Here is a 54,994-nt window from a genome sequence, read left to right on the forward strand (position 1 = left end):
CGATCCCTCGGTCTTCCATCACTGCGTCCCTAGCCGATCAACCGATCCGAACCGCCGTGTACGGACCCGTACGCACGGTGGTGTGGGAGGGGTCGGGCCGCGAGGCCTGCCCCTATCCCGATCCTGACCGTTTTTCGTCGGGTTTTCGTCAAGGCACGCGCGGGCGGCAATTGCCGGGAAACCTTGTCAATTGGCGGTTCATACCCAATTAGGCAAAGCAATTGCTCTACAATCTTTCGTCTTCCGTCCGCGAGTAATCAATGGTTCCGCACCTAGTTACGGCGTTAAGTGGCCCGCTGCTCGACCTCGAGCGGAAAATTCTCGAGGCCATGCCTGCTATCGAGCGGTGGTTCCGGCTCGAATGGCAAGAGCACACGCCGCCGTTTTACTGCTCGGTCGATCTGCGCAACGCGGGGTTCAAGCTCGCGCCCGTCGACACCAATCTCTTTCCCGGCGGATTCAACAATCTGCCGCAGGAAGTGCTGCCGCTCGCGGTGCAGGCGGCGATGGCATCCATCGAAAAGATCTGCCCCGACGCGAAGAATCTGCTCGTCATCCCCGAGCGCCATACGCGCAACGCGTTCTATCTCGAGAACGTCGCGCGCCTTGCGCTGATCATGCGGCAGGCCGGACTCAATATCCGCTTCGGGACGCTCGACGAGAACATCCACGGTCCGGTGACCATCGCGCTCGCGGATGGTCAGAAAATCGTGCTGGAGCCGCTCGAGCGCACGCCGCGGCGTCTGGGCCTGAAGAACTTCGATCCCTGCTCGATCCTGCTCAACAACGATCTCTCCGCCGGCATTCCGCATGTGCTGGAGAATCTGCACGAGCAATATCTGCTGCCGCCGCTGCACGCAGGCTGGGCCGTGCGCCGCAAATCGACGCACTTCTCCTGCTATGACGACGTCGCGAAGAAGTTTTCGAAGCTCGTCGAGATCGATCCGTGGATGGTGAACCCGTATTTCGCGCACGTGGAAGGCGTCGATTACGAAGCGCGCACCGGCGAGGAAGCGCTCGCCGAAGCCATCGACGGCGTGCTCAAGAAGATCGCGAAGAAGTATCGTGAGTACGGTATCAGCGAGCGTCCTTATGTCGTGATCAAGGCGGACGCCGGCACGTACGGAAAGGGCGTGATGACCGTTCACGACGCGAGCGAGGTTGCCGCACTGACCAAGCGCGAGCGCACGAAGATGAACGACGCGAAGGAAGGGCTGCAAGTCCACGACGTGATCGTGCAGGAAGGCGTGCATACGTTCGAGCGCGTGGAGAATGCGGTCGCCGAGCCGGTGGTGTACATGATCGACCGGTATGTGGTCGGCGGTTTCTATCGCGTACACGACTCGCGCGAACGCGATCAGAACCTCAACGCGCCGGGCATGCACTTCGTGCCGCTCGGCTTCGAGCACTCGGCGCTGCCCGACACGCACGCCAAACCCGGCGCCGCGCCACCGAATCGCTTCTACATGTACGGCGTCGTCGCGCGGCTCGGGCTGCTGGCGGCATCGCTCGAACTCGAGAAGACCGATCCGGAAGCCATTCAGGTGTGATGTGACGGCTTGCGGTAAGCTCGCAGGCCGCGCACCGAACTAGCGAATTCTCATGAACATCCTCTTTATCGCCGACCCGCTCGATCGTTTCAAGATCTACAAGGACACGACCTACGCGATGATGGCCGAAGCCGCGCGGCGCGGCCACGTGCTCTACGCGTGCGAGCCGCAGCATCTCGCGTGGACGGGCGTCAGGGTCGAGGCGAGCGTGCGGCGCATCGCGATCGTCGGCGACGAGGCGAACAGCGACCGCTGGCCGTGGTACGCGGCCGAGCAGGCGGAGCATCTGCCGCTCACGCATTTCGATGCCGTGCTGATGCGCAAGGACCCGCCGTTCGACCTCGAATACGTCAACGCTACCTGGATGCTGGAGATCGCCGAGCGCAACGGCGCGCGCGTTTTCAACAAGCCGCAGGCTATTCGCGATCACTCGGAGAAGCTCGCGATCGCGGAGTGGCCGCAGTTCGTTACGCCGACGCTCGTCACGCGCGATGCGGCGCGTCTGCGCGCATTTCACGCCGAGCATGGCGACGTGATCCTCAAGCCGCTCGACGGCATGGGCGGCATGGGCGTGTTCCGCGTGAAGTCGGACGGCATGAATCTCGGTTCGATCGTCGAGATGTTGTCGGAGGACGGCGCGCGCACGGTGATGGCGCAGCGGTTCATCCCCGAAATCACGGACGGCGACAAGCGCATTCTCGTGATCGGCGGCCAGCCTGTACCGTACTCGCTCGCGCGCATTCCGCAGGGCAGCGAAGTGCGCGGCAATCTCGCGGCGGGCGGTCTCGGCCGTGCGCAGCCGCTGTCGGCGCGCGATCGTGAAATCGCCGAAACGCTCGGGCCGGTGCTGCAAGCGCGCGGCTTGCTGCTGGCCGGGCTGGATGCGATCGGCGACTACCTCACCGAAGTCAACGTCACGAGCCCGACGTGCTTCCGCGAGATCATGGATCAGACCGGCTTCGACGTTGCCGGCATGTTCATCGACGCGCTGGAGCGCGCGGTCCACTGAGTCCGCCGACGTACGGAACGCGCGCGGACGCCGCGTCAAACTCATCCCGGCGACACTGTTACAATTGATTGACCGGCGCCCGCTGTCTGGGGCGCCATCGCGTCTTAAAGCGTGGTTAAGCATCGAGGCGCAGGATGGTAATCGAGTGGGACGCTGTTGATTTATGCCTGACCGGCGCCCACGTACGTGTTGTGTTTCGCGTCGCTCGCGCGTTTTCGAGCGAAATCTGACGTTATCGTCTGACTTTTGTCGATAAATTGTCGCTGGGGCAATATCCTGACATGGCTGGCATTCTGATCATCGCGCATGCACCTTTCGCCACCGCGCTACGCGAGTGCGTGGCTCATATTTACGGGGGCCTGCCGGCGCGCATCGGCGTCATCGATGTATCGCCCGACTGCGATCCGGTCGAAGTCCGCGCGTTCGCGCGCTCCGAAATCGATCGTCTGAAGGAAGACAACGGCGCCATCGTGCTGACCGATGTGTTCGGCGCGACGCCCGCGAACATCGCGGCGAGCCTGCACGATACCGACGTGCGCGTGCTCGCCGGCTGCAATCTGCCGATGCTGGTGCGCGCTGTCTGCTACCGCGCGACGCCGCTCGACACGCTGACCGAAAAAATCCTGCAGGGCGGCTCGAAGGGCATCCAGGAACTGGATTCGTCCACGCCGCTCAATCCCTGCGCCCTCGCCACGAAAGCAGCCGGCTCGCCCGATCCGGCCTGCTCGGCGAGCGCGGATCTCGTCAGCGCGAAGGCCGCGAGCCACTGACGCCGCTCAATTCATCCATCTAGCGCTCGGAGCATCATGCTGCAACAAGAAACAACAATTGTGAACAAGCTGGGGCTCCACGCACGCGCTTCGGCCAAGCTCACACAACTGGCGGGCAACTTTCAATGCGAAATCTGGATGAGCCGCAATGGCCGCCGGATCAACGCGAAGAGCATCATGGGCGTGATGATGCTGGCGGCGGGCATCGGCAGCACGGTGACGATCGAAACCGAAGGCGCCGACGAAGCCGAAGCGATGCAGGCGATTCTCTCGCTGATCGCCGACAAATTCGGGGAAGGCCAGTAAGCGCTTGTATGCCGTATCGATTCAATGAAAAGCCGCGCATCGACGCGGCTTTTTCGTATCCGCGTCACGCGTTCGCGTAATTCCGTGCAACCGTCGCGGCCCTGATGCCGCAGTGTGTTCAGGGACTTACCACGTCAATCGAACTTATAATGGACGCGCGGTTTGCGCCCGCCGAGGGGGCTCCTTGGCAGACCGCGACAATCAAAATTAGAGGAGGTGCGCGTGTCCTTCACGCTGCATGGAATTCCCGTCTCGCGCGGCATCGCCATTGGGCGCGCCTACCTGATCGCGCCCGCAGCGCTCGACGTAGACCATTATCTGATCGAACCGGATCAGATCGACGCTGAAATCGCTCGTTTTTACGCGGCGCAGGCGGGCGTGCTCGCCGAGCTCGAAACACTGCGCGAAGATCTTTCCGCCGACGCGCCCAGCGAAATGAGCGCGTTCATCAATGTTCACACGATGATCCTGAACGACGCCATGCTCGTCCAGGAAACCATCGATCTCATCCGCACGCGCCGTTACAACGTCGAGTGGGCGCTCACCGAACAACTGGAAATCCTCGGCGGCTATTTCGATGAAATCGAGGACGAATACCTGCGCGAGCGCAAGGCGGACGTCGAGCAGGTGGTCGAACGTCTGCTGAAGGCGCTCGCGGGCGCGCCGACGGCCGCGTCGCTCGTCGTGCATACGGCCGCGAGCAACGGCCACAACGAGATGATCGTCGTTGCGCACGATATCGCGCCGGCGGACATGCTCCAGTTCAAGACGCAGGCGTTCAAGGGATTCGTCACCGATCTGGGCGGCCGCACATCGCACACGGCGATCGTCGCGCGCAGCCTCGGCATTCCCGCGTCCGTCGGCGTGCAGCAGGCGAGCGCGCTGATTCGCCAGAACGATCTCATCATCGTCGATGGCGATCATGGCATTGTCATCGTCGATCCGGCGCCGATCGTCCTCGAAGAGTATTCATACCGGCAAAGCGAGAAGGTGCTCGAGCAGCGCAAGCTGCAGCGCCTGAAGTTCTCGCCGACGCAAACGCTTTGCGGCACGAAGATCGAGCTGTGCGCGAATATCGAACTGCCGGAAGACGCGCAGGTTGCAGTCGAAGCGGGCGCGATGGGCGTGGGCCTGTTCCGCACTGAGTTCCTCTTCATGAATCACAAGGATCAGTTGCCGGAGGAAGAGGAGCAGTTCGAGGCGTACAAGCGCGCGGTCGAGCTGATGAACGGCAAGCCGGTGACGATCCGCACGATCGACGTCGGCGCGGACAAGCCGCTCGATTCGATGAGCGGCGGCGACGGTTACGAGACCGCGCCGAACCCGGCGCTCGGCCTGCGCGCGATCCGCTGGAGCTTGTCCGAGCCTCAGATGTTCATCACGCAGTTGCGGGCGATCCTGCGCGCGTCGGCGTTCGGTCCGACCAAGATTCTGATTCCGATGCTCGCGCATGCGCAGGAAATCGACCAGACGCTCGATCTGATCCGCGAGGCGAAGCGTCAGCTCGATGAAGAAGGCGTCGCGTATGACCGCCAGGTACAGGTCGGCGCGATGATCGAGATTCCCGCTGCGGCCATCGCGGTGAGGCTGTTTCTGAGCCGGCTCGATTTTCTGTCGATTGGCACGAACGACCTGATCCAGTACACGCTCGCGATCGATCGCGCCGACAACTCGGTCGCGCATCTCTACGATCCGCTGCATCCTGCGGTGCTGAATCTGATCGCATTCACGTTGCGCGAAGCGAAGCGAGCGGGCGTGCCGGTGTCGGTGTGTGGGGAAATGGCGGGCGATCCCGCCGTCACGCGCTTGCTGCTCGGGCTTGGGCTGACCGAGTTCTCGATGCATCCGAGCCAGTTGCTTGTCGTGAAGCAGGAAATCTTGCGGTCGAATCTGAAGGCGTTTGAGAAGCCAGTCGCGGATGTTATGGCGGCTTATGAGCCTGCGGAGTTGCAAGCGGCGCTCACCGCGTTGCAGAAGATTTAGCGTTTTCGCCGGATCCCGTGTTCGTGTCGGTTTATTAGCATTGCCCCTCCCCGGGGCGGGGGTCACTTTCTTTGCTGCTGCAAAGAAAGTAACCAAAGAAAGCAGCTCGTTCAGGCCCGCGGTCACACGCAGTTTGGCCATGCTTGCCAGCCGTCGGCGGCCCTCGCCTAAGTGTCGCCCTCGAAGGACTTACCGGGCTTGGCTCGCGCACGGTCTGACGAGCTAGTTGTTTTAGGGCGCTGGTTCAGCACCAAAGAGTTTCGGCACAGCGCTACGCGCTGCCGTTGGGTATGCGAGGGAAACCGTCGAGAAGAAGCGTACGCGGACCCGATTCACCGGTCGGCCGCGAAGCGGGCCGGAGCTATTTGGTGCTGAACCCGTTTCTTGTGTGGCGCGATGTGTCAGACCGTGCGCGATCCAAGCCCTTATCTGCTTGCGGGGGCACTCGCTACTGCCGGGTCATTAGGCCAATCGCCTGTGCCGCGGCCGGTGTGAAGTGCTTAGGCTGGGGATAGCTGCTTTCTTTGGTTACTTTCTTTGCAGCAGCAAAGAAAGTGACCCCCGCCCCGGGGAGGGGCAGAGCTAATAGACCGACACGCTATCGGGATCCAGCGAAAACCAGATCCATCGCGCAAGCATTTTCCTTAGCGAAAATACCAAACACGCTCTAAACCAGCCCGTGATCAACGATCACCCGTTCCACCTGCGCGACAACCTGCTCGGGTGAGATCGCCGTGCTGCATTGAAAGCGCCCGGGTGTGTCGCGACGGCGCGGACACCACAGAAAGTCCCGGTCATCGAAATCGCAGGTCGTGTCGTTGAAGCAACTGTTGCACGCATGAAAGTTGATCACACGATACGGCGTGTGGAACTCGGTATGCGGATGACTGAAGCCGCTGATCATCACCACCGGCGTTCCCATTGCCCACGCAAGCCACGACAGTCCGCTGCCCAGTCCCACGAAAAAGTCCGCGTGCTTGAGCAGACTCGCGCGCTCTTCGAGCGGATGATTCCCCGTGAAGTCCTCGCAGCCTTCCGGCATCGTGTTGATGACGCCATCGCCGCCGAACTCGCGATGCTGATCGATGCAGAGCACGCGATATCCCCGCGATTTCAGATGAGCGATCAGCACCGGCCAGCCACGCGGGTTGTTCCAGTACTTGCACTGTGCCGTCGATTGCGTCGCGATGCAGACGTAGCGCTCGGCCACGCGCCGCGCCGACTCCGCAACGACGATGTTCGGCCGCCGCTCCTCGCACGGCACGCCGAGCAGATAAGCGGCCGCGTCCTGCAGGCTGCTCATCCGCGGGTCGGTCGGCTGGTGATCGCGATCGGTGTACGGCGAGAAAAAACCGAGATGGTAGGTGGCGTAGAACGGTTCGTCGATCGAATCGGCAGATTCAGGCGGCACGAAACGGATCGCCGGGTAACCCTTCACGAATAGCCCTTGCAGATGCGCGGGCAGTACGACGTGAACTTCGCACTGCTCCTGTAGCCGGAAGGCTTCCACGGCCGGCATCCACGCGAGCGTGTCGCCGAGCGCCGTGCCGGAAGGATGGATCAGGACATGGCGGCCGCGTGCGTCATAGGCGTGGTGAAAAACGAGTCGTTCGCCGTCGAACACCTGGAGTTCGAAGCGCACAAAATACTTGCGCCGGCTCGTGACGATCGAATTCGCTTCGACGGGCTCGTCGAAAACCTGGCTGAAGGTGTCCAGATCGACCATGCGGACTCGCCATCCGTCGACCGGAACCTGCACGCGGCAACCGTAATTGAAATCGTAAAGGATGCCTTCCGGTCCGGCGAGTTGAGGAAGCGATGGCCGGACGAACGCGCTGTGCGTGAGTCCGCGCTGCGTGCTTGGCGCTAAAGTAACGATGCTCAAGTGACGATCCTGTGACGGATCGGACAGCTTAAGTGGATCGTCCAAAAGGCGGCTTAGGACTCGACCTAATCAGCGCGCGGTTTCCCGCATCTTCGTGTTTCCGCAGACTGCGCAATCCGGCTGCCGCGCGATCTTCATCGTGTTCCATTCCATGCGCAGCGAGTCGAGCATCATGAGGCGTCCCGCCAGCGTCTCGCCGAAGCCGCCGATCACGCGCAGCGCCTCGGCCGCCTGCATCGCGCCGATGATGCCGACCGTCGGCGCGAACACGCCCATCGTCGAGCACGCGACTTCCTCGAACGGCTGATCCGGCGGAAACACGCACGCGTAGCACGGCGAATCCGGCGAGCGGAAGTCGAAGGTGCTGATTTGCCCGTCGAATCGCAACGCCGCGCCCGACACAAGCGGCACGCGATGCGCGACGCAGGCCGCGTTGATCGCGTGGCGCGTCGCGAAGTTGTCGCTGCAATCGAGCACGACCGACGTGCCGGGCACGTTGGCGTCGAGCCATGCGGCATCCGCGCGCGCGGCGACCGTGATGACTTCGACGCCGGGATTCAGCGCATTCAGCGTCTCGCGCGCCGACTCCACCTTGAGCGTTCCGACCGATCGCGTCATGTGCACGATCTGCCGCTGCAGATTCGTGAGATCGACGGTATCGGCATCGACCAGCGTGATCTTTCCGACACCCGCAGCCGCGAGATACATCGCCGCGGGCGCGCCCAGGCCGCCAGCGCCGATGATGACCGCGTGCGCGTCGAGAAAACGCTCCTGCGCCTCGATACCGATTTCATCGACGAGGATATGGCGGGAGTAGCGAAGGAGTTGATCGTCGTTCATTGCGGAAAGAATCGGCTTGCTCGAACGAAGCATTCTAAGCGCGCAAAAGAGAAAAGGCTTCGCAACATCATGCTGCGAAGCCTTTTGCAGGACTACAGGAAAATTACTTCGATTGCTGCGCGGTCGGCGACGAAGCCGGTTGCGCGCCCGACGCCGGCGCGGAGCCCGGCGTGGCCGGCAGCGCCGGAGGCGCCACGACAGGCGCGGAAGCCGAACGCGGCGGCTTGTTCTGCGCGAGCTTGCGTTCGCTGTACGACTTCGACTCCACGACCTGCTTGCCTTCGAGCTTGTTCAGCCCCTGCTGGAGCATGAAGTCGTCCGAACTGCCGAACTCGACCGGCTTGCGCTCGCGATCCTTGCGGCGCTGCTCGGGCGTCTTCTTGTCGTTCTGCTCTTCGAGAATGCGCAGTTGCTCCAGGCGATCCGCCTCGCGCTGTTCCTGCTCCTTCTTCTCGTTCGGATCCTGCGTGTTGGCGAGGTGGTTCGAGTAATCGACTTCGCGCGTGACGAGCGCGTCATCCGGATCGCCGTCCGCGTACTGATCGACCGGAACGTCCGGGCGCACGCCCTGGTTCTGGATCGACTTGCCGCTCGGCGTGTAGTAGTAGGCGGTCGTCAGGCGCAGCGCGGAGTCGGCGGTCATCGGGCGAACCGTCTGCACGGAACCCTTGCCGAACGTCGTCTTGCCCACGATCAGCGCGCGGTGATGATCCTGCAGCGCGCCCGCGACGATCTCCGAAGCCGACGCCGAGTACGCGTTGGTCAGCACGACCATCGGAACCTTCTTGAAGATTTCCGGCACGCTCTTCAGCGGATCGGAATCGAAAGAAGGTAGACGGTAGTTGTCGTAGGTGTCGCGGAAGGTCTGCTTCGCGTCCGCGATTTGTCCATTGGTCGACACAACGACCGCATTGTCCGGCAGGAATGCGCCCGCAACGCCGACCGCGCTTTGCAGGAGGCCGCCGCCGTTGTTCCGCAGATCGAGCACCAGGCCCTTCAGATTCGGCTGCTGACGCGCGAGATCCTGCAGCTTCGCCGCGAGATCAGGCACCGTGCGCTCCTGGAAGCTCGTGATGCGGATATAGCCGTAACCCGGCTCCGGCACTTTCATCTTCACCGACTGCACTCGGATCACGGCGCGCGTCACGGTGAGCGGGAAGGTGCGGTCGTCGCTCTTGCGGAAGATCGTGAGCGTGACCTTCGTGCCCGGTTCGCCGCGCATCTGCTTCACGGCTTTATCCAGCGTCATGCCGCGCACCGGCTTGTCGTTGATGCGCGTGATGAGGTCGCCCGGACGAATGCCGGCGCGGAACGCGGGCGTGTCCTCGATCGGCGAGATCACCTTGATGAGCCCGTCTTCCGAAGAGATCTCGATGCCGAGACCCGCGAAGCGACCCTTGGTCTGCTCCTGCAGTTCTTCGTAATCGGTCTTGTCGAGATAGGACGAGTGCGGGTCGAGACTCGACACCATGCCCTTGATGGCAGCGGTGAGGAGCTTTTTATCGTCGACGGGTTCGACGTATTCGTGCTTGATTTGCCCGAAAACTTCGGCGAAAAGCCGCAATTGTTCGAGCGGCAGCGGCGAGGAGGCGGATTGCTGTGCGGATGCGGAAATCTGCAGCGTCGCGAGTGCGCCGGCAGCAATGCCTGCGGCGATCAGGCCGAAATTTTTCAGGTTCATTCGCATAGAGAGTGCGGTCGGACTCGAATGAGCAGCATCGTAGGTGACGGGCCAGTATACCCGGTCGTCTCAATTAACGACTTAAACGCAACTTAAATGCCCGAGGCTTCGACGCCTCGCAGCGTAGGGTTGCGCACGTTTCAACGCGAATTTGTCGATGCCGCCGGCAGGCCGTCAGCCGCGCGTCATATGCGTCGAGGGCGCTTTTTACAGCACGCTCGACGCGCGGATTGCATCGCGGGATCAGGACACTGCGGCCCGCGATACGACGTCAGCCCGCCTTGCCCTGCTTGGCGACAGCGGCCTGCGCGGCCGCGATGGCTTCCGGATCGCCCAGATAGTAATGCTTGATGGGCTTCAGGTTTTCGTCGAGTTCATAGACGAGCGGCACGCCGTTCGGGATGTTCAGCCCGACGATGTCGTCATCGGAGATATTGTCCAGATACTTGACCAGCGCGCGGATCGAGTTGCCGTGCGCCGAGATCACGACCTGCTTGCCTGACTTGATGGCCGGCGCGATCGACTCGTTCCAGACCGGCAGCACGCGCGCGACGGTGTCTTTCAGGCACTCGGTGAGCGGCAACTGCTCGCGCGGCACCTTGGCGTAGCGCGGATCGTTGAACGACGCGCGCTCGTCGCCCGGTTCGAGCGCGGGCGGCGGCGTGTCGTAGCTGCGGCGCCATACGAGCACCTGATCATCGCCGTACTTCTTCGCCGTTTCGGCCTTGTTGAGGCCCGCGAGCGCGCCATAGTGCCGCTCGTTCAGACGCCACGAATGCACCACCGGGATATACATCTGGTCCATCTCGTCCTGCACGTGCCACAGCGTGCGGATCGCGCGCTTGAGCACCGACGTGTAGGCGATATCGAACGTATAGCCAGCTTCCTTCAACAGCACGCCGGCCTGGCGCGCTTCCCGGTTGCCCTGCTCGGTCAGGTCGACGTCGACCCAGCCCGTGAAGCGGTTTTCCTTGTTCCACGTCGATTCGCCGTGGCGGATGAGCACTAGCTTGTACATGATTTCGGTCGGTCAGTTGAAAAAGCGGGTGCGCCGATCGCACCCCGTCATCCTGCACGCACGGACGGGGTGTCGCCATCGGCCGGACGGCGGAGGCCATCGCGGGAAACGGTTATTTTATAATGCTCCGATTGCGCCTATTTCCCTTTCTTCCTTTCCTACTAAATTTCGGCGGCCCTGACGTGAAGTTTTTCACCAATTACACGAATATCGCACTCATCGTCGTCGCGCTCGTTTCCGGCGCGCTGCTTCTCTGGCCCGCCATCATGCGGCGCGGGCGCGGCGGCATTTCCCCCGCCGAAGCCACCACGCTCATCAACCGGCGCAACGCCGTGATCGTCGATCTGCGGCCCGCGGCCGAATTCGCCAAGGGACATCTGCCGCAGGCACGAAACGTCGAATTGACGGAGCTTCAAGCAAAAATCGGCCAGATCGCAAAGAATAAGAGCAATCCGGTCGTGCTCGTTTGCCAAACCGGTCAGGAATCGCAGCGCGCGAGCCGCGCCGTGTCCGAGGCGGGTTACGCCGAGGTCCACGTTTTGCAAGGCGGAGTCGACGCCTGGCAAAAGGCCGGCATGCCGGTGGTGAAACAAGGAGCAGTCAAGTGAAGAAAGTGGTGATGTACAGCACGGTCGTGTGCCCGTATTGCCAGATGGCCGAACGTCTTTTAAAGTCCCGCGGGGTCGAAACAATCGAGAAGATCCTGATCGACCGTGAACCGGGCCGGCGCGAGGAAATGATGACGCGCACGGGCCGGCGCACCGTGCCGCAGGTTTATATCGGCGAAACGCATGTCGGCGGCTACGACGATCTGTCCGCGCTCGACCGCAAAGGCGGTCTCGTGCCACTGCTCGAATCCGCGTGAAGACACACTCGCGGCGCGCTTCTACGTGAAAACGCGCGCCGCATACCGATTTACCTAGGAAATCACTATGTCCGACGAGAACAATCAGCCGTTTTTCAACATCCAGCGCATCTATCTGAAGGACATGTCGCTCGAGCAGCCGAATTCGCCGGCTATTTTCCTCGAGCAGGAAATGCCGTCGGTCGAAGTCGAAGTCGACGTCAAGGCAGACCGCCTCGCCGAAAGCGTCTTCGAAGTGCTGGTTACGGGCACCGTGACGGCGAAGGTCGCGGGCAAGGTCGCGTTCCTGATCGAGGCGAAGCAGGCAGGCATCTTCGATATCCGCAACATTCCGGCCGATCAGATCGATCCGCTCGTCGGCATCGCATGCCCGACCATCCTGTTCCCGTACCTGCGCTCGAACATCGCCGATGCGATCACGCGCGCCGGTTTCCCGCCGATCCACCTCGCGGAAATCAACTTCCAGGCGCTGTACGAGCAACGTATCGCCCAGCTCGCGAGCGCGCAGGAAGGCGCGGCGAACGGCGCGACGCATTGACGCCAACGCTGCCGAACCGGAGCCGAGCATGAAAGTAGCCGTTCTCGGCGCCGGCGCGTGGGGCACCGCTCTTGCGGGCCACCTCGCAACCCGGCACGACACGAAGCTCTGGGCGCGCGACGCCGCGCTCATCGAATCACTCTCCCGCACACACGAAAACACGCGCTATCTCGAAGGCGTGGCGTTGCCGCACGCGCTCGATTTCGAGGCGGACTTCAACGCGGCGCTCGCACATGCGTCGGCGGACGACGCGCTGTGTGTCGTCGCGACGCCCGTCGCCGGCTTGCGCGCGCTGTGCCGCGCGATGCGGCAGGCGGGCGTCGTGCCGGCGCATATCGTCTGGCTGTGCAAAGGCTTCGAGGCGGATACGCAGTGTCTGCCCAACGAAGTCGTCGCCGCCGAACTGCCCGGGCACCGCAGCAACGGCACGCTGTCCGGCCCGAGCTTCGCGCGCGAAGTGGGGCAGGGCCTGCCGGTCGCGCTGACGGTCGCGAGCGCGTCGGAGCAACTCGGCGCGCGCACGGTCGCGGCGTTCCATCACGGCGCGATGCGCATCTATACCGGCGACGACGTGATCGGCGTCGAAGTGGGCGGCGCCGTGAAGAATGTGCTCGCGATCGCGACGGGCATTTCAGATGGCCTCGGCCTCGGCCTGAATGCGCGCGCGGCGCTCATCACGCGCGGGCTCGCGGAGATGTCGCGTCTGGGCGTCGCGCTCGGCGGCCGCGCGGAGACGTTCAACGGTCTGACCGGGCTGGGCGATCTCATTCTCACCGCCACGGGCGATCTGTCGCGCAATCGGACGGTCGGCAAGCAACTCGCGAGCGGACGCACGCTCGATGAAATCCTCGCGGCGCTCGGCCACGTCGCGGAAGGCGTGCGATGCGCGCGCGCCGTGCTCGGGCTCGCGCAATCGCGTGGCATCGACATGCCGATCACGCAGGCGGTATGCCGCGTGCTCTTCGATAACGTGGCGCCGCGCGATGCGGTGCAGGCATTGCTCAGCCGGGACGCGAAGGCCGAGTAGCGCCGCGTTCATCCGCGAGGAGGTTGCGTTGGTCAGGCTGGAAGCACAGGTCGTCGACATCACCACGCTGAAAGTGGACGCCATCGTCAACGCGGCGAACAAGTCGTTGCTGGGTGGCGGAGGCGTCGACGGCGCGATCCATCGAAAGGCGGGGAAAGGGTTGCTGCGTGAGTGCGAGACGCTCGGCGGCTGCGAAACCGGCGACGCGAAAATCACCGGCGGCCACGATCTCCCCGCGAAGCACGTGATTCACGCGGTCGGTCCGCGCTGGAGCGGCGGCCACAAGAAAGAGCCGGAATTGCTCGCGAGCTGCTATCGCCGCTCGCTCGAACTCGCTCAGGAAGCCGGCTGCACGTCGATCGCGTTTCCTGCGATCAGTTGCGGCATCTATCACTTCCCGCCGGAGCAGGCCGCGCAGATCGCGGTGCGCACGGTCATCGAGACCTTGCCTTCCACGCCGACCGTGCAGCACGTCATCTTCGCGTGTTTTCAGGACGACATGCTCGCGCTCTATCGAGCCGAGCTGGCCGCTCAGGCGCCGCCTTCGAAACCCGCCTGACGCCACGCTTCGAACGTCACGATCGCCACCGTATTCGACAGATTCAGGCTGCGATTGCCGGGCCGCATCGGCAGGCGCACGCGCTGTTCGGTCGGGAAGCGCTCCAGCAATGCGGGCGCGAGGCCGCGCGTCTCTGCGCCGAACACGAACCAGTCGCCCGTTTTGAACGCGTGATCGAAGAACGGCGTCGAACCGCGCGTCGTGAAAGCGAACATGCGCGTGAGATCCGGTGCTTCCCTGGCGATGAAAGCATCCCAGTTCGCATGGACGTTCATTTCGGCGTACTCGTGATAGTCGAGGCCGGCGCGGCGCATCTTCGCATCGTCGAGCGGGAAGCCGAGCGGCTCGATCAGATGCAGGCGTGCGCCCGTGTTCGCGCACAGGCGGATCACGTTGCCGGTGTTCGGCGGAATTTCGGGTTCGACGAGTACGACGTTGAACATGGATTGCTATGGATGAAGGTAGTTAATCTTTTGGCGTACGGAGCGCCACGAAATTGCTGACGCGTCGCGCGCCGGCAAGCTTGAGCGTGCGGGCGAGGGCGTCGAGCGTTGCGCCGGAAGTCATCACGTCATCGACGACGCCGACATGCCTGCCGCGCACATCGCCCGAAACGGCGAACGCGCTCGCGACGTTGCGGCGGCGCGTTTCCTGATCCAGCCGCGATTGTGCCGACGTATGCCGAACCCGCGTGACGATCGACGCATCGGCTCGCACGCCGATCATGCGCGCAAGCGGACGCGCGATGGCCCACGCCTGGTTATAACCGCGCGCGACGAGCCGCGTATGCGACAACGGCACCGGCACGATCAGGTCCGGCCTGGGCAGATCGCTGTCCTCGAAAACCGCGTACAGATTCCGCGCAAATGCTTCGCCCGCCGCAAGCCGCGCACGAAACTTCAGTTCGACGGCGACTGTATCGAGCGGCGCGCGATAGTCGGCCAGCGCGAGCGTGTCGTTGAACGCGGGCGGCGATTCGAGGCATGCGGCGCAATGCAGGCGCGCGTTCTCGCGTTCACGCCGGATGGCCGACGCCGCCAGCGGCAACGCGCAGGTCGCGCAGCGCAGACGCGGTTCGTTCCAGTACTGCGCATCGCAACCGTCGCACAGCAGTCTTTGCGACAAATTGCCGCATAACGCGCATTGGCTCGGCAACGCGCGGGCGGCGAGCCGAAGCGCGGCAGACGCGAATCCGCGAAGGCGCGCTGCTGTGGGCGTCTGGGATGGAAGGCGGATGCTGTCGGCTTTCATGACGGCGAGATCGGAAAAATCACGGCTCGAAGCGCTAAACACGCGCATTCTTTGCGCTTCAGGAAGCGTTTATGCCTCGTATCAGCACTTCGCATGGGTTGTTTTCGAGACGACCGAGTATACTTCGCACTCTCCGCGAAAAGATCGACATGTCCCCGACATCCCCTGAAACCAGCCGTTCGGCCTATGATCCGCGTCGTTTGCGCGCGATCTTCGATGGTCGCGCCGCCACCTTCGACGAGGTCGCGTTCCTGCCGCGCGAGATCGCGGAGCGCATGCGCGAGCGGCTCGAATACATCAAGGTCGCGCCGATGCGCGTCCTCGATGCGGCGTGCGGCGTCGGAGCGGACCTGGGCGGTCTGCGGGAACGTTTTGCAGAGGCGTCGGTGACCGGCGTCGATATTTCGTCCGCGATGCTCGCGCGCGCCCGCGTCGCCGAAGCCGCGGACCTCGACAACGGCGCGGGCTGGCGCCGCTTTCTCCCATCGACGCTCGCGAAGGCGTTCGGTGCACGTGGACCGCAACTCGCGCAGGCTGATTTTTCCGAGTTGCCGTTCGCTCCGGGCGCATTCGAGTTGCTGTGGTCGAACCTCGCATTGCACTGGCATCCGCGTCCGGACCTCGTTTTCCCTGAATGGCAGCGCGTGCTCAAGGTGAATGGCCTGCTGATGTTCAGCACCTTCGGCCCGGACACGCTGCGCGAGCTCAGAGCCGCATATCGCGAAGCCGAACGCACGCTCGGGCTCGAACCTGAACCGCACACGATCGATTTCGTCGACATGCACGATCTCGGCGACATGCTCGTGGAAAGCGGCTTCGAAATTCCGGTGATGGATCAGGAAGTGCTGACCATCACGTACAAGTCGCCCGAATCGCTCTTCGCCGACGTGACGCGCTGGGGCGCTTATCCGTTCGATCGTGCGTCCGGCGCAGGCCGCGCGGATGCGAAGGTCGTGCGCGGCGCGGTGCATCAGGCGCTCGAAGCGCTTCGCCACGACGACGGCACGATCCCGCTCACATTCGAAGTGATCTACGGTCACGCATGGAAAGCAGTGCCGCGCACGACGGCGGAAGGGCACGGCATCGTGCGTCTGGAAGATATTGGACGAGGCTCGAAACCGAAAGGCTGAATCGGTAAAGAGCGCGGTTGTTATGTCTGAAATTTGCGCAAAAAAAGCGCGCAAAAAGGTGCGTCAAAAAGGCGCAGAAGCTTGTGGCGCTTGGCTTTGCGAGGTTACGACCCTTGCTTGTGGATGCCACTTAAGACGCCTATAATGCGTCAGTTTGTCGCCTGGTCTGTCACAAATTTGGGCGAAATCCGAGCGAAAGTATGCGATTGCGTGCGGATTGATGGAGGCAGCGATGCAAGCCAGCCAGACGCTGACGGAGTCCGAGCCGGTCATCAAAGACTGGCTGATGAAGCGAAACTGCTCGGTGTCGCCGCGCCAGTTCGTGGGCTTCTATTTGTCGCTTGCGCTGTTTTCGCTTGCAATCGCAACGCCGCTGTTCCTGAATGGCGCCTGGCTGGTGCTGCCGTTCACCGGAGTCGAGTTGACGGTCGTGGGCATCGCGTTCCTGATTTACGCGCGCCATGCGGTCGACTACGAACGAATCCGGTTGTATCAAAACCGGTTGTTGATCGAACAGATGAACGCCGAAGAGCTGACGCAGTTCGAGTTCAACCCGCGCTGGGTGCGGGTGGAAACGGGCGCGACACCGAGGGAGCCGCTCACGATCGTATCGCGCGGTCAATCGGTGAAAATCGGACAACACCTTGCACAGCATCGTCGCAAACAATTTGCTGCCGAGTTGCAGGCGTCGCTGAGACGCCTTTGAGAGGAGCCGGCAGGCGCGCGATGTCACGGGGGTCGAGGGTTTGAATGGAAAATTTGGGTAAGGATGCTATGAAAACAATCAAGCGAGCCCTCTCGGGCGTGCTGGCGGCAGGCGCACTGCTCACCGCCGGCGCGGCCCTGGCGGTCGAAAACAGTCCAGGCGGTCCTGCTGTCAACGAGATCAACTTCCAGCAGCCTGTGACGAAGATCGCCGAGGAGCTCTACGGCCTCCATATCTTCATGCTCATCATCTGTACCGTCATTTTCCTTGGCGTGTTCGGGGTGATGTTCTATTCGCTGATCGTCCATCGCAAGTCGAAGGGGTTCAAACCGGCCAATTTCCACGAAAGCACCACCGTCGAAATCATCTGGACGATCGTGCCGTTCGTCATCGTCATTCTGATGGCGCTGCCGGCAACGAAGGCCGTCGTCGCGATGAAGGACACCTCCAACGCCGATCTCACGGTGAAGGTCACCGGCTACCAGTGGAAGTGGGGCTACGACTATGTGAAGGGGCCGGGCGAGGGCATCAATTTCCTCTCGACGCTCTCCACGCCGCGCAGCGAGACGAACGGCCAGAAGCCCATTTCGACGCTGTATCTGCAGGAAGTCGACAACCCGCTCGTGGTGCCGGTCGACAAGAAGATCCGCATCATCACCACGGCGAACGACGTCGTGCACTCGTGGTATGTCCCGGCGTTCGGCGTGAAGCAGGATGCGATTCCGGGCTTCGTGCGCGACACCTGGTTCAAGGCCGAGAAGGTGGGCACCTACCGCGGCTTCTGTACGGAACTGTGCGGCAAGGAGCACGCGTACATGCCGGTGGTGGTCGAAGTGCTGTCGGCTGACGACTACGCGAAGTGGGTCGATGCGCAAAAGAAGAAGATGGCGGCAGGCGCCGACGATCCCCTCAAGACCTACACTAAAGATGAACTTATGGCGCGCGGCCAGCAGGTCTACACGTCGAACTGCGCGGTCTGCCACCAGCCTACCGGCAAGGGCGCGGGCCAGTTCCCGGCGCTCGACGGCTCGAAGATCGCGAATGGCTCGATCGCCGACCATCTGAATATCGTGCTGCACGGCAAGGGCGCGATGCCGCCGTGGCAAGGCGTGCTGAACGATGTCGAGATCGCATCGGTCGTCACGTTCGAGCGCAACAGCTGGGGCAACCACACCGGCGACCTTCTCCAGCCGAAGCAGGTGATCGACGCCAAGGCGGGCAAGATGCCGCAAGGCGGCGGCAACGCGGCGGCGGCATCGGCGCCTGAAGCGGCGAGCGCTGCGCCCGCGGCAGCCGAGGCGAGCGCGCCGGCGGCATCGGGCGCGGAAGCTACGCAAGCCGCCGGCCTGCCCGCGAGCATTTACTTCGAGACGGGCAAGGACGCGCTGCCCGCCGATGCGAAAAGCGCAGTGGACGCTGCAGCGGCCTACGCAAAGGCGCATCCTGACGCGAAGATCGCGCTGTCCGGCTTCACGGATGCGACCGGCAACGCCGATCTGAACGCCGATCTCGCCAAGCGCCGCGCGCAAGCCGTGCGTGACGCGCTGAAGGCCGCGGGCGTGTCGGAAGACCGTATCGTGTTGAAGAAACCGGAAACCATCACCGGCGGCGCCGATAACAAGGAAGCCCGCCGCGTGGAAATCAGTCCGGCTGCTTGACGTGCCGAGCGTGTAGCTTTCCTTCGCCGAACCGCAACGGAAAGCCACGCGTCATTGCCAAGTGCCCCGAGTATTCGCTTTAGGAGATGATTGTCATGTCTAGCATCGGACACGATGTAGGCGCAGGTCACGACCACGCGCACGACCATGCGCACGAGACGCCGCATGGCTGGCGCCGGTGGCTCTTCGCTACCAACCACAAGGACATCGGTACGCTGTACCTGTTGTTCTCCTTCATCATGTTCCTTTCGGGGGGCGTGATGGCGCTCGGCATCCGTGCCGAGTTGTTCGAGCCGGGCCTGCAGATCATGCGTCCCGAGTTCTTCAATCAGCTGACCACCATGCACGGCCTCATCATGGTGTTCGGCGCGATCATGCCGGCGTTCGTCGGTTTCGCGAACTGGATGGTGCCGCTGCAGATCGGCGCATCGGACATGGCGTTCGCGCGGATGAACAACTTCAGCTTCTGGCTGCTGCCGGCGGCTGCGGTGCTGCTCGTCGGCTCGTTCTTCGTGCCGGGCGGCGCAACCGCCGCGGGCTGGACGCTGTACGCGCCGCTTTCCACGCAGATGGGGCCGGGCATGGACTTCGCGATTTTCGCGGTCCACATCATGGGTGCATCGTCGATCATGGGCGGCATCAACATCGTCGTGACGATTTTGAACATGCGCGCGCCCGGCATGACGCTCATGAAGATGCCGATGTTCGCGTGGACGTGGCTCATCACCGCGTACCTGCTGATCGCCGTGATGCCGGTTCTGGCTGGCGCGATCACGATGGTGCTGTTCGATCGTCACTTCGGCACGTCGTTCTTCAACGCGGCGGGCGGCGGCGATCCGGTCATGTACCAGCACATCTTCTGGTTCTTCGGTCACCCCGAGGTGTACATCATGATCTTGCCGGCGTTCGGGATCGTGTCGCAGGTGATCCCGGCGTTCTCGCGCAAGCCGCTGTTTGGCTATAGCTCGATGGTGTACGCAACGGCATCGATCGCGATCCTGTCGTTCATGGTGTGGGCGCACCACATGTTCGCGACCGGCATGCCGGTGACGGGCCAGTTGTTCTTCATGTACGCGACGATGCTGATCGCGGTCCCGACGGGCGTGAAGGTGTTCAACTGGGTGGCGACGATGTGGCGCGGCGCGCTCTCCTTCGAAACGCCGATGCTCTTCGCGATCGGCTTCCTGTTCGTGTTCACGATGGGCGGCTTCACGGGCCTGATCCTGTCGATGGCGCCGCTCGATATCCAGATGCACGGCACTTACTACGTGGTGGCGCACTTCCACTATGTGCTGGTGGCGGGTTCGCTCTTCGCGCTGTTCTCGGGCTGGTACTACTGGGCGCCGAAGTGGACCGGCTGGATGTACAACGAAATGCGCGGGAAGATCCACTTCTGGGCGTCGATGATCTTCTTCAACATCACGTTCTTCCCGATGCACTTCCTGGGTCTCGCGGGCATGCCGCGCCGCTATGCGGATTACCCGGCGCAGTTCACGGACTTCAACCAGGTCGCGACGATCGGCGCATTCGGCTTCGGCCTCGCGCAGGTGTACTTCCTGTTCGCGGTCGCGCTGCCCACGTATCGTGGCGGCGGTGAACTCGAGAAGGCGAGCGACAAGCCGTGGGATGGCGCGGAAGGCCTCGAATGGACCGTGCCGAGCCCGGCGCCGTTCCATACGTTCGAGCATCCGCCGACGGTCGAATAAATAGTTTGTTGTCTGGTTCGCGGGGCCGCGTCGAGCGTGCCCCGCGAATGAAAAATCAGGAAAGCATGTCCCCGAATCCACAAAAAAGACGCACGCCCGAGGAAATTCGCGCGGGCAACAAGCGGCTCGGAATCATCATGATGTTGATTGCCGCCGTCTTCTTTCTGGGTATCGTCGTCAGGCAATACCTGTTGTCGCGAGGGTAGGAAAGCAACGTGTCCACTCAGCAGGAAAATTCGCATGTCGATCGGTCCTTCAACCGGTCGATGCTGGTGAAGCTCTTCGTCGTGGCGGCGCTGATGTTTGGCTTCGGCTTCGCGCTCGTGCCGATGTATCGCGCGATCTGCCAGATCACGGGCATCAACAACCTCGTGCAGAAGGATGTGGGCGCGCGCGAGGCGAAGAATACGCAGGTCGACATGACGCGCACGATCTCGATCGAGTTCGATGCGAACGCGCGCGGCCCGCTGCGGTTCAAGCCCGAGCAGAACTCGCTGGATATTCACCCCGGCGAAGTGATGACGGTGATGTACGACGTGACCAACGAGCAGGGTCGCACGGTGAACGCGCAGGCGATCCCGAGCTACGCGCCGAAGCAGGCCACCGAGTACTTCAAGAAGATCGAATGCTTCTGTTTCACGCAGCAGACGCTCGCGCCGAACGAGACCAAGCGCATGCCGGTCGTGTTCGTCGTCGATCCGAAGCTGCCCAAGGATGTAAAGACGATCACGCTGTCGTACACGTTCTTCGAGCTGAACGCGCCGAAGTCGGTCACGAAGGGTTCATGACAGCCATGAGCGCGGACACGCCGAAAAAGGCCGGTTTCCTCAAGCTCTTGAAGGCGGTGTTCTGGTCGTTCTTCGGCGTGCGCCGCCGGGCAGACCTGGAAAGCGATGCCGCGCAGTTGAATCCGCTGCATCTGATCGCGGCGGGCGTCATCGGAGCGGTGCTGTTCATCGTCGTGTTGCTGCTGATCGTGCGCGCGGTAGTGGGATAGACGGACAACGCCGGGCAGCCGGCGGCAAAAGAAAATTCAAGCAACTGGATCGAAGTGGAGAATCAATAATGAGCGGTCAAAACGAGAGCCCGTACTATTTCGTGCCGCATCCGTCGCGGCATCCGGTGATGGCTGCAAGCGGCTTGCTGATCATGCTGGCCTCGCTGGCGTCGTGGGTGAACGGCCATAGCTTCGGGCCGGTCGGCACGTTCATCGGCTTGCTGTTCGTGTTGTTCGTGCTGTGGCACTGGTTCGGCGACGCGATCTCCGAATCCGAAGGCGGCATGTACGGAAAGCGTGTCGATGTTTCGTACCGCTGGAGCATGAGCTGGTTCATCTTCTCCGAAGTGATGTTCTTCGCGGCGTTCTTCGGCGCGCTGTTCTATGCGCGCGCAATCGCGATGCATCAACTCGGCAGCCTCGACTACAAGCTCATTTGGCCCGACTTCACCGCCGTATGGCCGAACAACGGCCCCGCCGCGCTCGTGCCGCATTTCCGCGCGATGGTGCCGTGGCCCCTGCCGACCATCAACACGGCGCTGCTGCTGTCCTCCGGCGCGACGCTGACGGTGGCTCACCACGCGCTGCGTGAAGACCATCGCAAGAAAGCGATCATCTGGCTGGGCGCGACCGTCCTGCTCGGCCTGATCTTCCTGTTCTGCCAGGGCTACGAGTATTTCCACGCCTACAACGAACTGAACCTGACGCTCAATTCCGGCGTGTATGGCTCGACGTTCTTCCTGCTGACCGGCTTCCACGGTTTCCACGTGTTCCTCGGCGGCACGATGCTGGCCGTGGTGATGTTCCGTCTGATCCGTGGCCACTTCACGGCGGAGCATCACTTCGCATTCGAGGGCGCCGCATGGTACTGGCACTTCGTCGACGTCGTGTGGCTGGGGCTGTATATCGTCGTCTACTGGCTGTAAGCGATTATCGAAGCGGGCGCGCGCGATGCGCCGTCCGCGATGCAAGGCCGGCGGCGACGCCGGTCCGAGAGCAAAGAAGCAGTGATCAACACGCCGCCCTCGATGTCTCAAGGGGCGGCGTTGTCGTTTCGGGGAGCGTCGAATCGGGCGCCGCGGCGCGACAATCCGTCCCGTAGGGCAGTGCCGGCGCGGTGGGTTATCGTCCGATGGGAATGCCCGACGATTGAATCCAGCCCATCCAGTGCGCGAACAGGATGAAGAGGAAGAGCGAGATGGACAGCCCGACGCGAGCGGCGAGCGACCAGACCATCCGCTTCGTCTTGCCCCGGTCGGTCATCATGAAGTAGAGCGCCGAACCCAGGCTGCCGATGATAAGGATGAATGCGATAGCAACGATGATGTGCATGAAACCGGCTAGCGTTTTTGCTCAGGAACCACAGCGAGCAGTATGAATTTGGATCATCTCATTATCTCACTCGACAGATCTCGCCGTGCAGCGCCCGACCGGATTCCGGCGGTAAGGCTCGCAGCATGAAGATTCGATTCTGGCCCGCGCTCGTGATTCTGATCGTCGTTGCGGTGACCGTGCGCCTCGGCTTCTGGCAGCGCGACCGCGCGCATCAGAAAGAAGCGCTCAACGCGCAGATCGTCGCGTTCGAGAGCGCGCCCGAGCAGGAAGTCGGCGTCGAGCCGCTGCCGCTCAAGTCGATCGAATTTCATCGCGTGGAGGCGCGCGGCGAGTTCATGCCGGAGCATGTCGTGTATCTGGACAATCGTCCGTATAACGACCAGCCAGGCTTTTATGTCGTGATGCCGCTTAAACTCGAGGGCGGCGGCCATGTGCTCGTCAATCGCGGATGGCTGCCGCGCAACATGGCGGACCGCACGGGCATCGAGTCGTATGAAACGCCGAAGGGCGTCGTCGAGGTGCGGGGCATCGCGCGCGCGAACGCGTCGCAGGCGTTCGAACTGGGCAGCGGCGGATCGGCTGCGCACAAGGAAATTCGCCAGAACCTGGACATCAGGTCGTACGCGGCCGAAACCGGGCTTGCCTTCCAGCCGTTCGTGATACAGCAGACGAACGATGCCGGCGACAAGCTCGTGCGCGACTGGCCCGCGCCGACGCTCGGCGTCGAACGCAATTACGGCTACATGTTGCAATGGTGGGGCATGGCGGCCGCGGCCATCGCGTTCGGGCTGTATGCCGCGCGCCGCGCCGCGAGGAAAGGCGACCAATCCGATGAGCCCGACGAGCGCGACGACGAAGCCGAGCACCACGCCTGACAACCGACCGAACAGAGACACACTTTCACCGATGCAATCACAACGTCACCCCGCCGCCGCGCCGCAACGAACCGCGAAGAAAGGCTCCTGGATCAGCGGCCGCTGGATGCTCCTGCTGCTCGCGCTGGTGTGCGCCGCGCCGGTGATCGCGTCGTACCTGATGTACTACGTGTTCAAGCCGGCGGGCGGCACGTCGAGCTACGGCGCGCTGATCGACCCGCAGCGGCCGATACCGGCGCAACTCGTCGTCACCGACGAGAAAGGGCAGAGCGTGCCGTTCAAGTCGCTCGAAGGCAAATGGCTGATGATCACGGTCAACGGCAGCGATTGCGACGAGCAATGCGCGACGCGCCTCTATTTCATGCGTCAGGTGCGCGCGCTGCAATCGGGCGAGCGCGAGCGCGTCGTGAACGTCTGGCTGCGCACCGATGACAAACCGGTCTCCGACGTCATCAAGACCGCGTATCCGCAGCCGGACACGCGCATGCTGGTCGCCAACGAAAAGTCGATCGCCGCGTGGCTGCCCGTCGACGACGGCACGAAACTCACGGATCACATCTTTCTCGTCGATCCGAATGGCAATCTGATGATGCGCTTCCCGAAGAATCCCGATCCGAAGAAGATCAACGCGGATGTGGCGAAGCTTCTGAAGTGGTCGCGTATCGGTTGAAGGTCAGGTAGAAACACATGTTCGTATTGCAACTCGCTCTGATCGGTTTGTGCATCGCGCTGCTGCCGCTTTCGTTTGTCTGGGTGAAGGCCGATGACAACAAGTTCAGGAAGCTCGTCTGGCTGACGACGTTCCTGACGCTCGATCTCATCATGTTCGGCGGCTTCACGCGCCTGACCGATTCCGGCCTCGGCTGCCCCGACTGGCCCGGCTGCTACGGTACGTCGTCGCCGTTCATTGCGCATGCGCAGATTTCGGCCGCGTATCAGGCGATGCCGACCGGCCCCGTCAGCATGGTGAAGGCGTGGATCGAGATGCTGCATCGTTACTTCGCGATGGCGATCGGCGTGCTGATCATCGCTCAGGTGATCATCGCTTGGACTGCGCGCATCAAGAAGCGTCCGCTGCATGTGTCGCCGTGGTGGCCCACCGGCATTCTGCTTCTCATCCTGCTGCAAGGCGCGTTCGGCGCGTGGACCGTCACGCTCAAGCTGCAACCGGTGATCGTCACGACGCACTTGCTGCTCGGCCTCGCGTTGCTCGGCGTGCTCGGCTGGCTCGCGGCACGCATGACGCCGATTCCGTCGCTCGATTCGGCCGCCGCGCGCTGGATGCCCGCCGCGGGGTTCGGGTTGCTGCTGCTCGTCGTGCAGATCGCGCTCGGCGGCTGGGTCAGCACGAACTATGCGGTGCTGGCGTGCACGGACTTCCCGCTGTGCAACGGCCAATGGGTCCCGCCGATGAACTTCGAGCACGGCTTTCACCTGTGGCGCGCCCTCGGCATGACCGGCGACGGCGACGTGATCTCGCAGGACGCGCTCGTCGCGATTCACTGGACGCATCGCACGTTCGCGGTGGTCGTCGTGCTGTATCTGCTCTGGCTAGCTTCGAGACTGCGACGTTTCGAATCTCTGCGAAAACCCGCAAACGGCGTATTGTTGCTGATCGTAGTCCAGTTCCTCACGGGCATGTCGAACATCGTGCTGCAATGGCCGTTGCCGGTCGCGGTGGCGCACAACGGCGGGGCCGCCATCCTGTTGCTGCTACTCGTTATGCTAAACTTTCGAATCTCTTCCAGCCGTCCCGGCCGCGCCGCAGTTCCCGCGCGCGACGTCGTTTCAGCGTGACTCCACATCATGGATAGCACGACACTACATTCCCCACTCGGCAGCCGCGCTTCGCAATATCTCGCGCTGACAAAGCCGCGCGTCACGCAACTCGCCGTGTTTTGCGCCGTCATCGGCATGTTCCTGTCCACGCCCGGCATGGTGCCGTGGGACAAGCTGATCGGCGGCGCCGTCGGTATCTGGTTGCTGGCCGGCGCGGCATTTGCAATCAACTGTCTCGTCGAGCAAAAAGTCGATGCGAAGATGCGCCGCACCGCATGGCGTCCCTCGGCACGCGGACAGATCACGTCGACGCAGATTCTGATCTTCTCTGCGGTGCTCGGCGGCATCGGCATGTGGACGCTCTACAGATTCACCAATCCGCTCACGATGTGGCTCACCATTGCCACGTTCGTCGGTTACGCGGTCATCTACACGCTGTTGCTCAAGCCTTATACGCCGCAGAACATCGTGATCGGCGGCGCGTCCGGCGCAATGCCGCCCGCGCTCGGCTGGGCCGCAGTGACGGGCACGGTGCCCGGCGACGCGTGGATTCTCGTGCTGATCATCTTCGTGTGGACGCCGCCGCATTTCTGGGCGCTCGCGCTGTATCGCCGCAAGGACTACGAGAACGCCGGCCTGCCGATGCTCCCGATCACGCACGGCGAAAAATACACGCTGCTCAACATTTTCCTTTACACGCTCGTGCTGTTCGCGGTCACGCTGATGCCCTATATCTCCGGCATGAGCGGCGTCGTTTATCTGGTGTGTGCGATTGCGCTCGGCGCGGGTTTCATCGGCTATGCGTGGAAGATGTATCGCGGCTATTCGGACATGCTCGCGCGCAAGACCTTCCGTTACTCGATCGTGTATCTGTCGCTGCTGTTCGGCGCGTTGCTCGTCGATCATTACGTGCGCACGGTGATCGGCGCATGATGGTCGTTCTTCGTCGTCTATTCGCGCTGGTCTTTTTCGCGGCGCTGCTTTCGGCGTGCGAGAAAGCGCCCGATTTCAAGAACCTCGATATCACCGGCAACAAGCAATTCGGCAGCGATTTCTCCTTGCCCGACACGCACGGCAAGACGCGCACGCTCGCCGACTTCAAGGGCAAGGCTGTCGTATTGTTCTTCGGCTATACGCATTGCCCGGACGTATGCCCGACGACGCTCGCCGAACTTTCCCAAGCGATGCAGCAACTCGGCGACAAATCGAAGGACGTGCAGGTGCTGATGGTCACCGTCGATCCGGCGCGCGACACGCCCGATCTGCTCGGCCAGTATGTGGCGGCGTTCAACTCGTCGTATGTCGGTTTGCGTCCGGCGAACGATGCGCAACTCGCACAGATCGCGAAGGACTTCCGCGTGTACTACGCGAAGTCGCAGGGCAAGACCCCCGACGATTACACGATGGATCACACCGCCGCGAGCTACGTGTTCGACAAGGATGGCAAGCTCCGTCTCTTCGCGCGCGACGGGCAAGGTGTCGAGCCGTGGGTTCACGACCTGAAGCTGTTGGTCGACTGATTGTGAAAGTGGCCCGCGCGGGCCACTTTTCATTTCAAGCGTCCGAAGATGGTTCGGGCAGATTCAAGCCGGGCGCAAGCCGCGTTGCCTTGAATTCGGTGATCTCATAATGCGCGAGTCCCTGCTGCGCGAATGGATCTTCCGCGATGATCGCATCGAGCCGATTGCGTTCGATGCCCGAGGCCAGAATGATGCCGCCGTCACGCGGCACCTTCGGCCCTGCGACGACGAAGACGCCCGCCGCGAAATAGCGTTCGAGATAAACGCGATGCGCGTCGAGGGCATCGTCGATTTCGGCGAGTGCGCCCGTATATCGCAGATTGATCACGTACATGACGATGTTTGCCTCCAGCGCGAGAGTTCGTGATGCTTTGTGGCGATTCTATCCGCCCACCGCCGAAGGTGATATTCACATGAGCATTCTGTATTTCACGTCGCACCGATGCTGTGCGAACATCCGTCACCCGGTTTGAATCGCTCGCCGGGGCGAATCAGGCAATCGCAGCAAGAACGCATCATCGAAACAGGAACACCATGCAGCGCAGAAATTTGCTCAAAGCCATTACCGCCGCCGCGGCGTCCGTCGCGTTGTTCACGAGCCTCGCCGCTCACGCAGATGACAAGGTGATCAAGGTCGGCACCATCAGCGGCCCCGACGCGCAGATCTGGCAAGTCGTGCAGAAGGTCGCAAAGCGCGAAGGACTCAACGTGAAGGTGATCGAGTTCAACGACTACATTCAGCCGAACGCAGCGCTCGACGCCGGCGATCTCGATGCGAACAGCTTTCAGCATCAGCCGTATCTCGACAGCCAGGTCAAGCAGCGTGGCTACAAGATCGTGAATGCGGGGCTGACGTATATCTCGCCGCTCGGCGTCTATTCGAAGAAGCTGAAGTCGCTGAAGGACTTGCCGCAGGGCGCGAAGGTCGCGGTGCCGAATGACCCGTCGAACGAGAATCGCGCGCTTCTGCTTTTGCAATCGCAAGGCGTGATCAAGTTGAAGGCGGGCGCCGGCACGAACGGCAACAACGCGACCGCGCTCGACGTGGCGGAGAATCCGAAGAAGGTCAAGCTCGTGGAACTCGATGCCGCGCAACTGCCGCGCACGCTCGCCGACGTCGATGCCGCCGCCATCAACACGAACTTCGCGCTTGCGGCAGGTCTGCAGCCGACGAAGGATGCGATCGTGCTCGAGGACGTGCATAGCCCGTACGCGAACCTGATTGCGGTGCGCGCGAAAGACAAGGACCAGCCGTGGGTGAAGAAGCTGGTCGCGGCGTATCAGTCCGACGACGTGCGCCAGTTCCTCAAGAGCGAGTTCAAAGGCTCGGTCGTGCCATCGTTCTAAAAGCGATCGCGCACGGATCTGCAACGGCGTCCCACGGGACGCCGTTTTTACTCGTGCAGCCCAGTTCAGTCGACGAAGACCGGCTGTAGTTCCCGTTGCCACACGATGCCCGTAGCGCCTTCCTGCACGGGCGTGAAACCCGTCCGCAGGAACAGTGCGCAAAGCTCTTCGTGCGGTTCATCCAGGCGGCAGATCACCTGATCGTAGCGAGCGCCGTGCGCGAAGTTCGTGCATGCCGCGACGAGCCGCTCACCGAGCCCGCGCCGCCGCGCGCCCGGCTCGACGAACAATAATTCGATGCGCGCCTGACGTTCGGACTCCGCACTAAGCAGAGCCGCACCCACGCGCATGGCGTTGCCTTGTTCGGCCACCCAGCAGGCGATGCGCGGCGTGCTCACCTGCATCTCGGAGAGAAAGCGCGCCACCGTCTTCGCCGCGCGCGCCTCACTGAAAAGCTTCGGCCGATCACCCGAATAGAGGTGAGCCTGACGCTCGATCATCCAGCCGAAGTCTCCGGCGCGCGGCACGCGCAGCCGGGTTTCTCCCTCGACGCACGCAGGCGAAAGCAGCCGCTCGACGTCCGCCATCGCATTGCATAGCTGATCGATCTCGGCGGTGGTCAGCCGTTTGAGCAGCGTGGCGGTTTCCGCCGACACATGCAGGTCGATCTCATCGACCCTGGCTTTCGCCTCGGGCGTGATGCGCAGCAAGTGCGCGCGGCCATCCAGCTCGTTCTTTCGGCGGACCACGAGGCCGAGCTTCTGAAAGTTGTTGATCAGCCTGCTGAGATAGCCCGTATCCAGCCCGAGGTTGCGCGACAAGTCGGCGGCCGTGGTGGCTCGCGCTTGCGCCAGTTCATGCAGGATTCGTACTTCGGTCAGGGAAAAGCTGCTTTTATGCAGCCGTTCGTGGAGGGCGCCGGTATGGCGCGCATAAAAGCGGTTGAAGCGGCGCACGGCGTCAACGGCACGGCTCGGATCAATACTGCCCATCGCGTCAGTCTCTCATCAATATTGTTGGAATTAGTTGTGAATCCGAACTAATACAAGCATTGTGCCAAAGAAAGAACGACCGTGCGAATACGAAAATGCCCGAAAAGCAGGTCATTTGACAATAAGGGACCAGTTAAGCAATTGGACTGCCGGTAGGGGTAAGTCCCGATGGAAGAAGTGTTTCCATCTGACGGGCTAAACAATTTTAACTCATTGATTTGTATGCGATTTATGCGGTAGTCCTGAGGCGGGGCTTTAGCGTTGACTGGTATTATGTTGGTTATATAATGGGCTCCACTTCAGCACGTGAGAGCGCTCGATGGAGCATCGCTGGGATGATTTGACGCCGGACGCGCAGAGCGATACGCCGCTTTATCTACAGTTGGCTTCTCGTCTCGCCAAGGCAATCCACGCTGGAAACTGGGCGGCCGGCGAGGCGCTGCCTTCGGAGCGCACGTTGTCCGAAGGCGTCGGTGTATCGCGGATCACGGCCAGAAAGGCCATCGCGCTGCTCGTCGAGCAAGGTTTGATCCGGCGCGTGCGCGGGGCGGGCAGCTTCATCACGCCGCGCGTCGAAGATCCGCTTTCCCGGCTCACCGGTTTCACCAGAAAGATGGAACAGCGCGGCTTCACGCCGGACTCGATCTGGCTCGATCGCGGACTGCGCGCAGCGAATCGTGACGAAACCGTGCGTCTGGGTCTGTCGCCGGGCGCGGCCGTTGCGAGCCTCAGGCGGCTGCGGCGCGCGGACGGCATCGTGATGGCGGTCGAGCATTCGACCTTGCCCGTCGCCGTGGTGCCGGACCCGCTCGCGATCGGCGCATCGCTGTATCGGTATCTGGAAGGGCGCAATTTGTCGGTGGTGCGCGCATTGCAGCATTTCCGCGCGGTGAATGCGGGCGCGGACATCGCGCGGCTGATGGGCGTCGCACCGCGCGCCGCGTTGCTCGTGATTACGCGCATCGGCTATTGCGCGGATCAGCGCGCGATCGAATTGACGGATACCTACTGTCGCGACGACTACTACGACTTCGTCGCGGAACTGCATCGATAAGCGTCGGCACAGACGCGCATGACCCGAAACGCTTCGAGAGAGCAAACAAGAGAACGAGAGGACCCAAGGAAGCCGTTCGCTTCTTTCGCGACGAAAGCCTGCTCGCAGCATGGCGTGGACGGCACTGAACCTCATTCATGCATCGCGTACTTCCAGAGAACTTCATGCTGAAAGGAAACATACTCACGACCGACGGCTGGATCCACGGCTCGGTCCGCTTCGAGAACGGCCGCGTGACGGCGCTCGAAGGCCATATCGCCGATCCGCTCGCCAACGACGCGCCATACATCCTGCCCGGCTTCATCGATCTGCACGTGCATGGCGGCGGCGGGCGCGACATCATGGAAGGCGGCGATGCGGCGGACACCGTCGCGCGCCAGCACGCGCAGCACGGCACGACGAGCCTGCTCGCCACCACGATGACCGCGCCGCGCGACGAACTCATGGAAGTCGTCGCGGGGCTCGGCGAACAGGCGAAACATCGCGCAGCGGGCGGCGCGCGCATGCTGGGCGTGCATCTGGAAGGGCCGTACATCAATCCGGGCAAGCTCGGCGCGCAGCCGGACGCCGCCGCCGTCGCGGTGCGCGACGAAGTGCTCAAATATCTCGAACTCGCGCCGATTCGCGTCGTCACGATCGCGCCGGAAATCTCGGGCCATCTCGACATCATTTCCGAAATGGCCGCGCGCGGCGTGCGCGTGCAGCTCGGCCATTCGCTCGGCACCTACGACGACGCCGTCAACGCGCTCAAGCACGGCGCGCGCGGTTTCACGCACCTGTTCAACGCGATGTCGCCGCTGCATCACCGCGATCCCGGCATGGTCGGCGCGGCGCTCGCGCATGCCGAGTACGCCGAGCTCATCCCCGATTTGCTGCACGTGCATCCGGGCGCCATCCGCGCCGCGATGCGCGCGATCCCGCGTCTCTATGTCGTGACCGACAGCACGTCGGCGGCCGGCATGCCCGACGGCGAATATCGTCTCGGCAGCCAGCACGTCACCAAGTGCATGGGCGGCGTGCGTCTCGCGGACGGCACGCTCGCCGGCAGCACCCTGACGATGGATCAGGCGCTGCGCAATCTCGTCTCGCTGGGCATTCCGCTCGCGGACGTCTCGAATCGCCTGTCGCGTTTCCCCGCCGACTATCTCGGACTCGAAGACCGCGGCCGCATCGCGCGCGGCGCCTGGGCCGATCTCGTCGTGCTCGACCGGGAACACGCGCTGACCGCCACGTATGTCGAAGGAGAATCAATTGTCGAATATGCTTAATGAGGCGCTGGAGTCCGCCGATGTCGTCGCGGCCCAGCTCGCCGATACCTCGCGCATCGAAGAGCTCGCGGTCAAGCTCGCCGAGCAGCCGCGCCATGTCGCGCTGACGGTCGCGCGCGGCAGTTCCGACCACGCCGCCAGTTATTTCGCAAGCCTGACGATGAGTCGCATCGGCGTGCCGGTCGCATCGCTGCCGATGTCGGTCGCCACGCTCCAGCAGGCGCCGTTGCGTGTCTCCGGACAACTCGCCGTCGCGTTCTCGCAATCGGGCAAGAGCCCCGATCTCGTCGGCACGATGCAGGCGCTGCGCGACGCGGGCGCGTTCACCGTCGCGGCGGTCAACGTCACCGGTTCGCCGCTCGAAAGCGCGTGCGAATATTTCCTGCCGCTGCTCGCCGGTCCCGAGCTTTCGGTCGCCGCGACCAAGAGCTATATCGCGATGCTGTCGCTGTCGGCCATCGTCATCGCGCATGTTCAGCGGGACGTCGAATTGCTCAACGCGCTGAAATCGCTGCCGGACGCGCTGCGCGCCGCGGGCAAGCTCGACTGGACGCGCGCCGTCAGCGAGCTTGCGAACGTCGATCGCATGATCGTGATCGGCCGTGGCCTCGGCCTCGCGATCGCGCAGGAAGCCGCGCTCAAGCTGAAGGAAACCTCGGGCATCCAGGCCGAAGCGTTCTCCAGCGCGGAAGTGCGCCACGGTCCGATGGAAATCATCGACCGCGACTATCCGCTGCTCGTGTTCGCGCCGCGCGGGCCGGAGCAGGCGGGTCTCATCCAGCTTGCCGCCGATATGCGCGCTCGCGGCGCGCGCGTGCTGCTCGCCGCGCCGGAGGATGTCGCCGAAGCGGAACTGCCGCTCGTCGCGACCGATCACCCGGCGCTCGATCCGATCGCCGCGATCCTTTCGTTCTATGTAATGGCCGCGGGTCTGGCCGCCGCGCGCGGGCGCAATCCCGACGCGCCGCGCCACCTGAACAAGGTCACCGAAACCCATTGAGTGAGATAGCCGATGCGCCGTGCCGAGGAGTCACTGTTGAACCATTCCATCGATAACCCGAACGACGTCGTGCTGCTCGCGCCGTTCACCGGTCCCGTCGTGCCGCTCGCCGATGTGCCGGACCCCGTGTTCGCCGAGGGCATGTTCGGCGACGGCATCGGCATCGATCCGCTCGATAACGTGCTCGTCTCACCCTGCGACGGCACGATCACGCATCTCGCGCGCACGCATCACGCGGTGACGCTGCGCACCAGGGAGGGCGCGGAGATTCTCGTGCATATCGGCATCGACACGGTCGAGCTGAGCGGCAAGGGCTTCACGCCGAAAGTCGGGCAGGGCGCGACGGTGCGCGCGGGCGATCCGCTCATCGAGTTCGATGCGGACTTCGTCGCGCAACACGCGCCGAGCCTCGTCTCGGTGATCGCGGTCGCGAACGGCGATGCCTTCGACGTCATCGATCGCGCCGGCCGCGGCGTGCTCAAGGCCGGCTCGCGCATGCTGGTGTTGCGCGCGAAACAAGGCGAGAAAGCCGAGACGGCGCGCACGGGCGTCAACGTGCTGGAAGAGGCGCGTCGTAGCCTGACGCTGGCGCATGCGGGCGGTCTGCATGCGCGTCCGGCGGCGCGGGCGCGCGAAGCGGCGCGCGGTTTCGACGCGAAGGTCGAAGTGCGCTACGAAGGCAGAAAGGCGCCCGTGGAAAGCGTGGTCGGGCTGCTCGGGCTCGGTGCGGGCGAGGGCGCGACGATCGAACTGGTGGCTATCGGCGGGCAGGCGCAACAGGCGATCGAAGCCGTCGCCGCCGAATTGCTGCGCGCGGCGCTAGGCGAAGTCGAAGAGACGCCCGCGCGCGCGAAGTCGCCCGCGCCGGTCGCGAAGCCGGCCGGATCGGGCGAGCCGCTGCCGCCCAATACGCTCGCCGGCGTATGCGCGGCGCCGGGCATCGCGGTCGGCAAGCTCGTGCGCTGGGACGACCAGGAAATCGTGCCGCCCGAACAGCCGAGCGGTTCATCGGCGACGGAAAGCCGCGCGCTGGACAAAGCCATCGCTCAGGTCGATGCCGAACTCGGCGAAACCGTGCGCACCGCGTCGCAGCGCGGGGCCGTCGGCGAAGCGGGCATTTTCGCGGTGCATCGCGTGCTGCTCGAAGATCCGACGCTCCTCGATGCCGCACGCGATCTGATCAGCCTCGGCAAGAGCGCGGGCTTCGCGTGGCGCGAGGCGATCCGCGCGCAGATCGCGCTGCTCTCGAACGTGCAGGACGACCTGCTCGCCGAGCGCGCCGCCGATCTGCGGGATATCGAAAAGCGCGTGCTGCGCGCGCTCGGTCTGAGCAACACGGCGGCGCGCGAGCTGCCCGAAGAGACCGTCCTCGCGGCCACGGAATTCACGCCGTCCGATCTGTCCTCGATCGACCGCACGCGCGTCACCGCGCTCGTGATGGCGCGCGGCGGCGCAACCTCGCACGCGGCGATCATCGCGCGGCAGATCGGCATTCCGGCGCTCGTCGCCATCGGCGATGCGCTGCACGCGATTCCCGAAGGCACGCAAGTGGTCGTGGATGCATCGGCGGGACGCGTCGAGCATGCGCCGACCGCGCTCGACGTCGAACGCGCGCGCAACGAACGCGAACGTCTCGCGGGCGTGCGCGAGGCGAATCGCAAGCTCTCGCAACAAACCGCATCGACGAAGGATGGCCGTCATATCGAAGTCGCCGCGAATATCGCGACGCTCGACGACGCGAAAGCCGCCGTCGAAAACGGCGCGGATGCGGTCGGCCTGTTGCGCACCGAACTGCTGTTCATCCATCGCCAGTCGGCGCCGACGGTCGCGGAGCATGCGGAAAGCTATCAGGGCATCGTCGATGCGCTGCAGGGCCGCACCGCGATCATCCGCACGCTCGATGTCGGCGCGGACAAGGAAGTCGACTATCTGACGCTGCCGCCCGAAGAAAACCCGGCGCTCGGTCTGCGCGGCATCCGCCTCGCGCAAGTGCGCCCCGATCTGCTCGACGATCAGTTGCGCGGCCTGCTCGCCGTCAAGCCGCTGGGCACGGTGCGCATCCTTCTGCCGATGGTGACGGATGCAGGCGAACTGCAGCGCCTGCGTGCGCGCATCGACGAACTGGCGCGCGAAGCCGGCCTCACCGAGCCGGTCGAAGTGGGCGTGATGATCGAAGTGCCGTCGGCGGCGTTGCTCGCGGATCAACTCGCGAAGTACGCGGATTTCCTCTCGATCGGCACCAACGATCTCACGCAGTACACGCTCGCGATGGACCGTTGCCAGCCCGATCTCGCCGCGCAGTCCGACGGCCTGCATCCCGCCGTGCTGCGCCTCATCAAGGCGGCGGTGCAGGGCGCGGAAAAGCACGGCAAATGGGTCGGCGTGTGCGGCGCGCTCGGCGGCGATCCGGTCGCGGCGCCTTTGCTCGTCGGTCTCGGCGTGACCGAATTGTCGGTCGATCCGGGTTCCGTGCCCGGCATCAAGGCGCGCGTGCGCAATCTCGATTACCAACTGTGCCGTCAGCGCGCCGAGGACTGCCTCGCGCTCGAATCGGCGCAGGCAGTAAGAGCGGCAAGCCGCGAAATCTGGCCGCAGGACTAGTTCGCGGATGTCTTTTCAGCAATCCCCGAAGCAGTAACGACAAGACCTATATTTTTGGAGAACCCGATGGACGCCAACCCGTTTGCAAAGATGCAGCGACTAGGTCGCGCGCTGATGCTGCCAATCGCCGTATTACCGGTGGCCGGCCTGCTTCTGCGTCTCGGCCAGCCCGACGTCTTCAACATCAAGATGATCGCCGACGCCGGCGATGCGATCTTCACCAATCTGCCGCTGCTGTTCGCGATCGGCGTGGCGGTGGGCTTCGCGAAGGACAACAACGGCACGGCGGGTCTCGCCGGCGCGATCGGCTATCTCATCGAAGTGGCCGTGATGAAGGACATCAACGACAAGCTCAACATGGGCGTGCTGTCGGGGATCATCGCCGGTATGGTGGCGGGTTACATGTACAACCGGTACAAGGACATCAAGCTGCCCGAGTATCTGGCGTTCTTCGGCGGCAAGCGCTTCGTGCCGATCGTCACAGGCGTCGCGTGTCTGATACTCGGCATCGTGCTGGGCTACATATGGCAGCCGGTGCAGGCGGCCATCGACACGGCGGGCAACTGGCTGACGACGGCCGGCGCGCTCGGCACCTTCGTGTTCGGCGTGCTGAACCGGATCCTGCTCGTGACGGGCCTTCACCACATCATCAACTCGCTCGCGTGGTTCGTGTTCGGCTCGTTCACGCCTCCGGGCGGCGGCGCGGTGGTGCACGGCGACCTGCATCGCTTCTTCGCGGGCGATCCGACCGCGGGCGGCTTCATGACCGGCTTCTTCCCGATCATGATGTTCGGCCTTCCGGCCGCGTGTCTCGCGATGTTCCATGAAGCACCGAAGGACCGCCGCGCGGTCGTCGGCGGCCTGCTGTTCTCGATGGCGCTGACCGCGTTCCTGACGGGCGTGACCGAGCCGATCGAGTACAGCTTCATGTTCCTCGCGCCGGTTCTCTACGCGATCCACGCGGTGCTGACGGGCCTGTCGCTCGCGATCTGCTCGGCGCTCGGCATCCATCTGGGCTTCACGTTCTCGGCGGGCGCGATCGACTACGTGCTGAACTACGGCCTGTCGCAGCGCGGCTGGCTGGCGCTCGTGATCGGTGTCGTCTACTTCGTCATCTACTACGGTCTGTTCCGCTTCTTCATCCGCAAGTTCAACATGGCGACGCCGGGCCGCGAGCCGGCCACGACCGATGCACAAACCGATGTCGATACCACGGTCGCTGGCGGCCTGATTCCGCCGGTTCCTGGCGCGGCGGTGGCGGCGTCGAACACGCGCGCCGCAAGGTACATTGCGGCGCTCGGCGGCGCGTCCAACCTGACGCTCGTCGATGCCTGCACGACGCGTCTGCGTCTGTCGGTGGTGGATACGGAGAAGGTGTCGGAACCGCAGTTGAAGACCGTCGGCGCGCGTGGCGTGCTCAAGCGCGGCGCGACCAACGTGCAGGTGATCATCGGACCGGAAGCGGACCTGATCGCCGATGAAATCCGCAGCGAACTCGAGCATTCGTCGACGCGCGGCGCGACGCCCGCTTCATCGACGCCGGCGCAACCGGCGGCAGCGGCGGCGAGCGTCGACCAGACGCCCGGCCCGCTCGATCCGGACCCGTTCCGCTGGCTCGCGGTGTTCGGCGGCGCGACCAATGTCGCATCGCTCGACGCGGTTGCGCAGACGCGCCTGCGCGTGGTCGTGCGCGATCCGTCGTCGGTGGATCGTCAGCGTCTGTCGTCGCTGGATGTCGCGTGGGTGTCGGCCGATACGTTCCACATCGTCGTGGGCGCGGCGGCCCAACGTTATGCGACGCAACTGTCCGCACGCCTGTCGGGCAGTGGCGGCGGCGCGGCGCCGATGCCTGCCTGATGCGGTAATCGATGGTTGAAAGAAAACGGCACCTTCGGGTGCCGTTTTCTTTTCCAGCGCAGGGCAAAAGAAAAAGCCCGCTGTCTTATGGACGGCGGGCTTTTCAATGTTTGCTACGACACAGTCAGGCGTTACGCGAACTCGTGCAGCGCCGAGCGCATCTTCTTCATTGCGCTCGCCTCGATCTGGCGAATGCGTTCCGCCGATACACCGAACTCGTCGGCCAGTTCATGCAGCGTCTTGCCGCCCGATCCGTCGTCCTGCACGTCGAGCCAGCGCGCCTTGATGATGCGGCGGCTGCGCTCATCCAGCGATTCGAGCGCTTCGGCAAGGCCGTCGCTCTGCAGCTTGTCGAACTGGCGCGCGGCAATCACGTTCGTCGGCTCGTTGTGCGAGTCCGCCAGATAGGCGATGGGCGCGAACGCTTCCTCGCCGTCATCGACCTGGCCTTCGAGCGCAATATCGCCGCCCGACAAGCGGGTTTCCATTTCCGCGACTTCCTCGCGCTTCACATTCAGCTCGCTCGCGAGACCTTCGATCTCGTCCGGCGTAAACGCCGAGTGGCTGGTCTTGTGACTGCGCAGGTTGAAGAACAGCTTGCGCTGCGCCTTGGTCGTCGCGACCTTCACCATGCGCCAGTTGCGCAGGATGTACTCGTGGATCTCGGCCTTGATCCAGTGCATGGCGTACGAAACCAGGCGCACGTTTTGCTCGGGGTCGAAGCGCTTCACGGCCTTCATCAGACCGATGTTGCCTTCCTGGATCAGGTCCGCGTGCGGCAGGCCGTAACCGAGATAGTTACGGGCGATCGACACGACGAGCCGCAGGTGCGAAAGCACGAGCTGGCGCGCGGCGTTCAGGTTGCCCTGCTCGCGGAACTCGGTGGCGTACTGACGTTCCTCCGCCTGCGGGAGCATCGGAATACGGTTCACTGCTTGTATGTAGGAATCGATGTTGCCGATCTGGCCGGTCAGCATCGACGACTGTGCGTACGTCAGCGCGCCTGCCGAAGATGCCTTGGCAGGTGCCGAGTTCACGACATTCGGAAGGGTCATCGCATTGGTCACGCTCATAAGCTCCTTATCAACAATTCACTCGCCGCTTAACAACAGCGACAGGTCAGACACGATATTAGCACTCCGGTTCATCGAGTGCTAAGTGTTAGAGCGGAGGGGAATGTGGGAGTTCCCACAAAAACTATCGAATTAGCAAGGTCAATAGGACAGACCGTTGCATGATAAGCGGAAGAAAGTACCGGTGATGAAGCTGCTTTCGAATCCGTTACCGCTTTTGTGCGCTGCGGCGAAAGAAAATTCAACAAACGGAGACGGTGGTTGCGATTCCTGCAAATTCTGAAAAACGTCTCTAGAATCGCGAGACAACGCTCTTAATGAAACACGCCCGTCATCGGAGTAATTGGGGTGCTCATGCATAAAAACAAGAGTTCGTGGCAACGTCCGCTTTCCCGCGTGGCGGTTCTTGCCGCATTCGGCCTTGCGTCGGCGGCAGCTCACGCCGATCGTTTCGGCCTTCAGATCGCCGGCGGCGTCGCCGATCGCGACATCAAGAAAGCCGACCTCGGCGTGGCCTGGGATCCGGGCCTCAACTGGTGGGAGATCGGCGGATTCCACTTCACGCTCATCGGCGAAGGGCACGTGTCCTACTGGCACACGACCGAGGATAACGCAGTCCACCCGAACATCTGGGAGGTCGGCATTACGCCGGTGGTGCGCTTCGTGAAGAGCTCCGGCTACTTCCGGCCGTTCATCGAGGCGGGCGTCGGCGTGCGGCTGCTCTCACATACGCGCATCACGGAGAATTTCTCGGTGGGCTCGGCGTTCCAGTTCGCGGACATGGTGGGCGTCGGCATGATCTTCGGCGCGCAGCAGAACTATCAGGCGGGCTTTCGTTTCCAGCATCTGTCGAACGGCGGTATCAAAGAGCCGAATCCTGGTATAAATTTCAGCCAGCTATATCTGCAATACAACTTCTGACGAGGCGCCGGCGCATCGGTTCCTCGACGCAAGAGGACTCGACAGATGCCGGCAAAAACCATTGAGGCGATCCGCGGCCTCGAGCGTGACCGTTTCCGTGCGATGGTCGAGGGCGACGGCCCGGCGCTGGACGCGCTGCTGGCCGAGAACGTCAGCTACGTCCACACGAACGGCAAGCGGGAGACGAAGCGCCAGTTCATCGACGCGATCACCGCAGGCCGCCGCCGCTATCGTCAGATCGAGATCCAGTCGCAGGACGTGCTGCCCGCCGGCCGCGACACGTGCCTCGTATCGGGCCGCGCGCTGATCGAGATGGAGTCGAAGAACGGCGCGCTTCTGTTTCCGATCGCCTATACCGCCGTTCACGTGCAGACCGAGGGCCAATGGCAGCTGCTCGCACTGCAGGCGACGCGCGTGGCGCTCGAATAGCCACGCGCGCGGTTTGTCAGGCTTCGACGGCTTCGTCCTGCCGCACGTCCTCCACGACGCGCCCGGAACGGTTCACCGCGCTCACGACCGCATCGGCGACAGCGAGCGCCGGATTCGCATGCACCGCGACGCCGAAGCACGTCTGGCCGTCGCCGACGCGGCAGCCGACGAACGCCGCCGTATCGCCGCCCGCCGTCACGGCGGTTTCGAACCAGTTCACGTTTGCGTCCACGCCGAGCGCTGCGGCGACCGTCTGCGCGTAAACGTCGCCGCTCGTCGTGCCGGCTGGCGGCGTCACCGCGACGCGCTTCCCGAATACCGACAGCGTCGACACGTCGACGCGCGAAACCGGCCCGCCCGCGTCGAAATACTCGCGCTTGAAGAGTTCGCAGATTGCGTCGCCGCCGATTTCCGCGCCGGATGCATCGGTGATCCGTTGCACGGCGTGGCTGAACTCGATCTGCACGCGGCGCGGCGGCGTGAAGCCTAAGCCGCGTTCCAGCAGGAAAGTGGAGCCGCCCTTGCCGGACTGGCTGTTCACGCGGATCACGGCATCGTAGCTGCGGCCGAGATCGGCCGGATCGATCGGCAAATAGGGCACTTCCCACACCGTGCCCGGCACGCGCTGCGCGAAGCCCTTGCGAATCGCGTCCTGATGCGAACCCGAAAACGCGGTGAACACGAGGTCGCCGGCATACGGATGACGCGGATGCACCGGAATCTGGTTGCAGCGCTCGACAACGCGGCGCACGGCGTCGATATCGGAGAAATCGAGCCCCGGATCGATGCCTTGCGTATAGAGATTCATCGCGAGCGTGACGAGATCGACATTGCCGGTGCGCTCGCCATTGCCAAAGAGACAGCCTTCGATGCGGTCCGCGCCCGCGAGCACCGCCATTTCCGCCGCGGCCACCGCCGTCCCGCGATCGTTATGCGGATGCACCGAGAGCACGATGCTGTCGCGATAGCCCATGTTGCGGTCCATCCACTCGACCTGATCGGCGAACACGTTGGGCATCGCGGCTTCGACCGTCGCGGGCAGGTTCACGATCATCTTGTGATCGGGCGTCGGACGCCACATTTGCGCGACGGCGTCGCAGACTTCCCGCGCGAACGAGAGCTCCGTCATGCTGAAAGTCTCGGGCGAGTACTGATAGGTCCAGTGCGTTTCCGGCCGTGCCGCCGCACATTCCTTGATGAGGCGCGTGCCTTCGACGGCGAGCGCCTTCACTTCTTCCTTCGACTGATTGAACACGATCTTGCGGAACGACGGCGCGATCGCGTTATAGAGGTGCACGATCACCTTGCTCGCGCCCGCGACCGCTTCGAACGTGCGCTCGATCAGTTCGCGCCGCGACTGCACGAGCACTTCGATGGTCACGTCGTCCGGGATGCGCTTTTCGTCGATCAACTTGCGCACGAAGTCGAAATCGGTCTGCGATGCCGACGGGAACCCCACCTCGATTTCCTTGAACCCGATTTTCACCAGCATCTCGAAGAACTCGAGCTTCGCGGCGATGCTCATCGGCTCGATGAGCGACTGGTTGCCGTCGCGCAGATCGGTGCTCATCCAGATGGGCGCCTTTTCGATCGTGCGGTTCGGCCAGCGGCGGCCATTCAGACGGACTTGCGGAAACGGGCGGTATTTCTCGGCGGGGTTCGGCATCATGATCGTCGATCTCTCTTCGGACGGTTTGCGTAGCGCCTGCGAGAGAGGCCGTGTCCGGCGGCTGGCCGGGCGTGGCGGGATGCACGTGAGGCGGTGCGGCGCGCGCGTGTCGCGGAATCACCAGCGATGGTGACGCCTGTGACCAACGTGAACGTGCGCGGAGCAACGTGCATTTGACCCTCGCGTTTCCGTTTCGCGGGATGCGCGAACGAAAAGCTGACGACTACAGGTGGTAAGAAAAGGAACTACAGAGACTGCTGGCAGGACCGGGCGCCTTGCGACGCGCGGCGCTACGTCTGGCGACTTACGCTAGACGTAGCGATAGGGGCCGCGCTAGGCGGCCCGGGATAATTCGGAGAGAGGAAGGCTGGGTGAAGCTCATGCGATCGACTTTAAACCAGCGTTGAATACCGTGTCAAATGGGATTTGCCTGATCGACGACAGGTTTGCGCACCACATCGACGATCACTTCGACCTGGCGCACGACTGCGGGCGGCACCGGCACGTCGCCGCGCAGCACGCATTCGATCCATCGCGCGGTGGTCGCGGCGTCGAGCGTTTCGGGCAGTTCGATGGGCGGCGCGTGCGGCTGCGAGTGCTCGGGCGAGATCAGCGTATCGACGTGGCCGTCGTGGAACCAGTCGACCTGCACCTGGCGGCGCGTGTCCGCGACGGCTTCGCCTTCGGTGCCGCGCGCGAGCAGTGCGCCGCCCGCCGCCGCATCGGGATGCTCGGTGAAGAGTCCCGTGAGACTCTCGCGATACTCCGGATGCGTATAGTTGACGAGCCTCAGGCCCGGATCGGCGAAAGGCTGAAGGATCTTCACGAGCGTGTGCGTCGAATTGCGCACGCCCATGCGGCGTCTGAGCGCCAGGAGCCGGGCGAGCTTCGGCGCGAGCACGGCGATCGGCGCGAATGCGAGTCGGCGCGATGCGAGGCTGTCTTCGATTTCATCGTGCGAAGCCGCGTGCGCGATACCCAGTTCGGCGAAAATCGCGGCGCTCGTCACGCGGCCAGGATCGTCGGTGACGCCGTGCACCAGCACCGGCACGCCTTCGCGCGCAAGCAAAAGCGATAGGAGCGGCACGAGATTCGGCGTCTTGCGCGCGCCGTTGTAGCTCGGAATCGACACGGGGCGCGCGTGTTCGCGGCCATCCTGAACATGCAGCGGCTCGAACGAGCGATGCGCGGCGGAAAGCATGGCGGCGAGCTCGGCGGAGGTCTCGCCCTTGACGCGGTAGGCAAGCAGCACCGCGCCCAGTTCGAGTTCGGAGACGCGATCTTCGAGGATCGCTTCGTAGAGCGCGTAGGTGTCCTCGTGCGAGAGGGCGCGCGCGCCGTTCGGCCCGCGGCCGATTTCCTTGATATAGCGCGCGCAGGCGAAAGTGGGGGGAGCGGAGTCGGTCATCGGATAGTTGTGGCGGATCGGGTGCTCAATTCCGTACTGTGAGCGATGCCGTCGCGCGTTTTAAGGTGCAGGAAGCTTATTGAGTACCGTATTTGACGAGCGCTGGCAAGCTGCACCGAGCGAGCGTTTCGCCCGTATTTCCTCCGATGCTTACGAATAACGCCGCGCCCGCCGACCCGGCGATGGCTCGCCGAAAGCTCGCAAAGCCGCGCCCGACAAGCTTCGCCACGATTTGCGCGCGCACGTTACACTCCCTTTTCTCGCCGGCCGTCCGCGCTGGCGCATTCGTCCATGAATCTGCACATCAAAACAGCAACAGGAGAGCGGGATGAGTTACGTGTTTCCTCCGGCGCCGGCCGCAGCGGTGCCCGTCGATGGTTCGAATGAGCAGTTTCCGGTGCGCCGCATCTACTGCGTCGGCCGCAACTACGAAGCCCACGCGCGCGAAATGGGCCACGATCCGGATCGCGAGCCGCCATTTTTCTTCAGCAAGCCCGCGGATGCCGTGCTGTACGTCGCGCCGGGTTCGACGGGCGAATTCCCGTATCCGTCGCAGACGAAGAATCTGCACTTCGAAATGGAGCTCGTGGCCGCGATCGGCAAGCAGGGCAAGGACATTCCCGCCGATAAAGGGCTCGATTACATCTACGGCTACGCGCTCGGCCTCGACATGACGCGCCGCGACCTGCAAGCCGAAGCGAAGAAGCTCGGCCGTCCGTGGGACACGGCGAAAGGCTTCGACCGCTCGGCGCCGATCGGCCCGATTCATCCGGTGTCGAAGGTCGGGCATCTGGAAAAGAGCGCGATCTGGCTGACCGTCAATGGCGAGGAAAAGCAGCGTTCGGACATCTCGCAACTGATCTGGTCGGTGGGTGAAACCGTCGCGTATCTGTCGACGCTCTTCGAGCTCTTTCCCGGCGATCTCATTTTCACCGGCACGCCTGAAGGCGTCGGCGCGGTCGTGAAGGGCGATCTGCTGAAGGGCGGCGTCGACGGCATCGGTGAATTTTCGGTGCGCGTCGTATGAAGCTTTACAGCTATTTCCGCAGCTCGGCGGCGTATCGCGTGCGCATCGCGCTGAATCTGAAGGGGCTCGATTACGACTACGTCGGCGTGCATTTGCTGCGCGATGGCGGGCAGCAGCTCAAGCCCGAATATCGCGCGGTGAATCCGGACGGCATCGTGCCCGCTCTCGTCGATGGCGACGACGTGTTCACGCAGTCCCTCGCGATCATCGAATATCTCGAGGAAACGCATCCCGAGCCCGCGCTTCTGCCGAAAAGCCCGTCCGAGCGCGCGTTCGTGCGTTCCGTCGCGATGCAGGTCGCGTGTGAAATCCATCCGCTCGACAACCTGCGCGTGCTGAAGTACCTGAAGCATCAGGTCAAGGTGCCGGACGAAGCGAAGGACGCGTGGTACCGGCATTGGGTCGAGATCGGCTTCGAGTCGCTCGAAAAGCGGCTCGCCGCCGACAAACGCGTCGGCGCGCTGACTTTCGGCGACACGCCGACCGTCGCCGATCTGTGCATCGTGCCGCAGGTATTCAACGCGCGGCGCTTCGGCATCGACGTGAGTCCGTATCCGACGATCGCGCGCATCGCGGATCACGCCTGCACGATCGACGCCTTCGCACGGGCCGCTCCGGCGCAGCAGCCGGACGCCGAATGACGGTGGCGGATTCTGCCGGAGCGCTGTCGGGTTATCTGTCGGGTGCGGGGCTAGGAGCGAGCCTGATCGTCGCGATCGGGGCGCAGAATGCGTTCGTGTTGCGGCAGGGGTTGAAGCGCCGTCACGTGGGCATCGTCGTGTCGATCTGCGCGTTCATCGACGTGCTGTTGATCGCGCTCGGCGTCGGCGGAATGGGCGCGCTCATCGCGCGTGCGCCTGTTCTGCTCGACGTGATTCGCTGGGCAGGCGCGATCTTCGTGTTTCTGTATGGCGTGCGCGCTTTTCTCGCGGCGTGGCGCGGACCGGGGCATCTGAACGCATCGGACGACGATTCGCAGACGGCGTTCGGCGCGGCGTCCACCGTGCTCGCGCTGTCGCTGCTCAATCCGCATGTCTATTTGGACACCGTGGTGTTGCTCGGCGGCATCGGCGCGCAGCGTGGTTGGCCGGGCAATGCGTGGTTCGCGGCGGGCGCGATGTGCGCGTCGGTCATCTGGTTCACGGCGCTCGGCTACGGGGCGCGTCTTTTGGAGCCGTGGTTCGAGAAGGACGTATCGTGGCGCGTGCTCGATGTGATCGTCGGCTGCGTGATGTGGTGGATCGCGGCTTCGCTGATATTCGCGCGATAAAAAAGGGCGTCCAACTGGACGCCCTTTCCAGGTTCAGCCGAGCAGCGCGTCCGCGAACTCTTCGGCGCTGAACGGCTGCAAATCCTCGACTTTCTCGCCCACGCCGATGAAGTACACCGGAACGGGCCGCTGACGCGCGATCGCGGCGAGAATACCGCCTTTCGCAGTGCCGTCGAGCTTGGTGACAACGAGGCCGGTCAGACCCAGCGCATCGTCGAATGCCTTCACCTGCGCGAGCGCATTCTGGCCCGTGTTCGCGTCGATCACGAGCAGGACTTCGTGCGGCGCGTCGGGCATCGCTTTGGCGATCACGCGGCGCACCTTGCGCAGTTCTTCCATCAGATGCAGTTGCGTCGGCAGGCGGCCGGCGGTGTCGGCCATCATCACGTCGATCTTGCGTGCACGCGCCGCGCCGACTGCGTCGTAGATCACGGCGGCGGCGTCGCCGCTTTCCTGCGCGATCACCATCACGTTATTGCGCTCGCCCCAGACCGTCAGTTGCTCGCGCGCGGCGGCGCGGAACGTATCGCCAGCGGCGAGCAGCACCGACTGGTTGAAGCGCTGCAGATGCTTCGCGAGTTTCCCGATGCTGGTCGTCTTGCCGACGCCATTCACGCCCGCGATCATCATCACGAGAGGTTGCGCGCGTCCGAGCATCAACGATTTTTCGAGCGGGCGCAGCAGATCGACGAGCAATTCGCGCAGCGCGGCCTTCACTTGCGATGCGTCGGTCAGACGCTCCGCGCGCACTTTTTCACGCAGCGATTCGAGCAGGAATTCGGTTGCATCGACGCCGGCATCGGACATCAGCAGCGCGGTTTCGAGTTCTTCGTACAGGTCTTCGTCGATCTTCGCGCTGACGAAAATCCCGGTCAGATTGGAGCTCGTCTTGGAGAGACCGTGACGCAGACGCGAGATCCACGATTTTTTCGCGGCCGGATCGGCCTCGGGCGGCGGCACGATTTCCTCGTTCGCCTGATCCGTTTCCGGACCGCGCGCCCATTGCGACTGGGTGCGGCCTTGCCAGTATTCCTTCGATTCTTCCGTCCGAGGCTCGACGGGCGGTGTGTGCACAACGGGAGCAGCGGGTTTCGGGGGCGCTTCGGGCTGCACTTCTTCCGACGGCGTATCGACGACGCCAAGCGCCTGCCGTTCGAGCTCGGCGTCGGAGATTTCTTCGTCCTCGGCGGCCTCGACGGATTCGTCCTGAGGAGCGTCGGGCGGCGCGTCAGCCGGCTTTTTGAATTTCTTGAAGAAGCTGAACATGGATTTTGACGATGATGCGCGCGTGAACCGATGGCCTCTTGCGCGCGTTCGAGTCGCTCCGCGCGAGGCCCGCGCGATGGGATAGTAGCCGCATATTTTATCAGGCGCCGCCGTCCGCGCCCGTGCGGCTCCCGGCATGGCGTGCGCGTGTGGTAACGTTGGCTTTCAATGCCCGAGCCGGCTGATCTTCAGGCAAAAATGCCCGGCGCGCTCTACTCCAACAATCCGTTTATGCCCCGCACGTCCGCTACCCGATCCACCTTGCCGAGCCATACGCCATCGCGCGGAGGCAAACCGCACACGATCCGCATCATCGGCGGAGAGTGGAAACGCACGCCGCTGCCCGTGCTCGATCTCGATGGACTCAGGCCCACGCCGGATCGCGTGCGCGAGACGCTCTTCAACTGGCTCGGACAGGATCTGAGCGGTCAGCGTTGTCTCGACATGTTCGCGGGCAGCGGCGCGCTCGGTTTCGAGGCGGCGTCGCGCGGCGCGGCGCGTGTGGTGATGGTCGAAAGAAGCGGAAAGGCAGCGGCGCAGATCAGGGCGAATCAGACGAAGCTCGGCGCGCGCAACATCGAGGTTGCGGAAGCGGATGCGCTGAGGCTCGTCGCGAGCCTCGCGCGCGGCTCGTTCGACGTGATCTTTCTGGACCCGCCGTTCGGCGATCAGGCGTTGCTTCTGCGCGCGCTGGAACTGACGGCGCCGCTCGTCGCGCCCGACGGAGCGATTTACGTCGAATGCGGCGATGCGCTGGACCTGACAGGCATGGATGCGCTCGCCGGCTGGGCAGTCGTGCGTGAAGGCAAGGCGGGCGCGGTCCGCTATCATTTGCTGCGTCGCGAAAATGAGGAATAATGCGCGTTCCCGATTTTGGTACAGCCAATCTCGCGGGGAATGAGGGAGAGTTGGTCGTCGCAGCCACGCGGCCCAATGTAAATAGAAGAGGAGAAGCTCATGGTTGTCGCCGTGTATCCGGGTACGTTCGACCCGCTCACTCGTGGGCATGAAGACATCGTCCGGCGCGCATCGAGCATTTTTGATCAGCTCGTCGTGGGCGTCGCGCACAGCCAGGCAAAGAAGCCGTTTTTCTCGCTGCAGGAGCGGCTGGATATCGCGCACGACGTGCTCGGGCATTATCCGAACGTACAGGTGAGCAGTTTCACCGGGCTACTGAAGGATTTCGTCCGCAAGAACAACGCGCGGGTGATCGTGCGCGGACTGCGCGCCGTGTCCGATTTCGAATACGAGTTCCAGATGGCCGGGATGAATCGCTATCTGCTGCCCGACGTCGAGACCATGTTCATGACGCCATCGGACCAATATCAGTTCATCTCCGGCACCATCGTGCGCGAGATCGCGCAGCTCGGCGGCGACGTGAGCAAGTTCGTGTTCCCGTCGGTGGAAAAGCGGCTGATCGACAAAGTCGGTATTCTGTCGCAGAAGGATCCCGCGGCGCCCTGAGCGCCGGGCCCGTGCGCTTCGTCGTTATTGAACGTCGCGCGCGGGCGTCATGCCGGACTCGAAACCGGCGCAAGAGAGTGAAGCATGTCTTTGATCATTACCGACGAGTGCATCAACTGCGACGTTTGCGAGCCCGAGTGCCCGAACGACGCCATTTCGATGGGTCCCGACATCTACGTGATCGACCCGAACAAATGCACGGAATGCGTCGGCCATTTCGACGAACCGCAGTGCCAGCAGGTGTGCCCCGTGGAATGCATTCCGCGCGACCCGGCGCACGTCGAGACGCCTGAGCAGTTGATGACCAAGTACCACGCGCTGATGGCGGCGAAGGGCCAGTAAGCCCTTCGCGTTTTATCCAATCAGCCCGGTCAGGGCGGCGACGAGCGCATCGCATTCGGCGGGCGTGCCGATCGAGATGCGCAGATGCTGATCGATGCGCGGCAACTTGAAGTGACGCACGAAAATCTCTTTCGCCTTGAGCGCGGCGGCGAGTGCCGCGGCATCGTGTGCGGGATGCTTCGCGAACACGAAGTTGGCGGCGGACGGCACCACGTCGAAGCCGAGCGTCTGCAGTTGCGCGGTCAGTTTCTCGCGGCTCGCGATGACCTTCGCGCAGCCTTCTTCGAACCACGCCTGATCCTCGTACGATGCGAGCGCCGCCACCTGCGCGAGGCGATCGAGCGGATACGAGTTGAAGCTGTCCTTCACGCGCGTGAGCGCTTCGATCAGCGCCGGATCGCCGAACGCGAAGCCTACGCGCATACCCGCCAGCGAACGTGCCTTCGAAGTCGTCTGCACGACGAGCAGGTTCGGATACGCATCGATCAGATTCACGGCCGATTCCGCGCCGAAATCGACATACGCTTCATCGATGATCACAGGCGCGTCCGGATTCGCTTTCAGCAGGACTTCGATTTCCGAAAGCGGCAGCGCGCGACCCGTCGGCGCATTCGGATTCGGTAGCAGCACTCCGCCGCTGGGCGCACGGTAATCATCGACATCGATTGCGAAATCCGCATTCAAAGGCACGGTCTCGTAGGCGACGCCGTAAAGCTGCGCGTAGACCGGATAAAAGCTGTAGGTGATGTCGGGGAAAGAAATCGGCTTGTCGTGCTTCAGCAGCGCCTGGAACGCGTGCGCGAGCACTTCGTCGGAACCGTTGCCGGCGAACACCTGCTCGATACGCAACCCATGATGCTTCGCAACCGTTTCGCGCAACGCGCGCGCGGTCGGATCGGGATATTTGCGCAGCGACGCGCCATCCTCGCCGAGCTCGCGCCGAATCGCTTCGACGACACGCGGCGACGGCGGGTACGGGTTCTCGTTCGTGTTGAGCTTGACGGGATGTGCCAGCGCGGGTTGCTCGCCCGGCACATAAGGCGTCAGACGATGGACGATATCGCTCCAGAAACGGCTCAAGGTCGGCTCCAAATCAAGAGTTGCGGTGCAGGTTCATCATCGCACGCTCGGTTTCGCCTGCGACGACAAAGGGCATCACGGCGAGCGCGCGCTCGATGGACTGATCGATCACATCCTGTTCCTCGCGGCGCGGCGGCTTGAGCACGAAGTTCGCGACATCGGGCTTCGCACCCGCGCGCGCGCCTTCGGGAATGAGATCGCGCGGATGTCCGATGCCGATGCGCAACCGCCAGTATTGCTGCGAAGAAAGGTGCGCGGAAATATCCTTCAGTCCGTTATGTCCGCCGCTGCCGCCGCCGAGTTTCATCTTGACGGTGCCGGGCGGCAGATCGAGTTCGTCGTGCGCGACGAGAATCTCGTCGGGCAGAATCTTGAAAAACTGCGCGAGCGCGACCACCGATTGTCCCGAGCGGTTCATGAACGTCTGCGGTTCGAGCAGATGCACTTCGTGGCCGTGCAGACGCCCCTTGCCGTAGAAACCGTGAAAGCGGCGCTCGTCGCGCAGCGTCGCGCCGGCGTCGCGCGCGAACTGGTCGACGAACCAGAAGCCCGCGTTATGCCGCGTCGCGGTGTATTCGGCGCCCGGATTGCCCAGGCCGACGATCAGCTTGATCATGTCGAGTCATGTAGAACGAAAAAAAACCCGCCGGGGCTTGCGCGCCGGCGGGTCACGTCGACCGTTCTTGCGAACGGATCGAGAGGATAGCGGTATTCCGCGTGCTTACTCGGCCGCCGGCTTTTCGCCTTCAGCAACTTCGCCAGCCCCTTCCGACACGACAGCGGCCGGAACGGTAGCCGAGGCCACCACCGGGTTTTCCGCTTCGACGGAAACCGTCAGGCTCACGCCCTTCGGCAACGGGATGTCCTTCGCGTGCATCGTCTGACCGGCTTCGATCTTCGCCAGATCGATTTCCAGAAACTCAGGCAGGTCTGCCGGCAGGCATTCCACTTCCAGTTCCGTCACGACGTGCGAGATCACCGCGCCCGCCAGCTTCACGGCCGGGTTGGTTTCCTGGTTCATGAAGTGCAGCGGCACCTTGGTGTGCAGCTTCTTCTTCGCGTCGACGCGCTGGAAGTCCACGTGCAGCACGAGCTGCTTGAACGGGTGGTATTGCACGTCGCGCAGCAGAACCTGTTGCGACTGGCCGGCCACTTCCAGATCGAGAATCGACGAGTGGAAAACTTCTTTCTTCAGGGCGTGCCAAAGGGCGTTGTGATCGAGTTCGACCAGTTGAACGTCCGTTTCACCACCGTACACGATACCCGGGGTCTTGCCCGAGTTACGCAGGCGGCGGCTCGCACCCGTACCTTGCTTGCTACGCTCGAAAGCGACGACTTTCATGTTTCACTCCTATATCTGCCCGCGACCAGGCAGGGAAACCGGGATCATCGAAAATGTGTGATCCCACAACAAGCGACGCGAACCTTCGTTCGTTCACGCCGATCATGCAAAAACGCGAAGCATGCGCCTCGCGTTACTTGCTCAATTCTGTTTAACCTTCGGCGAAGAGCGACATCACCGAGTCGCCGCGCCGGATTCTGGAGAATGTCTCGGCGAGCAGACCCGCGCTCGACAGCAGACGGATCTTCGGGCACGCGAGCGATTCGGACGACAGCGGAATGGTGTCCGTGACGACCAGCTCGTCCAGTTGCGACGCCGCGATGCGTTCGCCCGCGCCACCCGACAGCACCGGGTGCGTGGCATACGCGAAGACCTGCTTCGCGCCGCGATCCTTCAGCACTTGCGCGGCCTTGCACAGCGTGCCGGCGGTATCGACCATGTCGTCCATGATCACGCAGGTGCGTCCTTCCACTTCACCGATGATGTTCATCACTTCGGCGACATTCGCCTTCGGACGACGCTTGTCGATGATCGCGAGGTCGGTGTTCAACTGCTTGGCGAGCGCACGCGCGCGCACCACGCCGCCCACGTCCGGCGACACGACCAGCAGATGATCATGATTCTGCTTGCGCAGATCGCCGAGAAGGACGGGCGTAGCGTAGATGTTGTCGACGGGGATGTCGAAGAAGCCTTGAATCTGGTCGGCGTGAAGGTCCATGGTGATCACGCGATCGACGCCGGCAATTTCCAGCATGTTCGCGACGACCTTCGCCGAGATGGCCACTCGCGCGGAACGCGGACGGCGGTCCTGGCGCGCATAGCCGAAGTAGGGGATGGCTGCGGTGATCCGGCCAGCGGATGCGCGTTTGAGCGCATCGACCATGATCATCAGTTCCATCAGGTTGTCGTTCGTGGGAGCGCAGGTGGACTGCAGAACGAATACGTCTTTGCCCCGAACGTTTTCCTGAATCTCGACCATGATCTCGCCGTCAGAGAAACGGCTGACCATCGCTTTACCGAGAGGAATTCCAAGGATTTTGACGACTTCCTGAGCAAGCGCGGGATTTGCGTTGCCAGTAAAAACCATCAGGCCGTCACTGCTCATCGTGCACCTGTCTGCGGCTGGAGGCGAGAGGAAAAACGCGAGAAAAAGAATGGCAGGGGAGGAAGGACTCGAACCCTCGCATGCCGGAATCAAAATCCGGTGCCTTGACCAACTTGGCGACTCCCCTACACTAACTTTGAGTCTTGCCGGGAAGTGTAGGACATGCCCGACAAAACAAAACCTATGACGCGAAAGCGAAGAGAGGATGAGAATCCAGACTTGCCGTTACCACGCTCTTCCAGCTTGCCGGCAGTTTGACTTGCGCCATTTCTGCTTCGGCTCGGCTGGGGAAAGCGGCAAACACGCTTGCTCCAGATCCGGTCATTCGCGCCGGTGCGAGATTGGAAAACCACTCGAGCACCTGTGCAACTTCCGCGTACTTTTCTGCAACTACAGCCTGCATGTCATTTCGACCGAAGCTGTCCGGCCAGTTTGCGTCTGACCTTTGCGTTGCAAGAAAGTCCATCATTTTGGCGACTTTCGTATCCCTTGTCAAGGCTTTTTCCGAAAAAATCGCCGCGGTCGGGACGTGAACATTGGGTGTGACTACCAGGAAGAAGCGTTTGGGCAGATCGACTGCCTGAAGCGCCTCGCCTACACCCTCTGCGAATGCATTTTGCCCGAAGACAAAAAACGGCACGTCCGCGCCGAGTTGCAGGCCGAGATTCTGCAGAATCTCACGCGAAAGATCAACACCCCAGAGTCGATTTAACGCCAAAAGAGTTGTGGCCGCGTCGGAACTGCCTCCGCCGAGGCCTGCGCCCATCGGCAGACGCTTGTCGATCTCGATTTCTACGCCGTGCTTCGTGCCCGTGTGCTGTTGCAGCAGCCGCGCCGCCCGCACGACGAGATCGTCGGCTTCGGGCACGCCCGGTATGTCGGTCTTGCGCGTAATCGCGCCGTCGTCGCGTCGCTTGAAATGCAGACGATCGCCCCAGTCGAGCAACTGGAAGACGGTCTGCAGCAAGTGATATCCATCCGGACGGCGGCCCGTGATGTGCAGGAAAAGGTTCAGCTTCGCGGGCGCGAGGCAGTCACGGAGCGAATCGTTGGATGAGGACATGCGTGATGCGACTACGAAGTTATTGATCGAGCACGAGCTTGATGTCGAGCGGCGGTTCGTTGCGCGAGAGATTCACGCGCTTCACGCCCGTCGCGGGCGCATCGGCGTAGGCCAGATAGTCGATCGTCCATCCGTCCTGCCTGATTTCCTTCGGACGGCCGTTGTTCGATTCCGGATCCAGCGTTGTCTGCGCGCGCGAACTCGGCGCGGCCGACGGCTGCAGCCAGTAGCGCAGGCCTTCGACCGGCAGCGCGAAACCGAGCGTGTTCTGCATCAGCAGGGAGACGTTGTCGGCGCTCACCGGCTGCCGGTTGGGCAATTCGAGCGTGGCGAGCGACGGCGAGGACGTCACGATCGCCATCGTCTGGCCGAGCGGATTGCGCAACTGCAGCGTGACCGTATCGCCCGTTTCCTGCCAGTCGAAATTGCCGTACGCGTTGCGCTGCGTGCCGTTCTGATCGTTGTACTGCACGGCGAAGCGTCCGTGATATTCACGGCTCGTCTGCGTCGCGAGCGAGGTGGATGCGTTCGTTGTCGTGGGGACGCGCGGCTGTAGCGCGCAACCCGACATCACCAGCGCGGCAGCTGCCGCGATGCCGAGCGCGCCGCGTCGAAGCGATGCGCCGGCGAGAAAATCGAATGCCATCAAAGGTCGTTTACCTGGAGTCGTTTTAGCGTTTTGACGAGCGTATCGTTGTCAGGTTCGAGCTTTTGCGCCTGCCGCCAAGTCGCGCGCGCCTGATCCTGCTGCCCGGATTTCCATTGGACTTCGCCGAGATGCGCGCCGATTTCGGCATTCGGCTGCAGGTTGTACGCGTTCTTGAGAATCTTCTCCGCTTCGGCCGCGTTGCCCTGACGGAAACGCGCCCAGCCGAGGCTGTCCATGATGAACGCGTCGTTCGGCGCGAGCGAAACCGCCTTCTCGATCAGTTTCACCGCTTCGTCGAGCCGCTGATTGCGATCGACGAGCGAATAGCCGAGCGCGTTGTAGGCCTGCGGATTGGTCGGCTGCGTGCGCATCAGCGTGCGCAACTGCGTCTCCATCACGTCGTAATGGCCGTTCTTTTCGGCGGCCATCGCGTAGTCGTAGACGAGATCGGGATCGTCGGGGAATGCGGCCACCGCCTTGGCGAGATTTTCCTCTGCTTCCTTGTAGCGATGCGCCTCGAAGAGAATGGCCGAATCGGTGCGCGCGAGCAGCGCGAGATCGCGCGGATCGGAGCTTTGCAGGCTGCCGAGCAGCGCACGCGCGTCGTCTACCTTGCCTTGCTTCGCGAGCAGTTGCGCGCGCGTGATCTGCGCGGGCAGATATTGCTGGCTCGTGCGCGGAATCTTGTCGAGCCACTGGCTCGCAGCCGCCTCGTCTTTTTGCTCGAGCGCCAGTTGCGCGAGATAGATGTACGCCTGGCCGGGATCCGCGCCCGGCGTACTTTCCGCCGTCTTCGCGTAGAGATTCAGAAAGTCCTGCGCCTTGTCGAACTGTTTCTTCTGAATGTTGATGAGCGCGAGCGCCATGAGCGGCGTCAGGTCCTTCGGATCGTTCTTGCGCATGATCTCGAACTGCTTCTGCGCGTCGTCGAGCCTGTCGGAAGACAGGTACAACTGCGCGAGCGCGAGCCGTGCATCATGCGATTTCGGATTCTTGTCGAGATATTTCTCGAACGAAGCGATGCCTTCCTTGCGTTCTTCCGGACCCATGCGCGCGAGCGTCAGCGCGGCGGGCAGATAGTCCGGCTTGAGTTGCAATGCTTTTTCGAGCGAAGCCTTCGCGCCGGGCTGATCGTCCGCGATCAGTTGCTGGCGCGCGAGCGCGAGTTGCGCCTCCGGCCGGTTCTGATCGTTTTGCGTCAGATCCTTCAGCACGTTAAGCCCGCCGATGCGATTCGGTCCACGCGCGAGCAGGCTCTGCAACGAAATGATGGCTTCGCCGCGCTGATCGGGCGAGACCTTCGCGAGCTCGCGTTCGAGCGTGGGCTTCGCGTCTTCCGGCTTGCCGCTTACGATCAGAAGCGATGCGCTCAATTGCGCCGCGCGATCCGAATGCGGCGCGAACTGCTGCCAGAGTTGCGCCGACGTCAGCGCGTCGTTCGGGCTTTGCGCCGCGATCGCGATTTCGGTCGCGCGCTGCGCGAAACGCGGATCGTGCGTGTCGCGGGCAAGCGAGAGATAAGTCTGGAATGCAGGCGCCGGCTGGCCGCGCTGCAACGCGACTTCAGCCGCCAGCACCTGGAACACGATCTGGCTGGACATTGCCACGTTCGGCAAATCCTGTGTCTCCGCGCCGCTGACCGGCGCGGTCAGCAGATCCGCGGCGTTTTGCGCGTCGGATTGATCGTCGGCGCTTGGAACGGGCGTCGCGTTCGGATCCTGAGCGTGCGCGGGGACGCACGCGAGCGCAGCCATCGCGAGCGCAATGGCGCCGGCGATG

The 54,994-nt window shown here is 63.1% G+C and carries 57 protein-coding genes and 1 tRNA gene (1 of these 58 cut by a window edge); 37 read left to right on the forward strand and 21 right to left on the reverse strand.

Annotated features, from left to right (window positions below; translation table 11 throughout):
* Positions 1–260 precede the first annotated feature (260 nt).
* From gshA to ptsP (IAG25_RS25910), 5 genes are all read left to right on the forward strand, one after another.
* The gene (gshA, locus tag IAG25_RS25890; RefSeq protein WP_187607398.1) at positions 261–1,550 is read left to right on the forward strand and encodes a glutamate--cysteine ligase; all 1,290 of its coding nucleotides are present in this window, start codon (positions 261–263) and stop codon (positions 1,548–1,550) included.
* 52 nt (positions 1,551–1,602) lie between these two features.
* The gene (gene gshB, locus IAG25_RS25895) at positions 1,603–2,559 is read left to right on the forward strand and encodes a glutathione synthase (protein WP_187607399.1); all 957 of its coding nucleotides are present in this window, start codon (positions 1,603–1,605) and stop codon (positions 2,557–2,559) included.
* Positions 2,560–2,840: 281 nt separating this feature from the next.
* Positions 2,841–3,329 carry a PTS sugar transporter subunit IIA gene (locus IAG25_RS25900; protein WP_035497527.1) on the forward strand — a complete coding sequence of 163 codons (489 nt, stop codon included), beginning with the start codon at positions 2,841–2,843 and terminating at the stop codon, positions 3,327–3,329.
* Positions 3,330–3,365: 36 nt separating this feature from the next.
* Positions 3,366–3,635: an HPr family phosphocarrier protein gene (locus IAG25_RS25905; protein WP_187607400.1), complete on the forward strand. Its 270-nt coding sequence runs from the start codon at positions 3,366–3,368 to the stop codon at positions 3,633–3,635.
* 222 nt (positions 3,636–3,857) lie between these two features.
* On the forward strand, positions 3,858–5,618 hold the full coding sequence (ptsP, locus tag IAG25_RS25910) for a phosphoenolpyruvate--protein phosphotransferase (RefSeq protein ID WP_187607401.1): 1,761 nt from the start codon (positions 3,858–3,860) through the stop codon (positions 5,616–5,618).
* 667 nt (positions 5,619–6,285) lie between these two features.
* Here ptsP (IAG25_RS25910) and IAG25_RS25915 read toward each other — a convergent pair.
* The 4 genes from IAG25_RS25915 to gpmA all read right to left on the reverse strand — a co-directional run bounded on the left by IAG25_RS25915 (position 6,286) and on the right by gpmA (position 11,042).
* A complete protein-coding gene (locus tag IAG25_RS25915; RefSeq protein WP_187607402.1) occupies positions 6,286–7,503 on the reverse strand; it encodes an autotransporter strand-loop-strand O-heptosyltransferase in 1,218 nt (405 codons plus the stop codon).
* A 69-nt stretch (positions 7,504–7,572) separates the two neighbouring features.
* A complete protein-coding gene (locus IAG25_RS25920; RefSeq protein ID WP_187607403.1) occupies positions 7,573–8,343 on the reverse strand; it encodes a HesA/MoeB/ThiF family protein in 771 nt (256 codons plus the stop codon).
* A gap of 103 nt (positions 8,344–8,446) precedes the next feature.
* On the reverse strand, positions 8,447–10,030 hold the full coding sequence (locus tag IAG25_RS25925; RefSeq protein WP_035497529.1) for a S41 family peptidase: 1,584 nt from the start codon (positions 10,028–10,030) through the stop codon (positions 8,447–8,449).
* Between the two features lie 265 nt (positions 10,031–10,295).
* Entirely contained in the window at positions 10,296–11,042 is a 747-nt protein-coding gene (gene gpmA, locus IAG25_RS25930; protein ID WP_035497532.1) for a 2,3-diphosphoglycerate-dependent phosphoglycerate mutase, read from the reverse strand.
* A gap of 182 nt (positions 11,043–11,224) precedes the next feature.
* Here gpmA and IAG25_RS25935 point away from each other — a divergent pair, with 182 nt between their 5' ends.
* The 5 genes from IAG25_RS25935 (at position 11,225) to IAG25_RS25955 (ending at position 14,031) form a co-directional block, all read left to right on the forward strand.
* Positions 11,225–11,650, forward strand: a complete 426-nt coding sequence (locus IAG25_RS25935; RefSeq protein WP_035497534.1) for a rhodanese-like domain-containing protein — start codon at positions 11,225–11,227, stop codon at positions 11,648–11,650.
* Positions 11,647–11,907, forward strand: a complete 261-nt coding sequence (gene grxC / locus IAG25_RS25940; RefSeq protein WP_008351780.1) for a glutaredoxin 3 — start codon at positions 11,647–11,649, stop codon at positions 11,905–11,907. Before IAG25_RS25935 ends, grxC begins: the two co-directional genes overlap by 4 nt.
* 67 nt (positions 11,908–11,974) lie before the next feature.
* Complete coding sequence (gene secB / locus IAG25_RS25945) at positions 11,975–12,445, forward strand: protein-export chaperone SecB (protein WP_035497535.1); 471 nt, start codon at positions 11,975–11,977, stop codon at positions 12,443–12,445.
* Between the two features lie 28 nt (positions 12,446–12,473).
* Positions 12,474–13,472 (forward strand): NAD(P)H-dependent glycerol-3-phosphate dehydrogenase, encoded by a 999-nt coding sequence (locus IAG25_RS25950; protein ID WP_035497536.1) that lies wholly within the window; start codon positions 12,474–12,476, stop codon positions 13,470–13,472.
* Between the two features lie 28 nt (positions 13,473–13,500).
* Positions 13,501–14,031 carry an O-acetyl-ADP-ribose deacetylase gene (locus IAG25_RS25955; RefSeq protein ID WP_255503935.1) on the forward strand — a complete coding sequence of 177 codons (531 nt, stop codon included), beginning with the start codon at positions 13,501–13,503 and terminating at the stop codon, positions 14,029–14,031.
* Here IAG25_RS25955 and trmL read toward each other — a convergent pair.
* Positions 14,004–14,474, reverse strand: coding sequence for a tRNA (uridine(34)/cytosine(34)/5-carboxymethylaminomethyluridine(34)-2'-O)-methyltransferase TrmL (gene trmL, locus IAG25_RS25960; protein WP_035497540.1), 471 nt, complete (start codon positions 14,472–14,474; stop codon positions 14,004–14,006). The two genes, IAG25_RS25955 and trmL, sit on opposite strands and share 28 nt — an antisense overlap.
* Positions 14,475–14,496: 22 nt before the next feature.
* A complete protein-coding gene (locus tag IAG25_RS25965; RefSeq protein WP_187607405.1) occupies positions 14,497–15,282 on the reverse strand; it encodes a ComF family protein in 786 nt (261 codons plus the stop codon).
* Positions 15,283–15,431: 149 nt separating this feature from the next.
* Here IAG25_RS25965 and IAG25_RS25970 point away from each other — a divergent pair, with 149 nt between their 5' ends.
* The 8 genes from IAG25_RS25970 to IAG25_RS26005 all read left to right on the forward strand — a co-directional run bounded on the left by IAG25_RS25970 (position 15,432) and on the right by IAG25_RS26005 (position 22,405).
* Positions 15,432–16,412 (forward strand): methyltransferase domain-containing protein, encoded by a 981-nt coding sequence (locus IAG25_RS25970; protein ID WP_187607406.1) that lies wholly within the window; start codon positions 15,432–15,434, stop codon positions 16,410–16,412.
* A gap of 232 nt (positions 16,413–16,644) precedes the next feature.
* Positions 16,645–17,118, forward strand: a complete 474-nt coding sequence (locus IAG25_RS25975; RefSeq protein WP_035497931.1) for a DUF2244 domain-containing protein — start codon at positions 16,645–16,647, stop codon at positions 17,116–17,118.
* Between the two features lie 44 nt (positions 17,119–17,162).
* On the forward strand, positions 17,163–18,776 hold the full coding sequence (gene coxB / locus IAG25_RS25980; RefSeq protein ID WP_187607407.1) for a cytochrome c oxidase subunit II: 1,614 nt from the start codon (positions 17,163–17,165) through the stop codon (positions 18,774–18,776).
* Positions 18,777–18,871: 95 nt separating this feature from the next.
* Entirely contained in the window at positions 18,872–20,482 is a 1,611-nt protein-coding gene (gene ctaD, locus IAG25_RS25985; RefSeq protein WP_035497932.1) for a cytochrome c oxidase subunit I, read from the forward strand.
* 65 nt (positions 20,483–20,547) lie between these two features.
* The gene (locus IAG25_RS25990; RefSeq protein ID WP_035497933.1) at positions 20,548–20,688 is read left to right on the forward strand and encodes a cytochrome oxidase small assembly protein; all 141 of its coding nucleotides are present in this window, start codon (positions 20,548–20,550) and stop codon (positions 20,686–20,688) included.
* Between the two features lie 9 nt (positions 20,689–20,697).
* Entirely contained in the window at positions 20,698–21,270 is a 573-nt protein-coding gene (locus IAG25_RS25995) for a cytochrome c oxidase assembly protein (protein WP_187607408.1), read from the forward strand.
* A complete protein-coding gene (locus IAG25_RS26000) occupies positions 21,267–21,479 on the forward strand; it encodes a DUF2970 domain-containing protein (protein ID WP_035497546.1) in 213 nt (70 codons plus the stop codon). The genes IAG25_RS25995 and IAG25_RS26000 overlap by 4 nt, the downstream gene beginning before the upstream one ends.
* Positions 21,480–21,547: 68 nt before the next feature.
* A complete protein-coding gene (locus tag IAG25_RS26005) occupies positions 21,548–22,405 on the forward strand; it encodes a cytochrome c oxidase subunit 3 (protein WP_035497547.1) in 858 nt (285 codons plus the stop codon).
* A gap of 196 nt (positions 22,406–22,601) precedes the next feature.
* Here the strand turns inward: IAG25_RS26005 and IAG25_RS26010 are convergent, their stop codons facing one another.
* Positions 22,602–22,811, reverse strand: a complete 210-nt coding sequence (locus IAG25_RS26010) for a twin transmembrane helix small protein (RefSeq protein ID WP_035497548.1) — start codon at positions 22,809–22,811, stop codon at positions 22,602–22,604.
* A gap of 125 nt (positions 22,812–22,936) precedes the next feature.
* Between IAG25_RS26010 and IAG25_RS26015 the strand changes: the two genes are divergently transcribed.
* Genes IAG25_RS26015 through IAG25_RS26035 form a run of 5 tightly spaced genes read left to right on the forward strand, consistent with a single transcriptional unit; the run spans position 22,937 to position 26,988 of the window.
* Complete coding sequence (locus tag IAG25_RS26015) at positions 22,937–23,689, forward strand: SURF1 family protein (RefSeq protein WP_187607409.1); 753 nt, start codon at positions 22,937–22,939, stop codon at positions 23,687–23,689.
* A gap of 31 nt (positions 23,690–23,720) precedes the next feature.
* Entirely contained in the window at positions 23,721–24,359 is a 639-nt protein-coding gene (locus IAG25_RS26020) for an SCO family protein (RefSeq protein WP_187607410.1), read from the forward strand.
* A 17-nt stretch (positions 24,360–24,376) separates the two neighbouring features.
* Complete coding sequence (locus tag IAG25_RS26025; RefSeq protein ID WP_187607411.1) at positions 24,377–25,486, forward strand: COX15/CtaA family protein; 1,110 nt, start codon at positions 24,377–24,379, stop codon at positions 25,484–25,486.
* A 9-nt stretch (positions 25,487–25,495) separates the two neighbouring features.
* Entirely contained in the window at positions 25,496–26,401 is a 906-nt protein-coding gene (gene cyoE, locus IAG25_RS26030) for a heme o synthase (protein WP_187607412.1), read from the forward strand.
* Positions 26,398–26,988, forward strand: coding sequence for an SCO family protein (locus tag IAG25_RS26035; RefSeq protein ID WP_187607413.1), 591 nt, complete (start codon positions 26,398–26,400; stop codon positions 26,986–26,988). The genes cyoE and IAG25_RS26035 overlap by 4 nt, the downstream gene beginning before the upstream one ends.
* A gap of 34 nt (positions 26,989–27,022) precedes the next feature.
* Here the strand turns inward: IAG25_RS26035 and IAG25_RS26040 are convergent, their stop codons facing one another.
* Complete coding sequence (locus tag IAG25_RS26040) at positions 27,023–27,322, reverse strand: YciI family protein (protein ID WP_187607414.1); 300 nt, start codon at positions 27,320–27,322, stop codon at positions 27,023–27,025.
* A 200-nt stretch (positions 27,323–27,522) separates the two neighbouring features.
* On the opposite strand from IAG25_RS26040, the gene IAG25_RS26045 reads away from it, so the two are divergent.
* On the forward strand, positions 27,523–28,335 hold the full coding sequence (locus tag IAG25_RS26045) for a MetQ/NlpA family ABC transporter substrate-binding protein (RefSeq protein WP_187607415.1): 813 nt from the start codon (positions 27,523–27,525) through the stop codon (positions 28,333–28,335).
* 65 nt (positions 28,336–28,400) lie between these two features.
* Here IAG25_RS26045 and IAG25_RS26050 read toward each other — a convergent pair whose 3' ends face one another.
* Positions 28,401–29,291, reverse strand: coding sequence for a bifunctional helix-turn-helix transcriptional regulator/GNAT family N-acetyltransferase (locus IAG25_RS26050; protein ID WP_309243966.1), 891 nt, complete (start codon positions 29,289–29,291; stop codon positions 28,401–28,403).
* Between the two features lie 355 nt (positions 29,292–29,646).
* Between IAG25_RS26050 and IAG25_RS26055 the strand changes: the two genes are divergently transcribed.
* The 5 genes from IAG25_RS26055 to nagE all read left to right on the forward strand — a co-directional run bounded on the left by IAG25_RS26055 (position 29,647) and on the right by nagE (position 37,107).
* Positions 29,647–30,381: a GntR family transcriptional regulator gene (locus IAG25_RS26055; RefSeq protein WP_187607417.1), complete on the forward strand. Its 735-nt coding sequence runs from the start codon at positions 29,647–29,649 to the stop codon at positions 30,379–30,381.
* 164 nt (positions 30,382–30,545) lie between these two features.
* A complete protein-coding gene (gene nagA, locus IAG25_RS26060; protein ID WP_035497562.1) occupies positions 30,546–31,649 on the forward strand; it encodes an N-acetylglucosamine-6-phosphate deacetylase in 1,104 nt (367 codons plus the stop codon).
* Complete coding sequence (locus tag IAG25_RS26065; RefSeq protein WP_187607612.1) at positions 31,642–32,649, forward strand: SIS domain-containing protein; 1,008 nt, start codon at positions 31,642–31,644, stop codon at positions 32,647–32,649. The genes nagA and IAG25_RS26065 overlap by 8 nt, the downstream gene beginning before the upstream one ends.
* Before the next feature lie 12 nt (positions 32,650–32,661).
* Positions 32,662–35,250 carry a phosphoenolpyruvate--protein phosphotransferase gene (gene ptsP, locus IAG25_RS26070; protein ID WP_187607418.1) on the forward strand — a complete coding sequence of 863 codons (2,589 nt, stop codon included), beginning with the start codon at positions 32,662–32,664 and terminating at the stop codon, positions 35,248–35,250.
* A 66-nt stretch (positions 35,251–35,316) separates the two neighbouring features.
* A complete protein-coding gene (gene nagE / locus IAG25_RS26075) occupies positions 35,317–37,107 on the forward strand; it encodes an N-acetylglucosamine-specific PTS transporter subunit IIBC (protein ID WP_187607419.1) in 1,791 nt (596 codons plus the stop codon).
* Between the two features lie 131 nt (positions 37,108–37,238).
* On the opposite strand, the gene rpoH is transcribed toward nagE, so the two are convergent.
* The gene (gene rpoH, locus IAG25_RS26080) at positions 37,239–38,174 is read right to left on the reverse strand and encodes an RNA polymerase sigma factor RpoH (protein ID WP_187607613.1); all 936 of its coding nucleotides are present in this window, start codon (positions 38,172–38,174) and stop codon (positions 37,239–37,241) included.
* Positions 38,175–38,534: 360 nt separating this feature from the next.
* Here rpoH and IAG25_RS26085 point away from each other — a divergent pair, with 360 nt between their 5' ends.
* Together IAG25_RS26085 and IAG25_RS26090 are read left to right on the forward strand one after the other, a co-directional pair.
* Entirely contained in the window at positions 38,535–39,101 is a 567-nt protein-coding gene (locus IAG25_RS26085; RefSeq protein ID WP_187607420.1) for an acyloxyacyl hydrolase, read from the forward strand.
* 45 nt (positions 39,102–39,146) lie between these two features.
* Positions 39,147–39,530 (forward strand): nuclear transport factor 2 family protein, encoded by a 384-nt coding sequence (locus IAG25_RS26090; protein ID WP_008351729.1) that lies wholly within the window; start codon positions 39,147–39,149, stop codon positions 39,528–39,530.
* Between the two features lie 16 nt (positions 39,531–39,546).
* Here IAG25_RS26090 and leuA read toward each other — a convergent pair whose 3' ends face one another.
* Together leuA and ybiB are read right to left on the reverse strand one after the other, a co-directional pair.
* Entirely contained in the window at positions 39,547–41,199 is a 1,653-nt protein-coding gene (leuA, locus tag IAG25_RS26095) for a 2-isopropylmalate synthase (RefSeq protein ID WP_187607421.1), read from the reverse strand.
* Between the two features lie 415 nt (positions 41,200–41,614).
* Positions 41,615–42,607 carry a DNA-binding protein YbiB gene (gene ybiB / locus IAG25_RS26100; RefSeq protein WP_187607422.1) on the reverse strand — a complete coding sequence of 331 codons (993 nt, stop codon included), beginning with the start codon at positions 42,605–42,607 and terminating at the stop codon, positions 41,615–41,617.
* A gap of 328 nt (positions 42,608–42,935) precedes the next feature.
* On the opposite strand from ybiB, the gene IAG25_RS26105 reads away from it, so the two are divergent.
* Genes IAG25_RS26105 through IAG25_RS26115 form a run of 3 tightly spaced genes read left to right on the forward strand, consistent with a single transcriptional unit; the run spans position 42,936 to position 44,904 of the window.
* Complete coding sequence (locus IAG25_RS26105; protein WP_187607423.1) at positions 42,936–43,634, forward strand: fumarylacetoacetate hydrolase family protein; 699 nt, start codon at positions 42,936–42,938, stop codon at positions 43,632–43,634.
* Positions 43,631–44,275, forward strand: a complete 645-nt coding sequence (gene maiA, locus IAG25_RS26110) for a maleylacetoacetate isomerase (RefSeq protein WP_187607424.1) — start codon at positions 43,631–43,633, stop codon at positions 44,273–44,275. The genes IAG25_RS26105 and maiA overlap by 4 nt, the downstream gene beginning before the upstream one ends.
* On the forward strand, positions 44,272–44,904 hold the full coding sequence (locus tag IAG25_RS26115; protein ID WP_187607425.1) for a LysE/ArgO family amino acid transporter: 633 nt from the start codon (positions 44,272–44,274) through the stop codon (positions 44,902–44,904). Before maiA ends, IAG25_RS26115 begins: the two co-directional genes overlap by 4 nt.
* A gap of 33 nt (positions 44,905–44,937) precedes the next feature.
* Here the strand turns inward: IAG25_RS26115 and ftsY are convergent, their stop codons facing one another.
* Positions 44,938–46,170, reverse strand: coding sequence for a signal recognition particle-docking protein FtsY (gene ftsY, locus IAG25_RS26120; protein ID WP_187607426.1), 1,233 nt, complete (start codon positions 46,168–46,170; stop codon positions 44,938–44,940).
* A 231-nt stretch (positions 46,171–46,401) separates the two neighbouring features.
* Between ftsY and rsmD the strand changes: the two genes are divergently transcribed.
* The 3 genes from rsmD (at position 46,402) to IAG25_RS26135 (ending at position 47,976) form a co-directional block, all read left to right on the forward strand.
* Entirely contained in the window at positions 46,402–47,028 is a 627-nt protein-coding gene (rsmD, locus tag IAG25_RS26125; RefSeq protein WP_187607614.1) for a 16S rRNA (guanine(966)-N(2))-methyltransferase RsmD, read from the forward strand.
* Between the two features lie 99 nt (positions 47,029–47,127).
* Complete coding sequence (gene coaD / locus IAG25_RS26130) at positions 47,128–47,634, forward strand: pantetheine-phosphate adenylyltransferase (RefSeq protein ID WP_035497575.1); 507 nt, start codon at positions 47,128–47,130, stop codon at positions 47,632–47,634.
* Positions 47,635–47,718: 84 nt separating this feature from the next.
* On the forward strand, positions 47,719–47,976 hold the full coding sequence (locus tag IAG25_RS26135; RefSeq protein ID WP_035497576.1) for a YfhL family 4Fe-4S dicluster ferredoxin: 258 nt from the start codon (positions 47,719–47,721) through the stop codon (positions 47,974–47,976).
* Positions 47,977–47,988: 12 nt separating this feature from the next.
* Here IAG25_RS26135 and hisC read toward each other — a convergent pair whose 3' ends face one another.
* The 8 genes from hisC to IAG25_RS26175 form a co-directional block, all read right to left on the reverse strand.
* The gene (gene hisC, locus IAG25_RS26140; RefSeq protein WP_187607427.1) at positions 47,989–49,056 is read right to left on the reverse strand and encodes a histidinol-phosphate transaminase; all 1,068 of its coding nucleotides are present in this window, start codon (positions 49,054–49,056) and stop codon (positions 47,989–47,991) included.
* A 13-nt stretch (positions 49,057–49,069) separates the two neighbouring features.
* A complete protein-coding gene (gene pth / locus IAG25_RS26145) occupies positions 49,070–49,672 on the reverse strand; it encodes an aminoacyl-tRNA hydrolase (RefSeq protein ID WP_035497577.1) in 603 nt (200 codons plus the stop codon).
* Between the two features lie 105 nt (positions 49,673–49,777).
* Positions 49,778–50,398, reverse strand: coding sequence for a 50S ribosomal protein L25/general stress protein Ctc (locus IAG25_RS26150; RefSeq protein WP_187607428.1), 621 nt, complete (start codon positions 50,396–50,398; stop codon positions 49,778–49,780).
* Between the two features lie 151 nt (positions 50,399–50,549).
* A complete protein-coding gene (locus IAG25_RS26155) occupies positions 50,550–51,503 on the reverse strand; it encodes a ribose-phosphate pyrophosphokinase (RefSeq protein WP_035497580.1) in 954 nt (317 codons plus the stop codon).
* A 50-nt stretch (positions 51,504–51,553) separates the two neighbouring features.
* A tRNA-Gln gene (locus tag IAG25_RS26160) sits at positions 51,554–51,630 on the reverse strand.
* A gap of 54 nt (positions 51,631–51,684) precedes the next feature.
* On the reverse strand, positions 51,685–52,566 hold the full coding sequence (ispE, locus tag IAG25_RS26165; RefSeq protein ID WP_187607429.1) for a 4-(cytidine 5'-diphospho)-2-C-methyl-D-erythritol kinase: 882 nt from the start codon (positions 52,564–52,566) through the stop codon (positions 51,685–51,687).
* A gap of 19 nt (positions 52,567–52,585) precedes the next feature.
* Entirely contained in the window at positions 52,586–53,212 is a 627-nt protein-coding gene (gene lolB / locus IAG25_RS26170) for a lipoprotein insertase outer membrane protein LolB (RefSeq protein ID WP_187607430.1), read from the reverse strand.
* Positions 53,212–54,994 carry the 3' portion of a tetratricopeptide repeat protein gene (locus IAG25_RS26175; RefSeq protein ID WP_035497585.1) on the reverse strand. Its footprint extends 77 nt past the window's final position, so only the last 1,783 of its 1,860 coding nucleotides appear in the window; its start codon lies beyond the right edge, outside the window; it ends in the stop codon at positions 53,212–53,214. The genes lolB and IAG25_RS26175 overlap by 1 nt, the downstream gene beginning before the upstream one ends.

This window comes from Caballeronia sp. EK (assembly GCF_014384845.1).
In the GTDB taxonomy this organism is placed as follows: domain Bacteria; phylum Pseudomonadota; class Gammaproteobacteria; order Burkholderiales; family Burkholderiaceae; genus Caballeronia; species Caballeronia jiangsuensis.

What these genes read in the sequence shown, in the direction of transcription:
- IAG25_RS25920 (WP_187607403.1), bottom strand. Translation starts at nt 8,343, where the DNA reads ATGAACGACGATCAACTCCTTCGCTACTCCCGCCATATCCTCGTCGAT.
- IAG25_RS25905 (WP_187607400.1), top strand. Translation starts at nt 3,366, where the DNA reads ATGCTGCAACAAGAAACAACAATTGTGAACAAGCTGGGGCTCCACGCA.
- IAG25_RS26045 (WP_187607415.1), top strand. Translation starts at nt 27,523, where the DNA reads ATGCAGCGCAGAAATTTGCTCAAAGCCATTACCGCCGCCGCGGCGTCC.
- IAG25_RS26085 (WP_187607420.1), top strand. Translation starts at nt 38,535, where the DNA reads ATGCATAAAAACAAGAGTTCGTGGCAACGTCCGCTTTCCCGCGTGGCG.
- coaD (WP_035497575.1), top strand. Translation starts at nt 47,128, where the DNA reads ATGGTTGTCGCCGTGTATCCGGGTACGTTCGACCCGCTCACTCGTGGG.
- IAG25_RS25950 (WP_035497536.1), top strand. Translation starts at nt 12,474, where the DNA reads ATGAAAGTAGCCGTTCTCGGCGCCGGCGCGTGGGGCACCGCTCTTGCG.
- leuA (WP_187607421.1), bottom strand. Translation starts at nt 41,199, where the DNA reads ATGATGCCGAACCCCGCCGAGAAATACCGCCCGTTTCCGCAAGTCCGT.
- IAG25_RS26025 (WP_187607411.1), top strand. Translation starts at nt 24,377, where the DNA reads ATGTTCGTATTGCAACTCGCTCTGATCGGTTTGTGCATCGCGCTGCTG.
- ispE (WP_187607429.1), bottom strand. Translation starts at nt 52,566, where the DNA reads ATGTCCTCATCCAACGATTCGCTCCGTGACTGCCTCGCGCCCGCGAAG.
- IAG25_RS25975 (WP_035497931.1), top strand. Translation starts at nt 16,645, where the DNA reads ATGCAAGCCAGCCAGACGCTGACGGAGTCCGAGCCGGTCATCAAAGAC.
- ybiB (WP_187607422.1), bottom strand. Translation starts at nt 42,607, where the DNA reads ATGACCGACTCCGCTCCCCCCACTTTCGCCTGCGCGCGCTATATCAAG.
- ptsP (WP_187607418.1), top strand. Translation starts at nt 32,662, where the DNA reads ATGCGCCGTGCCGAGGAGTCACTGTTGAACCATTCCATCGATAACCCG.
- IAG25_RS25925 (WP_035497529.1), bottom strand. Translation starts at nt 10,030, where the DNA reads ATGCGAATGAACCTGAAAAATTTCGGCCTGATCGCCGCAGGCATTGCT.
- rsmD (WP_187607614.1), top strand. Translation starts at nt 46,402, where the DNA reads ATGCCCCGCACGTCCGCTACCCGATCCACCTTGCCGAGCCATACGCCA.
- IAG25_RS26155 (WP_035497580.1), bottom strand. Translation starts at nt 51,503, where the DNA reads ATGAGCAGTGACGGCCTGATGGTTTTTACTGGCAACGCAAATCCCGCG.
- cyoE (WP_187607412.1), top strand. Translation starts at nt 25,496, where the DNA reads ATGGATAGCACGACACTACATTCCCCACTCGGCAGCCGCGCTTCGCAA.
- IAG25_RS26005 (WP_035497547.1), top strand. Translation starts at nt 21,548, where the DNA reads ATGAGCGGTCAAAACGAGAGCCCGTACTATTTCGTGCCGCATCCGTCG.
- gpmA (WP_035497532.1), bottom strand. Translation starts at nt 11,042, where the DNA reads ATGTACAAGCTAGTGCTCATCCGCCACGGCGAATCGACGTGGAACAAG.
- IAG25_RS26040 (WP_187607414.1), bottom strand. Translation starts at nt 27,322, where the DNA reads ATGTACGTGATCAATCTGCGATATACGGGCGCACTCGCCGAAATCGAC.
- IAG25_RS26150 (WP_187607428.1), bottom strand. Translation starts at nt 50,398, where the DNA reads ATGAAAGTCGTCGCTTTCGAGCGTAGCAAGCAAGGTACGGGTGCGAGC.
- secB (WP_035497535.1), top strand. Translation starts at nt 11,975, where the DNA reads ATGTCCGACGAGAACAATCAGCCGTTTTTCAACATCCAGCGCATCTAT.
- gshA (WP_187607398.1), top strand. Translation starts at nt 261, where the DNA reads ATGGTTCCGCACCTAGTTACGGCGTTAAGTGGCCCGCTGCTCGACCTC.
- gshB (WP_187607399.1), top strand. Translation starts at nt 1,603, where the DNA reads ATGAACATCCTCTTTATCGCCGACCCGCTCGATCGTTTCAAGATCTAC.
- IAG25_RS25970 (WP_187607406.1), top strand. Translation starts at nt 15,432, where the DNA reads ATGTCCCCGACATCCCCTGAAACCAGCCGTTCGGCCTATGATCCGCGT.
- coxB (WP_187607407.1), top strand. Translation starts at nt 17,163, where the DNA reads ATGGAAAATTTGGGTAAGGATGCTATGAAAACAATCAAGCGAGCCCTC.
- IAG25_RS26000 (WP_035497546.1), top strand. Translation starts at nt 21,267, where the DNA reads ATGACAGCCATGAGCGCGGACACGCCGAAAAAGGCCGGTTTCCTCAAG.
- IAG25_RS26020 (WP_187607410.1), top strand. Translation starts at nt 23,721, where the DNA reads ATGCAATCACAACGTCACCCCGCCGCCGCGCCGCAACGAACCGCGAAG.
- lolB (WP_187607430.1), bottom strand. Translation starts at nt 53,212, where the DNA reads ATGGCATTCGATTTTCTCGCCGGCGCATCGCTTCGACGCGGCGCGCTC.
- nagE (WP_187607419.1), top strand. Translation starts at nt 35,317, where the DNA reads ATGGACGCCAACCCGTTTGCAAAGATGCAGCGACTAGGTCGCGCGCTG.
- IAG25_RS26090 (WP_008351729.1), top strand. Translation starts at nt 39,147, where the DNA reads ATGCCGGCAAAAACCATTGAGGCGATCCGCGGCCTCGAGCGTGACCGT.
- IAG25_RS25990 (WP_035497933.1), top strand. Translation starts at nt 20,548, where the DNA reads ATGTCCCCGAATCCACAAAAAAGACGCACGCCCGAGGAAATTCGCGCG.
- IAG25_RS26105 (WP_187607423.1), top strand. Translation starts at nt 42,936, where the DNA reads ATGAGTTACGTGTTTCCTCCGGCGCCGGCCGCAGCGGTGCCCGTCGAT.
- nagA (WP_035497562.1), top strand. Translation starts at nt 30,546, where the DNA reads ATGCTGAAAGGAAACATACTCACGACCGACGGCTGGATCCACGGCTCG.
- IAG25_RS26015 (WP_187607409.1), top strand. Translation starts at nt 22,937, where the DNA reads ATGAAGATTCGATTCTGGCCCGCGCTCGTGATTCTGATCGTCGTTGCG.
- IAG25_RS26115 (WP_187607425.1), top strand. Translation starts at nt 44,272, where the DNA reads ATGACGGTGGCGGATTCTGCCGGAGCGCTGTCGGGTTATCTGTCGGGT.
- ctaD (WP_035497932.1), top strand. Translation starts at nt 18,872, where the DNA reads ATGTCTAGCATCGGACACGATGTAGGCGCAGGTCACGACCACGCGCAC.
- IAG25_RS26010 (WP_035497548.1), bottom strand. Translation starts at nt 22,811, where the DNA reads ATGCACATCATCGTTGCTATCGCATTCATCCTTATCATCGGCAGCCTG.
- maiA (WP_187607424.1), top strand. Translation starts at nt 43,631, where the DNA reads ATGAAGCTTTACAGCTATTTCCGCAGCTCGGCGGCGTATCGCGTGCGC.
- IAG25_RS25900 (WP_035497527.1), top strand. Translation starts at nt 2,841, where the DNA reads ATGGCTGGCATTCTGATCATCGCGCATGCACCTTTCGCCACCGCGCTA.
- IAG25_RS26065 (WP_187607612.1), top strand. Translation starts at nt 31,642, where the DNA reads ATGCTTAATGAGGCGCTGGAGTCCGCCGATGTCGTCGCGGCCCAGCTC.
- IAG25_RS26055 (WP_187607417.1), top strand. Translation starts at nt 29,647, where the DNA reads ATGGAGCATCGCTGGGATGATTTGACGCCGGACGCGCAGAGCGATACG.
- ftsY (WP_187607426.1), bottom strand. Translation starts at nt 46,170, where the DNA reads ATGTTCAGCTTCTTCAAGAAATTCAAAAAGCCGGCTGACGCGCCGCCC.
- IAG25_RS26135 (WP_035497576.1), top strand. Translation starts at nt 47,719, where the DNA reads ATGTCTTTGATCATTACCGACGAGTGCATCAACTGCGACGTTTGCGAG.
- IAG25_RS26035 (WP_187607413.1), top strand. Translation starts at nt 26,398, where the DNA reads ATGATGGTCGTTCTTCGTCGTCTATTCGCGCTGGTCTTTTTCGCGGCG.
- trmL (WP_035497540.1), bottom strand. Translation starts at nt 14,474, where the DNA reads ATGTTCAACGTCGTACTCGTCGAACCCGAAATTCCGCCGAACACCGGC.
- IAG25_RS25965 (WP_187607405.1), bottom strand. Translation starts at nt 15,282, where the DNA reads ATGAAAGCCGACAGCATCCGCCTTCCATCCCAGACGCCCACAGCAGCG.
- pth (WP_035497577.1), bottom strand. Translation starts at nt 49,672, where the DNA reads ATGATCAAGCTGATCGTCGGCCTGGGCAATCCGGGCGCCGAATACACC.